Here is a 57,671-nt window from a genome sequence, read left to right as displayed (position 1 = left end):
ATTTTGTTCAAAATCACTTTCACTAATATCTGTCCGAATATTGTCGGATAGTAAAAAGCATATTTCATTCCATTTTTCGTTGTTCATTTTCGGTTTTCTCGGTTTTTTTCAGCTTGTTGCCAACGTGTATGTGTATGGTTAGTTGCGTGGTTAAGCAACTAATTTAGTAAACAAATACTTGCCAGAGAAAATTCCGAAGGAATTTTCCAAATAGACAACGACCAAAGCAATTAATTATACACGGTGTTGGCATTTCGTTGTTTTTATTCAGATTATTGATTGCTGTCTTTATTTTTATTTGCTCTAATTGTTAAGACCATTGATATTATAATTAAGACACTCGATAATGTTGACATCCAAAATCCTCGGTCAATTTTTTCCGACATTATAAAGTTTGCAATTATTAAAATTGCACTTGCTATAATTACTATTAAAGGTAAATTCTTTTTCATTAATTCAGTTTTTTAGTGAATTCGGTTAGCTTTTTATTCCGCAAAATTTTTCAGTTCCGATTGAGTGAGCAATTCCGCAATTTGCTAAATTCCGCATTCAGTTCGGGTTTTGGTTTTCAATTCAGTTCTCGATTCCGCAACCGAGCTAAATTCAGATGTTGAATTTATGTTCATTCGGATTTGTTATACTTCTTATGCTTAATTTTTTTCTTTTCCAGAATTCCGTAAAATTTTCGTGGCGAGATTTTCAGCTCTTTTGTTATTTCGCTTACTTTTTTCTTTCTTTTTTTATAGAGTTTTAAATTCTCGTTTACTTTTTTATTAAAGTAGTGTTTTTCAAGTTTCTCAACGATTTGCAGTTCGGTCAAATTTGAGTCGTTTGCATATTTTTCAATTTCCGTTTTTATGTTTGATAAATTACTCATAAGTCTCATTTTTAACGTTCCGCCTCAATGAATGCCAACGTTTAGTATATGAAGCGTAGCATCCCGAAGGGTGCTATGATTTCATATATATTGTTGTGGTGTCGTATTTTTATTTTTTTCGTTTATAATGTCTTTGCGATATTTGATTCAGGAATGTTTTTGTTCCAATCAACTCAAATTTAAGCTCGTTTGGTAATTCTCCGAACAATGAAGAACCACCACCTAATAAACTTGGAATAGTTGTTAATATCATTTCATCAATCAAGTCCGCTTTTAAAAAATTCCTGATTGTTGTTCCTCCATCAATGTATAATCTCTCATATCCTTTTCCGTTAATTTGCTCTAAAATTTCTAATAGAGTTCCTTTGACTAAAAAGGCTCTGTCTTTATGTGATTCTGGTATTTCTTTCAGTTTATTGCTCAATACAAAAACAGGTTTGTTATATGGCCAAGAAACATCAAAACCTATTACAGTTTCGAATGTTGTTCGTCCCATAACAATTGCATCAATCCCACTGATGAATTCAACATATCCCATATCATCATTGTTAGGATTAGGCACTGAATTTAGCCAATCAATTCCGCCATTTTTGTCAGCGATATAGCCGTCTATACTTGTTGCGATAAATACGCTATTCCTTTTATTCATAAAATTCTTTTGGATATTCAACCATTCCACTTATTCCATTCAATCCGTTTTCAACCAATTCAATTGCCATACAATTCTCTTTTGGCACTTCAAATGGTAATTCTATACCAAATTGGTCGGCTCGTTTGTATCCGAATTTTGGGTAATATTTTTCGTGTCCAAGTAATATAACAGATTGGTATCCTAATTCTTTTGCTTTTTTATGAGCTTCTTTAATCAGCATTCCTCCAATTCCATTTCCTTGATATTCTGGAAGTACTGAAACTGGCGCAAGTGCCAACGAGTCAAACTCATTTTGTCCATTTTTGATTTTCAGTTTAGTTAGCAAAATATGTCCGACAGTTTTATTTTCATTTTCCGCTATCAAAGACAATTCAGGAATAAAAGCGTCAGATTTTCTCAATCTTTGCACCAAAAACTGTTCTTTATGGTCTGACATTTGTTCTGATTCAAATGCCTTTTCTATAAGATTAAAAACGGTTTCGAAATCTTTAGATTCTTCTTTCCTTATTGTCAATTCCATTTGCTTTTATAATTCTTTTTGCGTTTCGGTCAATATGCACCACAACGGTATGTGTATAGAAAGTGCGGGTTTGCGTCCGAGGATTTTCCGCAGGAAAATCGGAAGGTAGCAAACGCACACTTTCGTTTGTGTTAGGTACTAAAATAAGCATTTTTTATACACCATGTTACCTACAGTAGTTTTTCAATTTTTCTGACTTAAAATTCTGAAAAAAACGAAACTTTAAACTGGGCAATAAATGGCTATTTAAAACGAAGTGTAAACGTGCTAAAAATCGGCGTAATATTCCGTAACAGTGGCAGGTCGGAAATCATAAAGATTAACGCAACAGTGATAAATCGAAAGTATAAAATGTTTGTTCAATCAAAAGTTTTATCCGTTTGAGTGCGATCAGATTTGCCGTTTAGTTTTGCGTAAGAATGGTGAATTTTTATGGCGTTACGCTATTGTAGGTAACAATTGGATATAGACTATAGTCTATATCCACGTTATAACGCTAAGATAGTAAATCTTTAATTTCCATGAATGATCTATTTGCCACATGGGTATAAATTTCTGTTGTTTTTGTTGAACTATGTCCTAACAGAAGTTGAATATGCCTAATGTCAGTTCCATTTTCCAACAAATGCGTAGCAAAGCTATGTCTTAACATATGAGGTGTTACTTTTTTAACAATACCTGCTCTTTTAGCAGCACTACTTACAATTTTTAAAACACTAGTGGCACTGTATTTTTTGCCTTTCTGTCCTTCAAATAAATATGTTTTTGGTCTGTATTCTCGATAATAATCTTGAAGGTCTTTTAATAGACTTGGACTTAATATAGAAATGCGGTCTTTTTTTCCTTTAGCATTGTTAATTTTTACCACCATTCTTTTACTGTCTATATCAGTTACTGAAAGATTCAATAACTCACTTCTTCTAAGGCCAGATGAATAGAGTAAGCCTACTATACATTTGTGTTTAATATTGTTGGTGTTTTTAATAATCTTTATGATATTTTCTTTTGAAAGTACTTCCGGTAATTGTTTTTCTTTTCTCGGCCTTTCAATTGAATAAAACCTATTAGGCATTCCGTGTACAGTCTCGTAAAAAAACTTTATACTGTTAACCGCTAAATTTATATAAGAATTGGATTTTCCTTCCTGAATCAGTTTTTGAAGATATTTCCTAACATCCATTTCGTTTAGATTTATAGGATCTTGGGTGTCGTAATAATTAATAAATGCTTCAAAACAGGATACGTAATTACGGACTGTATTATTGGAATATCGCTTAAGTTCAAGTTTTAATAAATATTCTTCAGGGCAAGTTTTAAAGCCATCTTTTGTCTTTCTGTTTCTGTAGCGTTCCAGATTTAATTCTGGATTATCGGGATTTATCACTTTTTCAGAAAAAAAATAGTTGCCATTAATCCAAGCAACTCCATGAAACGTTTTAAATATGAACTCTAAATTACTTTTGTTGTTTAAAACGTAAAACATCCCAAAATCATTACTCCATGATACGATTGGTAAAGTATCAACTAAGGCTTGAATAATTTTGTTGGTGTTAAATTGAAGTCCAATGCATTTTTTCTGGTCAATTAGTAAATGCTTTAATGTGATACTTTTATGAAGTCCCATGTTTTTAGTTTAAAAATAATATGAATAAATGATTTAGTCGTATCTTATTCGAATAGGATACGTATAAAATACGGTTAAATAATATCACATGAGATTTCACAAAGAATGTTTGTATTGTAAAAAGGAATTAGTAGGTCGAACCGATAAGAAATTTTGCGACCCACAATGTAAAAGTGGTTATCAATATCAAAAAGCAAAGGAACAACCAGAACGTTTCTATGATAAAGTTAATAATCAACTGAAGTTGAATCGGAAAATACTGAAGGAATTCAATAAAGGGGGGAAGGTGACCGTAAGAACAGAGATTTTAAAGGATATAGGTTTTAATACTAATTTTTTTACGCATTACTGGAAAAACCAAAAAGGGGATGTTTATTTCTTTGTATATGAGTATGGATTTCTTAAAAAAGTAGAGCACGGTATTGATAAATTTATTCTCATAAAATGGCAAGATTATATGCTAAAAAAAACACCTTTGGGTTTATAAATTGTATAATCATTTGTGCAAAATCAATACATGATTTCATGAAATTAACAGCTCAACCTCAAATCTAAATTGGGAGTAGCCCTAGATAAATTATTTAAAGGCGAATAAGAAAACTTGTAAAGTCAATAAAAAAAGGTAGTAATTTAAAATTACTACCTTTTTTATTTAATCCGTAAAGCTATTGTAAACGATACGTTTATGTATTAGTATCTAATGAGTTTGATTGCTTTTGTTACTCCAGCTTGACTCACTTTCACAATATAAACACCACTATCCAATTTGTCACCAAACTTGTATATCTCATTTGGATTAAATTTATTCGTGTGAACGAGTTTATTGTTCATATCAAATACTTGCATTTCAACTTGATCTATTACGTTTGCTGTTTTTAATTTTAAGTTGAAGTATGTGTCAGAAGGATTTGGCCATGCAACTACTTCAAGACTTAATCGACCTTGTGAATTGTTATTTGAATTTGTTTCTCCTATTACTGGTTGCTCTATTGGGCATGGTTCGCATAAACTATCTGCATTCCAAATAATATTTTTATTTCCATGCACTCTATTTGCTATAAATAAACCAGTCATATAGGTTGGTTCTCCGGCATTGTTTCCATTGCCATTTGCACCTTTAACAAGCATCTCATGATTATAAGCATGAATACTTGCTCTAACATCCGATCCTTTTTCTATTTGAACATCTTCATCCACATAGAAAACAACCTTATTCCCATTAGAATTTATTGTGCCTCCTTCAGCTAGCGTGAACTTCTCGTTTAAAATAACATTTGCGCACCCAGAAAATTCAATGTTAGCATCTTTAAAGGTTTTTAATTCGTTGATGTATACATTAGACTGACTGAATATTACAGTAGCACCTTGCTTAACAGTAACTACATCATAAACACTTCCATTTAAAGTAACTGTTTGGTTATTGTTTACTGTAGCATCTGGACTAGCATTGTTTGAATACGTATTATAGACAAATGTTGGTATGGTTGGATTAGCAGCTGCATAAATTGGAGTACCCACGGTACTACCTTGATTTAAATTAATGCTTACTGCTTGTGCAAAGCCAACAACATTACTAGCTTGATGTAATTTAACATTACCAGAATTAGGATTCATTGCTCCAACACCTCCAGTTTGAACTAAATTACCTCCATGTAAAAACACTTCATCTTGTGCTAATATGGTATATGCTGAAATTAGCGAACCTGAATCAAACCCTGTAACTTCATACTCTAAATAAGTTGTACAATTTGTTGCTGAAGTAACTAACACGCCATAAATTCCATTACCTGTTACTTCTATAGATTCTGTGGTTTCACCAGTACTCCAGTAGTATTCTATGGCTTCAGCACTATTGGCTGTTAATACCATTGCTGCTCCTTGACAAAAATCTGGTAATTCTCCTTGTGTAATGGTTACCTCTGGAACAATTCCTTCAACAGTTACTGTGGCTGTACAACTTGAAGTATTTCCATAATTATCTGTAACTGTTAAGGTTACTGTATTTGGCCCAATATTTTCACATCCAAATACCGATGGAGTCACTTCATAAGACGCTATGCCACAAGCATCGCTTGAACCACTATCTACATCTTCTCCAATTATGGTTGCAACACCATTACCATCTAACACAACTGTAATATTTTGACAACTTGCTACTGGATCCACATTATCTTCAACCGTTACAATAGCTGTTTCAGAAAAAGAGTTTCCATTCACATCTGTTACGGTTAGTGTAATAGTGTTTGCTCCAATATTAGAACAATCAAATGAATTTGGAACTACTACTTGGGAAGCAATACCACAGTTATCACTAGAGCCATTATCTATTTGTGATGGAGTAATGCTTACACCTCCACTGGCATCTAATTGAACCGTAATATCTTGTGTTACAACAATTGGTTCTATATTATCTTCTACAGTTACTGTAGCTGTACAAGTAGAGGTGTTTCCGTTGTTATCTGTAACCGTTAAGGTAACAGTATTAGAACCAACGTCTGCACAGGTGAAATCCGTTTTATCTAAAGATAAACTGGCTATTCCACAGGCATCATTAGATCCATTATCTACAGCTTGAGCTGTTGTACTTCCAACACCATTGGCGTCTAATTGTACAACAACATCTTGACAAAATACTTCTGGTGCAATTTGATCTACAACAGTCACATTTCCTTCGCAAGTAGATACATTACCACTTGTGTCAGTTACAGTCAATATCACATTATTTGCTAATGCAGCTATTTCAATATTATGATCTCCCAATTGAGAAACTGTATTTTGAGAGTACTGAGACCATTCAGTTGCTAAATTTGCAACAAAGGCATTCACATTTCCTTGTAAGACATCTTCATTTCTAACTAAGGTTGTTCCATAAGTTGAAACAGATGAAGCACTCCATCCTGTTCCAGGATTGACGCCTATTTCACCAAATACATCTACTGCATTACCATTATACACTAATGCTATGGCATCATTACCATTGAAAGCAAAAGCACCTGTTTGATCTGCTTCTGTAGCAGCTGCTGGTGAAGTTGGATTACAAACGACATAGACTTCACGATCTCCAATTATTCCTAATAAAGGAACTGAATAGGTGACTGTTGAGCTTCCATCTATATAGACATTCAACGTATATCCTTCTTCATATAAATTTATTGGGTTACCGGTTCCATTATAAATTTCTATACAATCTTCATTGCCTGTTCCGTCAATATATTCTGAGATAATTAATTGATCTAAATCTCCTCCAATATCTGAACAGTCAAACGTCAATTGAGATAACGTAATACTTGCAATACCACAATTGTCCGTAGAATTTCCATTAATATCACTTAACTCAATACTACCATTTCCGAAGGCATCTAATTGCACTTGTAAATCTAAACAGTTTACAATTGGAGCTTCGTTATCTTCAACGGTGATGGTTGTTGTACACGTCACAACTTGTCCATGTCCATCATCTGCAGTCCAAGTAACAGTAGTTGTACCTTGAACGAATATTTCTCCAGCTAAACTTGCTGAATTGTTATAGTCATTCGTAATACTTCCTGAAATACAGTTATCTGTAAAAGTAGCATCGAACTCTGTTCCTTGAATGGTGTAATCACACTGACCAAAATCGGTATCTCTTGTGTCATTTCCAATACAAGTAATCACTGGTGCTTCGTTGTCTTCAACGGTTATTGTTGTTGTACACGTAACAATTTGTCCATGTCCATCATCTGCTGTCCAAGTAACTGTTGTTGCTCCTAAAGCAAATACTTCTCCTGATAAACTAGATGTTCCATTAATACTATTACTAATGCTTCCATCTATACAGTTGTCTGTAAAACTAGCATCGAACTCTGTTCCTTGAATGGTGTAATCACACTGACCTAAATCGGTATCTCTTGTGTCATTTCCAATACAAGTAATCACTGGTGCTTCGTTGTCTTCAACGGTTATTGTTGTTGTACACGTAACAATTTGTCCATGCCCATCATCTGCTGTCCAAGTAACTGTTGTTGCTCCTAAAACAAATACTTCTCCTGATAAACTAGATGTTCCATTAATACTATTACTAATGCTTCCATCTATACAGTTATCTGTAAAAGTAGCATCGAACTCTGTTCCTTGAATGGTGTAATCACACTGACCAAAATCGGTATCTCTTGTGTCATTTCCAATACAAGTAATCACTGGTGCTTCGTTGTCTTCAACGGTTATTGTTGTTGTACACGTAACAATTTGTCCATGTCCATCATCTGCTGTCCAAGTAACTGTTGTTGCTCCTAAAACAAATACTTCTCCTGATAAACTAGATGTTCCATTAATACTATTACTAATGCTTCCATCTATACAGTTGTCTGTAAAACTAGCATCAAATTCTGTTCCTTGAATGGTGTAATCACACTGACCTAAATCGGTATCTCTTGTGTCATTTCCAATACAAGTAATCACTGGTGCTTCGTTATCTTCTACAGTGATTGTTGTTGTACACGTTACTACTTGCCCATGACCATCGTCTGCTGTCCAAGTAACGGTTGTTGCTCCTAAAGCAAATACTTCTCCTGATAAACTTGAAGTGCCATTAACACTATTGCTAATGCTTCCTGAAATACAGTTGTCTGTAAAAGTAGCATCGAACTCTGTTCCTTGAATCGTGTAATCACATTGACCTAAATCGGTATCTCTTGTGGCATCTGCTATACAAGTGATTTCTGGTGCTATGTTATCTTCTACCGTTACTATTGCTGTACAAGAACTTACATTTCCATTAGTATCCGTAACGGTTAAGGTCACGGAAACCCCAACGCCTCCACCTCCAGACACGGTATGACTTCCTAAATTAGACGTATCGTTTTGAGGTAAGCTAGTCCATTCGGTTTCTAATGATGGGAAGTTTACATCATTATCCGTATTCCCATCCGTAATATTTGAATTTCTTACTAATGTTTCATCTGATGTGCTATTACCTCCTTGATTCCATGAAGAACCTGGATCTTGTCCAATTCTTCCAAAAATATCAATGGCTGATCCATTTTTCAATAAAGCGATGGCATCATCTCCATTATGTGTCATGGAACCGGTAAGTAAATCGGCTTCATTTGTAAAAGCTGAAGAAGCTCCTGAATTACAAACAACATAGACGTCTCCATCTGCTAAAATTCCAGATAATGAAATTTCTGAAGACGAAGTACTACCATTTGTATATCTAGCCAACTCATAGCTGCCTAAATTGACATCTGCTCCTGTGCCATTATAGATTTCGATACATTTATTATTTCCACTTCCTTCAATATATTCTGAAATGAATAAATCGGTAGAGGCTGTTGTTGTACCTCCTGAACTAACATCTGAACAATCAAAACTGTTATCGCTTATTGAAATTGAAGCTATTCCACAATTATCTGTCGACCCATTATCGATGTCTTGAGCGGTGATGCTTGCTTGTCCGTTAGCATCTAAATAAACCGTTAGGTCTTGACAAACTACTGTTGGCAATTCATTGTCTTCAATAGTCACATCGAAACTACAGGTTGCTGTATTTCCTGATGCATCCTTAACTTCAAACGTGTTTGTGGTTGTTCCTAATGGAAAAACACTTCCTGAAGCTAAACCTGCCGTTTGTACTAGAGTTTCTCCTGCACAATTATCTGAGCTTATAACAGTATAGTTTACAACTGCATCACAGGATCCTAAATCTGAATCTTGTGTAATATCTCCTGGACACGTTATTTCTGGTGCGATTGCATCTAAAACAGTGACAGTTGCATTACAATAACTTACGTTCCCATTGTTGTCAGTTACTGTTAAAGTAACCGATACGCCAGAACCACTAGAAAAATTTTGTCCCGCATTTAAATCCCCAGAACTTGCAGTTATTGGTCCTGTCCATGAAGAATTACCATCTCCAGTTCGTTGTAAACTCTCACCTACAGGTGTTGAACCTGGCTCATTTACTTCAATATCTGTAGATGTTAATCCATTTGCTGGACCATCAGTTGCTGTGAATGAACCTTCATAACTTAAGAACTCAACTACATCTCCTAAATTATCCACAAGTGCTAATCCATCTGGTGCTCCATTTTGAATTCCAGATTGAAAAAATTCTATAGCTCCAAAACCAGAACCACCTTCATTATCAATAGTACCTGAAAGGTTTATTGTGTCATAAGACGTTCCGTTACTACCATTATATAAAACAATGCTATAACCTGTTAAATTAAATCCCGAAGTTCCAGCAACTTCTACAAACTCACCTGAATCCCCACCATCATTATCATAATGAAGTTCGTTAATCCATACGCCTGATGCCGTTCCCCCTATGCTTACATCACTACAGTCAAAACTGTTATCACTAATAGATATAGAAGCAATTTCACAATTATCGGTTGAGCCATTATCAATGTCTTGAGCTGTGATGCTTGCTTGTCCGTTAGCATCTAAATAAACCGTTAGGTCTTGACAAGCGACTGTTGGTAGTTCATTATCTTCAATAGTTACGTCAAAACTACAAGTAGCCGTATTTCCTGATGCATCTGTAACTTCAAAGGTGTTAGTTGTTGTTCCTAATGGAAAGGCACTTCCTGATGCTAAACCAGCAGTTTGAACTACGGCTTCTCCAGCACAATTATCAGAGCCTATAACCGTATAATTAACAACAGCATCACAGGATCCTAAATCGGAATCTTGTACAATATTTCCAGGGCATGTTATTTCTGGTGGAATTGCATCTAATACCGTAACTGATGCGGTGCATGTACTGACGTTTCCATTGTTATCTGTTATGGTTAAGTTTACCGAAACTCCAGAAGAGATTCCTCCACCTTGAGTAGTGGTAAACATACCAATAGGAAAAGGTATAGTGGCTGTTGTGTTACTACTTTCTCCATCAAGCGCATTAGTACCACTGTAATACCAGTTATTAGACTGAAATGTTGAACCATTCGGATCAGAATTATTATTTCTATAAGCCCAGCCATTTAAATAATCCCAAGATTGACCTGTTCCATCTGTATTAATATAGCCAAAAACATCAGCAACATTCCCATTATAAAATAATTCAATAGCATCATCGCCATTTATTCCCATCGAGCCATCTGTATAATCTGGATTGAAGCCAAAGAAAGCATTAAATTGAAGGCTTTCAGAAGCTACATAAATATATGTTCCTGAAGTAACTGCTACATTCGGAAAAGTAAATTCTTCACCATCACTGCCTCCTCCATTATTGGCTGAACCAATACCATATTCTGAAAGGTTGCTTATATCACTAATAACATATAACTCAATACCCTTTGGCACACCACCTGTTAACGGTCCATCGAAAACTCCAGAAATTATAATACTTTTTGAAGGGTCAGATGTACCTCCTCCTGAACTAACATCTGAACAATCGAAACTGTTATCACTTATCGAAATTGAAGCTATTCCACAATTATCTGTCGATCCATTATTTATATCTTGAGCCGTAATACTTGCTTGTCCATTCGCATCTAAATAAACAGTTAAATCTTGACAAACTGCATTGGGTAATTCATTGTCTTCAATGGTAACATCAAAACTACAAGTAGCTGTATTTCCTGATGCATCCGTAACTTCAAACGAGTTTGTAGTTGTTCCTAATGGGAACATACTTCCGGAGGCTAAACCTGATGTTTGAACTATTGTTTCTCCAACACAATTATCGGAACTCGAAACAACATAAGTTACCACTGCGTCACAAGAACCTAAATCTGAATCTTGAACTATATTTCCAGGACACGTTATAACTGGTGCCTCGGAATCTAATACTACCACATCAAAAGTACAGGTAGAAGTACCTACAGCATTAGTTGCAGTAGCCGTAATTGTAGTTGTTCCAATTGGAAAAATAGTATTAGGATCTTGCGAATATGTAATGACTGAAGCTGGAATTCCAACGACATCTGTTGCACTAAAATTAGCAATCGCATCGCATTGTCCTATAGTATTATTAACCGTAATTGTTGCCGGACAATTTATTACTGGTGCTACACCAACTACTGTTACTGTAAATGAGCATGAAACCATATTACCAGATGTGTCTGTGGTTTCATAAGTCACTGTAGTATCACCAATAGGGAAGGTGTCTCCACTTCCAAGATTAGTAGTTAATACAGTAGAGGCCACACCACAATTATCGGTTCCTTGAGGTTCAGTATAAGTTACAACTGCTCCAGCTTCACTTGTTGCTATAGCGCTTATATCGTTTGGACAACTTATGGTTGGTGGTTCCAACTCATTAGAAGAACTTGAAAACGTATCAGATACTAAATTACAAGTTGTTACAATGATATCTGCCGCACACACATTGTTTAAAAATGGCACAGTAATCGTTATACTAGCAAAAGAATCTGAAATAATTGGTGCATCAATGCCGTTTATGGATACAGAATTTTGACCTGGATTAAAATTAGCACCATTAATAATTAAGTTACTTCCAGGAACTATAGGACTAATACTAATAGCACCAATTATAGGTGCATTAACGGAGTAGCCAAAAGAATTGGAAATGACACCACATGCGTTTGTAATTTCAATAGTTCCGTTACACACACCTGCTGGAGATGTAACTGTAATAGATGTTTGACTCTCATTTTGAATATTCGTTGCCGCAATACCGCCAATAGTAACTGTATTTCCAGAACTACTAAAACCTGTTCCGTTAATGAGCACTTCAACATTACCTTCGTAAGGTAAAATGCTAGGGTTAATTGAATTTATTACAGGTGATTCAACAGTATAGGGTAGGGTATTTGTTTCAAATCCACAGCCATTAGTTACAAAAAGTACATCAGTACAAACACCTACTGGAATGGTAAATGTTATTTCTGTGACCATTTCACTGTCAGGTGTAACAGTCTGACCGTTTATATTTATAGTGTTTCCAGATGAAGTAAAATGATTACCATTTAAGGTAATAGTATCACCAGGTAAAAAGCTTACAGGATCAACGGATGCCAAGATTGGTAAAGGCGTTTCTACCGTAAAAATAGTTTCACATTGGGTAATATTACCAGACGTATCTTCTACAGTCCATATTACAGTTGTAGGATTTGACGGAATATCAAAAACAGCACCAGCTAAAGTCGCCGTATTGGTTATATTATTACTTATTGAGGCTATACCACAATTATCTGCAACTATCGCATCATAACTGCTATCCGTAATAGTAGCTAAACATCCACCCACTTCTGTGGTTAATATAATATCTGTTAAACAGGTTATTTCTGGTCCTTCGGTATCTAATACTGTAACAGTTGCGTTACAGGTAGATGAATTGCCAAAAACATCTGTAATAGTTAATTCAACTATTTTTTGTCCAATATCTGAACAATCAAAGCTTGTTTGAGAAATAGTTAAGGACTGTAAGCCGCAATTAGCTGTACTACCATTATCAATATCTGAAACTGTTATACTAGCATTTCCTGACTCGTCAAGTTGAATCGTAATATCATTATTACAATTTGCTATAGGTAATTCACAAATATTAACCGTATAATCTTCAGTTTGACCGTAGTAGTTATTCCCATTTCCTTCAACAGGAGCACAAGGATTAATATTATAACCAAACCTACTAGCTATTATTCGCATCGTAGTACCTCCTAAAGCAACACCCGAAGGGATGTTTAAAATCGTTGAAGCTTCTTCAGTATCGGTACCATCAGAATTTGTAACACTACCTATTTCATAATATTCGTTAGCATCAGAAAAGTCGCCATTTTGATTCCAATCAATAAAAGCTGTAAAGTATAATGTTCTGTTTTCTTGGGCTCCATCTGTATTACCTTTAACAGTAATATTATAACCGGTTCCTTGACTGGTACCATTACCTTGGACTACTGTAGTGGAAAACGCCGTGTAATTTTCATAAGATGGACTATTTGTTGAACTTGAACTTTGATTGTTAATATCACCAAACGTAACACTGGTAATTGGGCGTACATTATTAAATGTTACATCACAATAATCATCAGAACAGACTTGAGCTGCTGTTGTAAAGCTCCATGTGCTAACATTACTAAAGGTACTACAGTCATTTTTAGGCACTACTCTCCAATAATACTGTGTGTTTGCTGTTAAGTTAAGATTAGCTGTAGTTGTGTTTGCTGCAAGATTAGATTGTAACAGACCTGGTGTAGGCGAGGTTCCAAAATAAACATCATATACTGTAGCTTCTGGCACTGCCGTCCAGCCTAAAACTGTAACTGCTCCACCGCCATTGTAACAAACCTCTGTTGCGGTATTAAATGGAAATGGGTTTTCCGGAGCTTCAGTAATATTTTCGCATGCTCCTAAATAAGTGACACGTAATAAGGATTGAGCTGTATTAAAAATTCTATAAGGTCTATTATCTCGGTTACTCCCATTGGAATCAAAACTTAACTGGAAATAATCTTGTGCTAATAAATCTTGGACTCGAGTTGTGGCTCCACCATTTAATATGGTATATGATTGTTGCCCTGTGGTGTTATAATAAGCTGTGCCGTGATTGCCACCTGCTACCAAAGAGTTATACTGACTTGAATTTGAACTTGTGGTGTAGTTACCACCTTCCGATGAGGATGATCTTAAATAAGCTGGTATGGAATTTCCATACAAGCTAGCTACATTTGCACTAAACTCTACGTTATTAATAACACTAACATCAGGAATTGAACTTGTATCATATTTTATCCAACTTCTATAATGGTCATAGTAGGTGTCTCTATAAGTACACCAGCTTCCACCACTTCTACTATAATAATATCCTACCTGAATTCTAGCTGGTTGGTTATTAGAGGAGTAATATGTGCGAGTAGTAGTAGATGATCCACATCCAGAATCATCATAATCATATCGATAACGGATATAACCAGACATATTACCATTTAATGTAATTGTAGGATCAACTATTATAGGGTAATTTCTATTCTCTAACCATTGCTTTGAAATTTTTGTAGCTATACGATACGTATTAATTCCTAAATCAACTTTTTCAATATGAAATGCTGCATCTTCCGTTGGTGCTAAAACAGCTTCATTATTTTTTTCATACACCTGTGGTGCTGGAATTTGTAGATAGACTTGATTATTCTCATCTACAATAACCAAACCAGTCTGATTTTGGTCATACTCTAGACTATAATTTTTTGGTAATTCTAAATCTTCGGTAAACGTTACAAAGACTGTGTTATCATTTGATATAGGATTGCTGTTAAGAATAATGTTATGCTTAATCTCGTCTGCTTTTATGACATATTCATTATCAATACCATCCAGAACATTGTTATAAGTAAGGGTATTTTTATTTGCTTTTGGTATTGCAGTTTTAAAATTGTTAGCTTTTAAAAGGGTTCCAATACTATCTGTTAAGCTCATAGTAAGGTTTTTACCCATAACCAGTTCGGAATTATCGGTTTGAATAATCACACCGTATTCTGATGGGTCTGCTGGAAACCAAGATCTTAAATTGTTAGAGGTATTTGCAAAGACATAATCTCTTTTTTCTGAAGGTACGAGATTCGTATTTATATCTTCCCAGCTACCAGATTTACTTTGGTAGTGCATGGACTTTGGAGATAAAACAGCATCTATTGTTTTGCCATCTTCTCGCAAATAATGTTTAGTAGTACGATCTCTTTTAGAAATTAATTCTGTTTTAGGATCTACTTCAAAGTTGTTAACTTTCGAAGGTGTTCTGTTTTTATCAGGTTCTATCGCAAAATTAGCATCAGCTAATAAATCTTGATTTGTTTTTGATTCATGTGATATCTCTGAAGGTGTATCATCATAATCTAAAGTAGTGTCGTTAAAAGATTGATTGGTTAATTCATGAACTTTTTCATTTCCAATGGTATTCTCTTTTTTACAAGAAAAAATAACTAATAATAAACATAGTATTAGAATGGATTTAGACGTAGTTTTCATCATGTTGTGGTTGTTAGTTAATAGTATGGCCAGAACACAATACACATGAATATATTATGCAAAGCATAATAATATGATGTTTTTAGGAATGTAAAATTTAAAGTAGACTTTGGTTGGGTTCAACCTATCTGTATTTTGAAGACATGTTGATTAATAGCACAGTGAAAATCACTCAAAAAAATAGGATAAGCAAATTTTAGCAGGTTATTTCGACCAGATATAATAAAATTGGGGTAAAAGGATGGTTTGCTTAAAAATTTTATGTCTATTATCAATAATTTAATAACTAAAATATAGTGTTTATAACCCTAATACTTAATAAGCACCTTTTTATTAATTATCCCGGAATCTGTTGTAACCTTAACAATATAAGTGCCTTCCGAAATACGTTTTACAGGAATGCGTACCGTTTTAGATGAATTATTAATTTCCCAAGAAAAAACGTCCTGCCCTAGCAAATTAATTAATCGCACCGTTTTAACTTGAATGGAACTTGGTGTTTTTATATAAATCTCATCAGGATTTTGAAGATAATTTATTGAGACATTATCGTACATGTTTTCGGTAATCGTCAATGTGTTAGCTTGGAATGTAATATAAAAGCGATTTGTATAAATTTCAGCATCTAATGCGTATACAAAATTGGTATCGTTAATTAAGGTATACGTTTGATATAAAGAGTCATATACAAAAACATCTATTTCAGTTTCGAAATTTTCTAAAGCCTTTAGTGAAATTTCAATATTACCTGAATTAGATAAAAATACACCTAATGGATACATTTTAGATTCATTAAAATCTCCAACCCCTTGAATTACATACTTTTCGTTATTAATCATCCAAGACACATCATTAGGGAGTGCTTCTGTATTTAAAGCATCATAGCCATAGTCAATAGCATCTGTTGCTAGTTGATTTGGTACAAAAGCTAAAAGTAAAGGTCTGTTAGCGCCTTCAGGGGTTTTAATATCTAACCGTATACGTTTAATAATATCTTCTCCTGAATTTAAATTATTTAATGGATTTCCTGGTCTCATAAATACCGAACCATTGTTTGCAGATCCAGTGACAGCTTCTTTAACAAAAATTCTTTGGTCATTTTCAAAAGTCACCTGTCCACCTGTACCATTTCCTTTTACATTAAAACCTTGTGATACAGAAATGTATCGTTCTGGAATTTTTGAAGGTGTTCCAAGTCCACTTATTTCTGGAGGTGAAACTGCTGGATTACCGCCAGAAAAATTGTAGGCAGCATAACCACCTTGATAATCTACCGTAATATGTGTGTTGTTAGTGGCGTAGTGCTCCCAAAAATAGATGGTTCCTTCAATACTACTATTATTGTCATTTATAAACTCATGTGCGTCAATAGCTGAAGGATATGGATTTCCAACTAAAGCTTCATATGTTGCGGTAATAGGTGTACTTATAGTCCCATTATTAGGTTTCCCTACAAAGGTGTAATTTTGTGATGTACCAGCATTACCACTACCTTTCATTAAATACCCCAAACCAACAGGGATTAAATCAGTCTCATTTATAGCTTGCCAATCTGCATAGGAGTTATATGGAAAATTTTCATATAAATACAACCACCTACTACTTAAAGAAATTGGATTGGTACTTGGGTTAGCATTATGTGCTGTTGTCCATAATACGGGTTGTTGGCCATCATACAAGACTTCTCCAACTGAAAAAGTGCTTCCATCTAAACTGACGGGCGAACTCCAGTAATTATAATTATAATAATTAGTTGTTCCTTGTTGGTCACGTTTTACTAATCCAGTTCCTGAATAATCAACAATACTCCCTGTTTCTTGTATTAATTGTGATTCTCCAACTAATTTTAAAACGGTATCTACACCATCAATAATTAAATAATCTGAAATAGTTAAACTCTGTCCATCTAATGGATCTGAATTTTCTATAGTTAATGTATTCGCATTTACGTCTAACCCGAGTAATGTAATATTGTTATTGCCAGAAGTTATATTATGCGATGTTCGTACTATATTCCAATCTACAGATGTTGCTCCATCAATCCCGATACTATTTGGTATAGCTTGGGAATTACCATAAAGCCAAGTGTTTGGATTTGTCCAATCGCCATCGGAGATACTTTGATAGGGTAGTGGTGCTGTTTCCGGTTGCAGAGTGGTCATGTATCTTAAAACACCTTCGACTCCTGAATTGCCATTAGAAACTAAATTACCGCCAGATAAATCGGTGTTTTGATTCATTTGATAATACCCGTTGAGGTCTGCCCAATTAAGTCCAGAAATATCGTTTGGTACAACAGAGCCTTTAACAAGTGTATTATCTTCAATTTCTTGATTCATCATTTTACGAATCTGATCTTGTGTTAATGCTACATCCCAAATTCGTAATTCGTCTAATCCGCCATCAAAATAATTAAGTGGTATAAACGGACTTACAGTATTATCCATCGCACCTAAAATGCAATCGGCTGAATTGGATACTGGTGCTGTGGTGTCAAAAACGCTGTTTAGTTCAATGCCGTCTATATACAATTTGTATTCTGAACCATCATAAGTTGCTGCAATATGATACCATTGGTTGGTGTTTATTTCATGAGGCGAAGCAGAAACAAATTGACTATTATTCCAATGAAAAGAGATGGCATTATTCACCAATCTTAAATCATAACCATTAATTAAATTATTGCCTTCTCGTTTAGAGAGAATAGTTTGAATAGTGTTGTTCGTTTGATCAGATTTTACCCAGACTTCAATTGAAAATGAACTTTCTAAATTATAATTATCCCTAAACGTAATATTATCATCTACGCCATCAAAATCCAACGCATTACAACCGATAAAAATCACCTCTATACTGCTAGCGGTATCAATACATGGTTCTGGATTGTCAATGCTCCAGGTAAGGGTGTAGGTTTCTCCAATATCACCTGTGAAAGTAGAGGTAGGATTGTTTTCATCAGAAAACGAAAAACCGCTAATTTGTCCAGATGTTACACTCCAAGTTCCAATGGCATTAATTCCATTTACAGCACTCCCGTTTAAAGAAATGGTTGTATTGGTACAAACTGTGTTCGTAAAATCGGATCCAGCATTGGCTGGAGCATTATAATCATTTACAATTATGATTAACGGATCACTTGTTTGAGGTTGGGCACATATTGAAGCATCTGAAGTCATGATAACCGTTACTTCGTCAGCATTGTTTAAAAAAGATGTTGTAAAAATATTTCCTGTTTCGCCAGGAACATCAATTCCATTAATTTGCCACTGATAAGTTGGTGTTGTTCCGCCATTTACTGGCATTGCTGTAATACTGATTTCTTGATTTTGACATATCGGATTAATCGGAGTTGAAATACTTACTGATGAATTATCTGCAGCATCAGTTATCGTGACTGTGGCTTCACAGGTACTAAAATTCCCTGAAGGATCTGTTGCTATAAGCGTTACGATGTTTGTGCCAATATGACTACAATCAAAAATGTCTTGTGATAAGGATAATATAACATTGCAATTATCTGATGAGCCATTATCTATATCAGTAGGTAATAATGTTGCCAATCCTGTCGTAGGATCTAATTGCATCGTGAAATCTTGACAAAAAACTTCAGGAACTTCTATATCATTTACGGTTATTGAGAAAGAGCATGAGTCTGAATTGCCAAGAGAATCTGTTACAGTATATTCTAAGATTGTGGTACCTACAGGAAATGCATCACCTGAAGTTAATCCCGTAGTATCGGTTTGTGTAACAGTTTCTCCTGGGCAATTATCACTAGATGTTACGCTATAATTTATGATAGCAGAACAAAGCCCAGCATCATTATTAACAATTATATCTGTAGGGCATATTATGGTTGGTGTAGTTGTATCCACAACATTTACGGTTCTAATAACTTCAGTAGCTGAATTCCCTTCTATATCCATAACATTGTAGGTTACGGTATAAGAACCAGTAACACTAGTGTTTACTGATGTTACATCAATTATAATATCTGTTGAGTAATCGGTACCAAAGCAAGGATCAATTGCGGTTGCATTTAGTTCAATATAAGGAGAACACGCTTCTATAATTTGGGGATCATCTCCTAATAAAGTGATGACAGGTCCCGTAGTATCTACAATTTCAACCATTCTAATAACCTCTATAGCCACATTTGCTGTTGGAACGGCGTTGTCTGTAACATTATATGTTACAGGATAAGTTCCAATCATTCCGAAATTTACAGCGGATATATCTACAACAATATCTCCAGAAAAATCAGTTCCGAAACATGGGTCAATAGCTGTAGCTCCTAATTCTACATAGGTATCACAGGCTTCAATAATTTGTGGATCATTGCCTATTAATACTATAACAGGTTCATTAATATCAACAACTTCAATTGTTCTTGTTATTTCAGAAGTTGTATTTCCACTAGCATCCATAACATTATAGGTAACCGTATAAAAACCAAGTACACTTGTGTTTACAGAGGAATTATCAATAATCACATTCCCTGAAATATCTCCAAAACATGGATCTATTGCTTCGGCACCAAGTTCCCTATAGGTAGAGCAATCACCAATTACAAAAGGGTTTGGGCCAATGAGGCTTAATGTTGGTGAAGAAGTATCCACCACATTGACTGTTCTAATAACAGTACCAGCATTTAAACCATTAGAATTGGTTACATTATAATACACATTATAGGTGCCAACTACATTTATGTTTATTTCGGACGTATCTATAACAATATTTCCACTAATATCTCCCGAGCAGGTGTCATTGGCTGTCGCTCCATATTCGATGTAGGGACTGCATGCTTCCAAAGTAACAGGGTCAGATCCTACTAAGGTAATCGTTGGAATTTGATTATTATTAACAATAATGTCCATTGAGCAAGTTGCTGTTCTGTTTGCAGAATCAGTAACCGTAAAGGTTACGGTTGTTGTACCAATTGGATAGGTGCCACTGGCATTAGCTCCTCCAGCATTATAATCGTTTGTTATTGAACTTACAGTACAATTATCTGAAGCTATCACTGGTGGAATAGTAACCAATGCGTCACATTGACCTGAATCTGTATTTACTGTTATAGCTGTTGGACATGTTATGGTTGGGTTTTCCTCATCGGTCACAATAATATCTTGTAAGCATGTAGAAAAATTACCAGCCGCATCAGTAACAACCCATGTAACTGTGGTTGTTCCGATAGGAAATAAAGAGCCAGCTGGTACACCTGTTGGTACGGTAGACAAGCCCGAACACGCATCAAAAGCAGTTGGAAATACATTTAATCCAAACATATCTACATAAGCAGTACACAACCCTGCGTCATTAACAGTAGTTATATCAGCTTGACAAACTACTATTGGCGGTGTAAAATCGGTAACGGTAACATCAAAAGTACAACTTGATGAATTTCCAGCTGCATCTTCAATTTCATAAAGTATGGTTGTAGTTCCAGCTAAAAATGTTACTGAATTCATGTTGTGGATTCCAGTAGCAGGACTGCTTCCATTGGTGGCACCAGACAATGTGTAAGTTTGTAAAACAATAGGGCCGCATAAATCAGTAGTTGCTGGTTCTAAATAATTTAGGCTGGGAGCATGTGGACAAGAAGCTGTAATATTACTAGGACACGTGATTGATGGTGGTGTTACATCCGGAGCACATTGCCCATGAATGTATGATCCCATAAAGAGAAAAAATAAGATGAAGTAAAATTGTTTTAATTTCAATTTATATCTTTAAATGTAAATTCCATAGGAATAATCATACCGCTCCTGTTGGAACTTTTAAAGATAAGATTATAAAGAGTTTAGTCAAAAATAATCGGTTAAAGGATTGATTTATAAGAGTAAGTAAAATATAGACAGAATTATATGTCAAAAAAACGTACATTTACCCTTCAATAATTAATAATCAGAAAGTCAAAAGTGCATACGTTTTTGCATACGATTTCAAAATAAAACAGCTCGCAAGCCCAGTGTTTGTGTTGCTAATGTAGTTCAAAACGGGCTCATAACCCGAAGGTCACTGGTTCGAGTCCAGTTCCCGCTACGAAGCTTAAGGCTAATTAAATCAAAGGGTTGTGTTCGCACAACCCTTTTTTTATGTCTTCTATTTTAAGTTTTATATTGCAGGTACATGATTCAGTACATGATTTGCCTATGATACCCAACTAAAGCGAACCTGAAATTTACACGGGCAAATTGGATGTTAACCACCGCTTTTAAGCAAACGCTGGCACGTCTATTATTCCTGTCGAAATCCTGAAACGGGCATGCTCGAGCGGATGAAAAATGTTTATGGCATAGCTAATAGATATAAAACTAAAGAAGACCGGCTTGTAGTAGGAGATGTTATGGAATGAAACGGCTACTTACCATGAACTCGATATCCAAGGCGTATTGAACTCAATCTTACATGAAAAAGAATTGATTGGCCGAAGGGTGAGTAAGAATTGGTTTCATCAAAAAAAAACTGATACTGATATAATTAAAAAGAGCCTTTGCTGTTATAACGCAAAGGCTCTTTTCTTTTTTCCGACGGTTAAAAATTTTCAACCGTTAAAATTTCTAATTTTCTTTCACCATCTTTAAAAGGCCAATTTATTATATCGCCTACCTGTCTGCCAACCGTGGCAACGGCCACATCACATAAAATAGATAATTTTCCTTTTTTATTGTTTGTTTTAGTGGTAGCCACAAACATATATTCTTTTTCATTGTTATCCGTGTAATCTTTAATTTTTACACGTCGGTTTACTGTAACAACATCATTTGGTAAGTCTCGCCTAAGTACTTGTTTGGCTTCTCTTAGTTCTTGAAGTAATAATTCTTCTTCTTGTTTAGTTACTTTCTTTCTGCGGACATGATCTTTAATCATATCGTATATTCCTGTTGTTAAAATTACATTTTTAGACATAATATTTTTTTTTGAATTTCCTTCTTAATACTATGTAGATGTGACTCAATCATTCATAATAGTGCAGCGCATACGGAGCTCCTATATTGAGTGCTAATAGTTGTGTTAAGAAGAAAAAAGATTAAAATTTGAAAATAATAAAGAGTTGCCCTGTTCTTGAGTCGAAACAGGGATTAATTAATAAACTCTTTTGAATTTTTTAAAAAAATATCGTCATGTAAGTACGACAATGACAGCGCAAACCCTAAGGGTTTTTTTTTGGTATATAAAAAGTACATAGCTGTCATTTGTTTAAAAATTAATGAGTTACAAAGGTATTCAATATATTCAACATTAACAATATAAAAGCTTCTAAACTGTATAATAAACATGTGTTCTACAGGTTTCGTACAATTAACTCACCTACACTAGTTTTTAAATGCGCATGGTTGTTTAATTCCACGTACTTTATTAAATATTTCGAAAACCATTTTAAATCGTTCAAAACATATTTTTCATCTTCATCGTCAAACCCAAGAATTTGATGTTTCCTTTCTTCGTTGTCAATTAAATACAGATTGCCTTCAAACGTTTCTTCGTCAATTTGTTCAATAGTGTACTCAAAATCTATTATGTTTTTTAAATCCAAAATATATGCGCCAAAATCGTTTTTTACTTTAATTGCTTTATCCTCAAGTAGTATGAAGTTGTTATTTGATTGTTTTTTAGATCGTGTTCTTGAATAGTTATAAAACCCTGTTCCGAACAAAAATATAATGGCGGCTATTATTTTCCCACGATATTCCGCGTTGTTTATAAGCATGAATATAGAAATTCCGAGAGCTGCAATTATGGGAAGTAGTACCAGTCCGATAAGCGTTCCGAAATCTGTTTTCGACTTCCCAATAATTATTTTACCGTTGTCATTTGAATAAGAAATTTTGTGCCTTTTCAATTTAGATTCTAAAACTGAAGTATTCATTTATTGTTGTTGGTTAAATTTGGTCCTTATTGTTTTTTTTAGCTTATAGAAAAGGTCTTATCCCGTTATTAATGCAAGTATATATAAAGTTTTGTGTTAGTGGTATCATGTAAAGGTAATTTTTTTAAGGCAGTATCCCATGGCCAGCTTGGTTGTTGCACATTTTTTGTTTAAAATATCATGAACTAATTGTATGTTTGATTCCAAATTGCATAACCCGTGTGTATTTCAAAACAACTTGAATTGGATACCACTTATATAATGATGAGATTGTTATTTTTAAATAAGGAAGATAATTGTCGTAATTTAGGCGTCACGTTTAAATTTGATAAAAAACTTTAAATAAGGATTAGCACGAAACTAATTATGATAGAATTTTTAGAAACATATAAACAGAATATTATTTACGGGACAATAGTTATTGTTGCAATTATCGTGTTACGAATGCTGACAAATAAATTGCATCATTGGTTAGCTAGAGAAAAGCAGCGAAAATTTCCCGGAGAAGAATCCACATCGTTGCGGTTACTAAAGCGTATTCTTAACACCTTATGGGTTGTTTTAGGAATAATAGCCTTGAGTTACTTGGTGTTAGATGAAAGTCGACATAATGCACTTACAGACGATTTTAAAATAGTTCTGTATATAGGAGTTGTTTTGGCACTCACCATAATTGCGGCTTCAACTGCGAATATGTGGTTTAAATATGATATCCAAAAAAAGATTGAAAACGAACACGATCCAACCAGTTTTAAATTTTTAAGATACGTTGTTCTTGTTGTTATTTATTTTGTTGGTATTCTTCTGTGTCTTTTAGCCTTTCCTTCGCTTAAAGGTGTTGCACAAACGGCTTTGGGTGGAGCAGGAGTATTAGCGCTTATAGCGGGTCTTGCAGCACAAGAAGCCTTGGCAAATGTTATTGGGGGGTTGTTTATAATTACTTTTAAACCTTTTAGAATTGGCGATCTTATCAAAGTAACAGATGCCATGGTTGGTAGAGTTACCGATATTACATTACGGCATACCGTCATTCGTAATTTTGAAAATAAGATGATTGTTATTCCAAACTCCATAATCAATAAGGAAAAGTTGATTAATTATGATATGGGCGAACTTAAATGTTGTGAACGTATTGAGATTGGTATATCCTATGATAGTGATATTGATGTAGCCAAAAAAATCATGCAAGAAGAATGTGAGAGACATCCACTTATTTTAGACAACCGTACAGAGTTAGAGATAAAAGAGGGTTTACCGGTAGTAAAAACAGCGCTTATACAATTAAATGACTCTTCAATGACCATAAGAGCTTGGACCTGGGGAAGAACCTACAGTGATAGCTTTCAACTTAAAATTGACGTTTTAGAAAGTATTAAAAAACGCTTTGATAAAGAAGGGATTGAAATTCCATTTCCTTATAGAACTATTGTAATGAAAAAAGAGAATTAGAAATTAAAAGTTACTATAAATTGCTGCTTTTTGGCTACAAAACAAGTTGTAAAGCAATAAAATTCATTAAATTTAACCCTAAATACATATAACATGAAAAATATTATTATACCTGTCGACTTTTCAAAGCAGTCAGAATTTGCATTAGAAACGGGAGCTATTTTAGCAAAAAAACATAACGCAACACTCCATGTTTTGCACATGCTAGAATTGTCAGATTCGTTAATTTCACAGTCTGATTCTGATAATAAAAACGAAATGTTGTTTATGGTTGCTTTAACTAAAAAGAAGTTTGAACCATTTTTGGATAAAGATTATTTAGAAGGTGTTACAGTACAACCGGTTATTAAACGACATAAAGTTTACAATGAAGTTGATGCTTTTGCCAAAGAAGTAGAGGCAGATTTAATTGTTATGGGATCGCAAGGTCTTACATTGCAGGATGGAATTTTTGCAGGTTCTAATGCAGAAAAAATGGTGCGTAATAGTAGTACGCCTGTTTTAATTGTAAAATCTAGTCCTAAAGATTTTAATTTAAGTAATGCCATTTTTGCTACAGATATGAGTATTGAAAGTGTGCCAGTTTACGAGAGAGCCAGTGCTGTTTTCTCAAATTTAGGAGTTACCATGCAGCCTGTTTATGTTAATAGACCATTTAATGATTTTATAAACACCAAAGAATTTAATGCCAAAAGACAGAAGTTTGCAGAAGCTGGAGGTTCAAATAAGGTTAAGTTTATAGCCGGACATACCATTGAAGACGGATTGATTCAATATGCCGAAGAAATTAATGCAGGTGTTATTGGAATAAGTACAAATGCCAGAAAAGGACTAAACCGTCTATTAAGAGGAAGTATTTCTGAAGATTTAGCAAACCAATCTAAATTACCAGTAATGACATTTAAATTGTAGAAAAATTGTCTTAAAACGGCGTAAAATATAATTTTATAAGCATCACTATCCACCAAAAGATAGTGATGTTTTGTTTTAAGAATCCTTGTTTTTTAAGCAACGCCCTCTGGGTTCGTTACCTTCAAAGAGTACTACGTCGGAATGGAGAAAATTTGCAGCCGCTGCAGAATCTTTTACTTTGGAAGCACTGCGTGCTAACATCTCGGATTCAAACTCTTGTAAAACAGTTTTTTTAATACCAACAATACGCCATTGTGTTAAAGGTCTACAGCCTTTTGAAATTCCACGAGCCAAAGCTAGTGCATCAAGAAGCGCTTGATTTGCACCTTGACCTTTAAAAGGACTCATGGGGTGAGCCGCGTCTCCAATTAACGTTGTTTTTTGACCTTTTTCTAACAAATTTGATGTCAATAACTCACGGTCGTAAACTGGATATCCAGAAATTTGATTGGCATCCGTAGCTGCCATAATTTGCGGAATGGGATCATGCCATTGGGTTCTACGGCAGGCTTCTTCTTTGAGGGCTTGAGAGCCGTTATCGCTTAAGGCTTGGGCCTCTTTTTCGGTCATGGGGAAACTTAATTGCCACATAATAGAGTCGGAAGAAAACGGCATCATATAAATACGTTCGTGGCCATTGGCTGTTTGAAAAACCGTGGCCGAATCCAATAGATCACTAGTTATGCCTTTAAGAGCTGCCAACGGACAAATGCCTAATATTACAATGCAATCCAGATAGCGTAAAGGTGTCTTGTTATTGCCAATCAATACATGCCTGACAGAACTTCGGATGCCATCCGCGCCTACAACAAGATCTGCTTTGGCGTTTTTTATTTTGCCATTCACGTCAAAGGTTAAATTGATACCTTGATCGTCTTCACTAAAATTGGTTAACTGATGCCCCCATTTTACTAGGTTATGTCCACCGAGTTGCTCTAGCAGTGCCAAACGTAAAGCTTGTCGTGCTATATGAATGTTAGTGCGTTTTGGTGGTAATTTTTCATTGGAATCCACCCATTTCCTAATTCCCCATTCGCCAATCACCTTGCCGTCTGTTGTATGCACCACATGTCTTGTTGAAACTATACCGTCTTCTAAAGAAAAGATACCAAAACCTTCAATTGCCTTACTGGCTTGTTGCAAGGTAAGTCCATAGCCTTGAGATCGTGCATTAAAATTGGTGTCGCGTTCATAAAGTGTAAACGGGATGCCACGGTGTAAGCAAGCTACGGCAAGCGCAACGCCTCCAATTCCGCCACCAATAATAGCAACATGCGGATAATTTTCGGTGTCTGGAATAGGGTTGCTATCGGCTGGAATTAAACCTGAGCCATTGCAATTTGTGCATGGATTTAAATGGCCTTTCGGCTTTACAGGTGTAATTCCCTGGCTGTGGTTTTTTTCAAATGCTTCTAGTGCCTTCCTATATTGAAGTCGCACCTTCTTGCGAAGCCGTTGTCTTTTTTTTCCAAGTCCATGACATTCGTGGCAGGTAGTCCAATATGTTTTGCCTGTATTGGTTTTATTCACTTTTAAGGTAGTTAACGTGATTTTCTTAATGATGTGATTGAAATAAAAGACATTATGTGAAACATATTTCAATGGAAATCTCGGCAAAAATAATCTAAATTTTCCCGAATGTAAAAAGTCTCAAATTAATATGTAATTTGAGACTTTTAGTTTTTCTACTAGTGCTGTATTAATTAGTATTAAATACCACGTTTGTCGTTATCATTGGCCCATTCGCGGTATTTTTTATATTGCGAATCATTTAAAATGTCTTTCAGAATGTCATCTTCTTTTTTAATACGTTCATTGGCTGATAATTTATCATAAGGACTATCATCATCTGATTTCCACCAATCTTCTAGCGCTTTTTCATATTGCTGAATTTGTGGTTCAGTCATACTAAACGTTTTATAAAGGTGTTGTTGTCTTTCCGGATTGTCTAAATCCCAATTAACATTTAAACTGTCTTTATTGGCGTCTAAAATGTATTCTTCCTCTTTAAAATTCCCGCTTTCTTCATAATTGGTGGTTTTGGTCAATTCTTCATTCATCGGGTTTTGTTCCACATCTGCATTTTTATCAGACGGTTCATTCTTACATGATACCGCAAATGCAAAAAATAGAATAGCCATTAGGTTGCTTATAGTTTTCATAATTGTATTTATTAAGTGTTATACCGTAAAATACGGTTGATTATTGAAAAATATTTGCTCTAATGAAAATAATTTTAACGGTATATATTTTTAAACCTGATTTAACTTAAAAAAAATAGCCCTGCAAATTATGAGGGTTATTTTGATAGTTATTACCTATTTTACTTTAATTATCTAGTTCAAAATAATCGACAACCGCATGGTAATCATTAAAGTCAATGTCAATTTTTGCTTTGTTGGCTGCGCTCATTTCTATCATAAATATTTCTAAAATGAAAGAGTCTGGTCTTTCGGCCATAGGAACGGAACTGTTATTCCAGCCATTTGTAGTTTTAGACATGGAAAGTTCATTTCTGGAAAGTAATAACTCAAATTTTAAGCCATAATTGTTATCTACGCCAAACACATAAGGTAAATGTTTTTTCTCACCATAATTGGTTCCCGTTGGTCTTCCGTATGCAATTACAACATAATCTGGATCGCTTATTCCGATGTTTCCTGTCAGCGAAGCTGGGATACTGTATACAGTATGACTATTATTGCCGCCATAATGATAGCTGCCGTCCCAATCTGTGTCTGCAACTGTAATAACATATTTACTTGCATTAGCACTCCCTGATTCACCCTGTTCACCTTGTGGTCCTTGTTCACCTTGAATGCCTTGGGCTCCATCGGCTCCATCTGTGCCATCTTCCGGGGAGCATGAGAAACTAAACGTTATTAGTACTGCCGCAAGCACTAGTTTAGACTTAAAAAAAATAGATTTAATTGTGGTTACATGTGTTTTCATGATTCTTAATTATTTAAATTTATAAATGAATCTTTTAATGTCAATAAGTTTTAAAAGGTTAACATGAAATATGAAAAAAGCCAGAAAATAATTTCTGGCTTTCAAAATTTTCAAGAATATTATCAGAAATATTCTGTTTAAGGTTTTTTATGTTACTCCATACTGAGAACTAAATCATCTTGCATGACCATAGTGCCTTCTTTTAAAACAATAGACTTTACTTTCCCAGCTTTAAAGGCGGTTACCGTTGTTTCCATTTTCATGGCTTCAATTATAAATAACGGATCGTTTTCTTTAATTTGTTGTCCGCGTTTTACCAAAACTTTAGTTAAGGATCCTTGTAAGGGTGCGCCTATGTGATTAGAGTTCTCAGGATCAATTTTTATATGTTCTTCTTTTTTAATATTTAACGAGCGGTCTAAAACTTCTACAAAACGGTTTTCGCCATTCACACTAAAAAACACAATACGAACACCATCTTCGTTAGGAATACCTACGGAAAGTAATCTTACAATAATTGTTTTCCCTGGCTCCAATTCTATCAGCGTTTCTTCGCGTTGTTTCATGCCATAGAAAAAATTCTTGGTAGGAACCAGTGCTAAATTTCCGTACAGTTTGTAGTTTTCATGTGCTTGTTCAAACACTTTTGGATATAATGTGTAGGATAAAAAATCTTCAATTTCTAAAGCGCGTGTAAATCCTTTTTGAAATTTCTTTTTAAAATCTTCGTATTCTAAATCGAAATCTATGGGCCTTAAATGAGCATTCGGTCTATCAGTATATGGTTTCTGATTTTTAAGAATAATTTTTTGTAGTTCTTTTGGAAAACCACCTGTTGGTTGACCTAAGTCACCTCTGAAGAAACTAATAACCGATTCTGGAAATGATATTTCACTACCACGTTCCATAATATCCTGCGGTTTCAAATTATTAGTCACCATAAAAATGGCCATATCACCAACCACCTTACTGCTTGGCGTTACTTTAATTAGATTGCCAAACATGTGGTTCACTTCCGTATACATTTTTTTCACGTCGTCAAAACGATCACCTAATCCTAAAGCAATGGCTTGTGGACGTAAGTTGGAGTACTGACCGCCTGGAATTTCATGTCTGTAAACCTCGGCTGTACCCGCTTTTAAACCGGATTCAAATGGGTAATATAATTCGCGTGTATCTTCCCAAAAGTTTGAAAATTGATTCAGCTTATCCATATCAAAAGCATGAGCACGTGGTTCATACTTCATCATTTCTACAACCGAATTGAAGTTGGGCTGCGATGTTAATCCAGATAAACCACCTAAAGCCACATCCACAACATCTACGCCAGCTTCTATGGCTTTTAAATAGGTTGCAGATTGCAAGGATGAGGTATCGTGCGTATGTAAATGAATAGGAAGATTTACCGCATCTTTTAAAGCGGCAACCAATTCGGTTGCTGCATATGGTTTTAATAAACCAGCCATATCTTTAATGGCAATCATATGCGCACCGGCATTTTCTAAATCTTTGGCTAATTGTGTATAGTATTTTAAATTGTATTTGGTTTGTTTCACATCTAAAATATCATCCGTATAACTGATAGCCGCTTGGGCAATTCCGCCCGTTCTATTACGAACATAATTGATGCTTGGTTCCATGGCTTTAACCCAGTTTAGGGAATCGAAAATCCTGAAAACATCCACACCATTCTCCCATGATTTCTCAACAAACTTCTCAATTAAATTGTCTGGATAGGCTTTATAACCAACACCATTACTACCGCGAAGGAGCATTTGAAAAAGTATGTTTGGAACGGCTTTTCGTAACTCCCGTAATCTGGTCCAAGGGCTTTCATGTAAAAAGCGTAAGCACACATCAAATGTGGCGCCACCCCAAACTTCCATACTAAAGGTATTTGGATGATTTTTAGCATAACTTTCTGCTACTTTCATCATATCAAACGTCCGCATACGGGTTGCCAATAATGATTGGTGCGCATCACGCATGGTGGTGTCTGTATAATGGATTTTAGTATCGTTCTTAAGCCATTCACAAAATTTTTCTGGGCCTAATTCCGTTAGTAAGTTTTTTGTGCCTTTTGGATAGGGTTCATTTATATTGAATTTAGGAACTTTTGGGTTTCTAAAAATTTTACTGTCATCTTTATGTTTTACATCCGAATTTCCATTGACTATCACTTCACCTAAAAACTGTGTGACCTTGGAGGTTCTATCTTGTGGTAATTTAATATTGAAAAGTGACGGTGTATTTTGTATAAAATTAACCGTGACATTACCTTGTTTAAAGGTATCATGCTGAATAACATTTCGTAAAAAGTGAATGTTGGTTTTAACACCACGCACACGAAATTCTTTTAAAGCACGAACCATTTTTCGTACAGCGCCATCCAATGTTCTACCATGAGCCGAAACTTTTACTAGCATAGAGTCGAAAAAAGGACTCACACTATATCCTTGATAAATACTTCCTGCATCTAAGCGAATTCCCATTCCAGCAGCACTTCTGTAGGTGGTTATGGTTCCGTAATCTGGTGTAAAATTATTTGAAGGATCTTCCGTGGTTAAACGACACTGTAAGGCAAAACCGTAAGTTCGTAACGAGTCTTGTTCGTAAATTTTAATTTGCTGATCAGATAATTTGTAGCCACCTGCAACAAATATTTGTGTTTTAACCAAATCAATTCCAGTAACCATTTCCGTAACCGTATGTTCTACTTGAATTCTAGGGTTAACTTCAATAAAATAGACATTATCAGCTTTGTCTACTAGAAACTCAACGGTTCCAATATTGTTATAGTTTACCTCTTCAGCAATACGGACAGCATATTTGTATAACGATTGTTTTACGTTTTCTGAAATATTAAAAGAAGGTGCAATTTCAACTACTTTTTGATGCCGTCTTTGAACTGAACAATCGCGTTCAAATAAATGGCGAATATTACCGTGATTATCGGCTACAATTTGAACTTCTATATGTTTTGGATCTTCAACATATTTCTCTAGAAACATGGTGTCATCGCCAAAAGCATTTAGGGCTTCGTTTTTAGCGGAATCGAAATTTTGTTCTAAATCTTCCGGCTTGCGAATAATACGCATACCGCGACCACCACCACCGGATGCAGCTTTCAACATTAGTGGGTAACCTATGTTTTTGGCTTCAGAAACAGCAATTTTTAAAGAGGTTAATTTCTTTTTATTGCTTTCAATAATAGGAACCTTGCATTTTACTGCAATTTTTTTAGCGGTAATTTTATCGCCCAAGGCATCCATAACATCTGGATTTGGACCAATAAAAATAATTCCGTTTTGAGCACATTTTCTAGCAAATTCTGAATTCTCTGAAAGGAAACCGTAACCTGGATGAATAGCATCTACATGTTTAGATTTGGCTAGTGCAATAATTTCATCACTGTTTAAATATGGTTTTAAGGGTTGGTTGTCTTCACCAATTTGGTAGGATTCATCGGCTTTATTTCGGTGTTGTGAATAGCGATCTTCGTAGGTGTAAATAGCAACCGTATCCAAATTTAATTCGGTACAAGCACGTAAAATACGTATGGCAATTTCACCTCTGTTTGCAATTAATACTTTTTTAATTTTCATGTCTTGTCCGTTTTATTTGATGATATAAGGATTTTCATTTTTGTAATTTCTAACAATAAAATCGATGGCATTAGCTAACAATTCCCCCATATTTTTAGATTTTTTAAAATTGACATCACCAACCAAATCAAACAATCCTTTTTTGAGTTGCTTTACTTTTTCTGGTGTTGATATATTGTCTTCTCTCATGCAATTTAAAAGGTGTTCCAAGCGCTCATGTTCACTGGTAGCACGTTTTGCGAGTAAGGATCGTTCTTCTAATTCATATTGTACTATAGATTCAGGCGCTAAAACCTCCAAGCTTAATTTTACTAAAGCATTGTTTTCTTTTAAAAACTGCGGTTTATAAACTTTAGGGTTCCCTTCATAACTTTGCTGATCAAAATCGACAGCGCGAATGCGGTATTGTACACGGTCAAAATCTTGTGTAATAACCACCACATAATTATAGGAACGCATATCTGCTAAAAGCCTTACAAAACAACGCTCGTTGAACTTTACAAACTCTTTGGCCAATGCGCGTTTATCTTGGTCAGATAGTTTTTCTAAATGCTCACTAATAAAGGTGTCGCCAGCAATTCCAGAGATGTGTTCTTCAATTAAGGTGTCTTTATGAACCAGAAATGTAATATGATTAGGCGATAGTAAATGCTCCAATTCCAGTCCGTAAACACGGGAAGCATCAGCTTTTTTCACATATAGAAAAATGTAATTATCGTTTAAAACATTCCTCACTTTTATGCGAAACGGTTTGGTATTACCAAAGGTGCAAAAGTCTATACTATCAATATTGAGGTAAGGAATTAAGCTATCGCTTCCATCGGAATGCAGAATGGAATACATTTGTTTTAGGCTGTATTCTATTTCGTCACGTTCATGTTCGGCAAAATAGGTTCGAATCCATAAGGTATCATTATCATTTTCATCTAGAATTTCTACAGCACCTTGGAAGCGCAGTAAATCGTCATAAAAAATAGGGATTTTAATATTTCGTCCTTGCGCAGTCAGGTAATCCGACAATAATGGCGTGATAGGAAAGGCGGGTTTTTTTTTGGAAATGAGTTTTTTATCCACGATATATGAGCTATGCGTCCGAAGATAAATTTAATATTATTTAAAACCAATAATCTAACCTCAAAAAATAAGAGCCTGTTTATTTAATTTAAACACCTTCAGATTAATACAATTAATCTCATGTTTTTGGATCTTTACCAAACACTGTAATTATGCTAAATACAATAGCACAAAAAATAACCCAAATGAAACCTGCTACAAAGCCACCAAGAATATCAGATGGAAAATGCACGCCAAGGTAAATGCGACTAATACCAATACTAAATATAAGAAATATTAAAAGTGTAATTATGGTAAATTTTAAAAATCTATGAATTTTAAAACCATAAAACAGAAAAATTAGAAATCCGTAAAATGCCATAGCTGTCATGGCATGACCGCTTGGATAACTCAATGTTTTAACAGTTACTAAATGTTCTAATTCGGGTCTAGATCTATTTATAATTTGTTTTAAAATTAAATTAGAACTCAAGGCTAATAGCATCACCAGGCTTAACTGAACGACGTAGTTCCAACTTTTTAAAATTAGGTAGAATAATATAGTGCATAAAGTAAAAACTATTAAATACCCATAGATATCGCCTACTTCAGTTATAAAAGTGAAATATTGTGTCAAGGATTCGGACCTGTACGATAAAATGAATCTAGTAACAGCAGTATCAAACTGCGCTATAGAATCCGTTTTTAGATTTTCAGTTAATTCAATAAATAGATTTATACCACCAATAATAAGAAATAACGCTAATCCTAAAATTAAGAAATAGGGTATTTGGTTCTGATATTTACTATGCCAATGTTTAAGAAGTTGCTTAAGTTGTTTAAGAGCAAATTTAATTAGTTTTAGCATAATGGCATGGCGAAATCTATAAGATATTAATCATTTTCTTTTGAAGCCCGTTTTTTTCTATCCTCGTCTGATTTCCCATATTGATTATAGTGATCTTTTTTTTGGGCACCTTTTTCGTTAGTTGCGTTTTGATGCAAGGTCTTTTCGTGCTCTGTTTTTGGATTTTCTTTGTCGTTTGTCATAATATATGAAATTAAATGATTGTGAAATTATTAAATAATCTATTCCTTTTAATTTTATAAAGTGGGGTTTTGAAAATTAATCAGTTACTATAAAAGCATGAATAACTCCAGGAATCCACCCAATTATTGTTAAAAGAATGCTAATTAAAAAAGCACTTCCTAAACCTTTTTGCATAAAAACAGATAAAGGCGGAAGTAAAATATTTAAAATGATAGTTAGTAATGACATAATAATTTAGTGTTTAAAGTTTAAATTAGCATAAAGATATTAGAATACTTGATGTTTTATTAACTGCATTCAATTCAACTTTAACTGTTTAAATTATTTTAAAACGAATTAAACCTGCTTACTGAAATTTAAGAGCAACTGGTCAAGCACATTTTATTTTAGTTTAAAACACATTTGAATATCATGAAAATTTCTAACATTGTTACAGTGTATAAAGGAAGCCTAACGGAAATAATAATATTTATATGAGTTACTATACGTGTGTTCTCAAGATTTGCTGAACATCCAAATTGTCTTTCTGCGGAATTATGAAATTATCTAAATCTGCAGGAGAGTTTATTTGTTCAGTATTATCAATAAACCCATATCCTAAATAAACCCCGTTTTTAATTAAAACAAATGCTTCCTCGTCAGATGTTCTACCTTTTCGTTTTATAACTTTATGTTCTTCAACTTTGGTTATAATTTCTAGCGCATCTTGAACCCGTTTATTGTAGTTGCTTGGTTGTTCGTTATTAGCACAAACACCTTTGCAGGTTTTAATGTTATAATGGCAACATTGTGCTACACCTTCTTGTAAATGACAATATTTTGGGCATAACTCATACTTTGAGCAAAACGTTTCTAAAAACAAACGACATTCTCTAATATTATGAAAAACCTTAATCGGGTTTGGACAGGATTTTACAGGGTTAAATGCTAAATGCATAATGCCATTCCGGTCCTGATAACTAAAGATTCCATAGCTTTTAGGATTGCGTTTAGCTTGCTTATTAAACTTCGGATAATGATGCTTAATAGCAGCGTCTTCCATTAAAAGCGCGAGTAATTCACTGCCAGCTAACTCAAAGTCAATATCTCTAGTTTCCCGACACATATCCAACGATTTTTGAGTTTTACTATAAAAGTGACTCAACACACGCTTTTTTAAATCCTTGGCTTTTCCTATATAGATTATTTCTCCTACTTTGTTTTTAAAATAATAAATACCAGCTGTATTGGGAATGGCATTGAAAACCGCTGTTGGTAGGTGGGATGGGAGTGTAGCCTCTCTGGACGATTTATTTAAAAAACTACTAAAAACGTTTCCTGTTTCATCTTTTTTCAATAACATATCAAATAGAACCACAGTGGCTTTGGCATCACCTCTTGCTCGGTGTCTGTCAGTTAAATTTATATCTAAACTTTTACACAATTTACCCAAACTGTAAGACGGAAATCCTGGAAATAATTTCCGAGACAATCTGACGGTGCATAATTTTTTTCGGTTGAAATCTAAATCCAATAACTTGAATTCATTACGTATTACGTTATAATCGAAATTCACATTATGAGCAACAAAAATGGTGTCTTGGGTTATATTGAGAATATCTTGTGCAACTTCTTCAAAAGTCGGCGCATTAGCCACCATGGCATTGTCAATACCGGTTAAAGTTGTTATATAAATAGGAATTTGGGTTTGCGGGTTTATCAAGGATGTAAACTCATCAATTATTTCATTTCCATCATATTTAAAAATAGAAATTTCAGTAATTCTATTGGACTGTCCAGTCGTTTCAACATCTATAATTGTATAGGTCATCTAATATGTTTTTCTAATGATTTAAGTTCGACACCTAAACTGTTAAACATGGTTATAATACTACTGATTTTTAACTCTTCTTGGTAGTATTCTTGAGTGTTAATACTGCATGTAAATTCCCATAGCTCCAACACTTCATCTATAGGTATTTCATAAGGTTTGTAGAGTGGATTATCTGAAACCAACAGTAAACTATTTGTTTCTTTAATGTTGTTAATAACGCGCTTGTAAACCATACCGTCGTTTAGCGTTAATAAAACATAGGTTCGGTTGCTTGAAATATCACGTCTATCTTCAACAAATTTACCAACCACATAAGAACCTTCTTTTAAAGGCAACATAGAATCTCCCTTAATAGGAAACGCACGGTGTTTTCCCGATGGTAAAAATGGCAATTTAATTTTTTGTAATTGCTCTATATATTCGGGGTCATCATAACCGGATAAATAACCAGCAGAAGCTTTAATGGGAACCACTTCAATTAAATTTTCATTGTCATCATCAACCGTTATGGGAAATAAAACACGGGTGTTTCCAATGTCAATAAAGGAGGTGTCTTTAGACTTGGTTAAATCGTTTTTTATTAGAATATCCACAGGAATTTTAAAGTAATTTGACAATTTAATAAGCATGTCAATAGAAGGCGTAGAGCGACCTTCTTCATACGAACTAATTCGAGAACGTGTAATTTTTAAGTCGTCCGCAAACACTTCTTGCGTTAACCCCTTGAGATGGCGAAGGTGCCGAATATTTTTAGTGATATTTTTCATAATGCTACAAATATAAGCAATAATTGCTTAATAATGTAGCTAACTTTGCGGTATGAGCAAACAAGTTTTACATCTGGATTTAGACACCTTTTTTGTGTCCTGTGAACGCCTGATTGATAGCCGATTACAAAAACGGCCATTGTTAGTTGGCGGAATTGGCGATAGAGGTGTGGTAGCAGCTTGTAGCTATGAAACCAGACGTTTTGGTGTGCATTCCGGTATGTCCATGAAAGTAGCTAGACGCTTATGTCCGGAAGCGGTTGTTATTAGAGGCGATTCATCTACCTACACCAAATATTCACATCTGGTGACTGAAATTATTAAAGAGCGCGTGCCTGTTTTTGAAAAAGCAAGTATTGATGAATTTTATGCCGATTTAAGCGGAATGGATAAATTTTTTGGGAGTTATAAATATGCTTCAGAATTGCGCCAGGAAATTATAAGAGAAACCGGATTGCCTATTTCGTTTGGGTTATCAGCCAATAAAATTGTGTCCAAAGTGGCTACAGGTGAAGCCAAACCGAATAATCAATTACGGATTGATATGGGTTTTGAAAAATCGTTTTTAGCACCATTATCTATTCGGAAAATTCCGTCTGTTGGCGAAAAAACCTATCAGATTTTACGGAATTTGGGAGTGGAGAAAGTGCATGTGGTTCAGCAAATGCCTTTGGAAATGATGATAAGTGTTTTGGGTGCCAACGGTAAAACTATTTGGAAGCGTGCCAATGGTATTGATAATCCACCATTAATTCCGTTTCATGAGCGTAAATCTATTTCTACCGAGCGCACGTTTACCAAAGATACCATTGATGTGGTAAAATTACGAACCACTATTTTTGCCATGGCGGAAAATCTAGCGTTTCAGTTACGAAGAGCCGATAAGTTAACAGCTTGTATTGCTGTTAAAATCAGGTATTCCGATTTTAATACCTATACCAAACAAATTAAAATTCCCTACACCAGTGCAGACCATATTCTTGTGCCTGCAGTTTTGGAACTATTTGATAAACTGTACCAACGGCGTTTATTAATCCGTTTGGTAGGCGTTAAGTTCACCCATATTGTTACAGGAAACTATCAAATTAATTTGTTTGATGATACCGAAAACATGCTTAATTTATATAACGCTATGGATACCATTCGGAGTAAATATGGCGAATTAAGTATTCAGCGCGCCGCGTCCATGGGCGCAAAAACCATTGGACGTTTTAAAAATCCATTTAATGGCGAACCACCCGTAATTTTAGCACACCGTAAACACTAATGTATCTTAATTGTCACTCATATTATTCCTTGCGTTTTGGCACATTTTCAGAAGTTGATCTTTTGGAATTGGCTAAAGCAAATGGCGTGAAACATTTAGCGTTAACCGATATTAATAATACATCGGCTTGTTTAAATTTTATTCGAAAAGCGAAAGATTATAACATAAAACCCGTTATAGGAATCGATTTTAGAAATGGCGCAAAACAACAATTTGTAGGAATTGCAAAAAACAATGACGGCTTTCAGGAACTGAATACTTTTTTATCGGAATACGCACATCAAAAAAAGCGGCTTCCAGACCTGTCCCCAAAATTTGAGAATGCGTTTGTAATTTACCCGTTGGAACAAGTTATGCAACTTGAGAAAACCAAATTTGAAAATTTTGAGTTTATAGGTATTACTATTAATGACCTTAAAAAGTTACCCTTTACAATTTATAAGGATTATGAAGATAAACTGGTTATTCAACAACAAGTGACTATTCGGAATAAAAAAGATTTTAATGCACACCGTTTGTTGCGCGCCATTGATAATAATACTTTGTTGAGTAAATTATCAAAAACAGAGGAATGTAGTGAGCATGATAAAATGTATCCCGAAGCGGATTTAGCAGAAATTTTTCAATTGTTTCCATTTATTTTAGAAAACACGAAGCAATTATTAAAAGCGTGTTCTGTTGAATTTAATTTTGGAGCGGATAGAATTTCTCAAAATCAAAGTTTGTATTTAGAATCAGAAGACGCCGATTTTAATTACTTAAAAAAACTCTGCGAGCAGAAAATTTACAGACGTTACCCATATCCTTCCGAAAAAGTACGAGAACGTTTAGAAACCGAACTCAAAACGATTAAGGAGATGAATTTTGTATCCTATTTTCTTATCAATTATGATATTGTGAGTTATTCAAAAAGTCAAGGGTACATTCATGTAGGAAGGGGAAGTGGTGCCAATAGTATTGTAGCATACATTATAGGAATTACCGATGTAGATCCCATAGAATTGGATTTGTATTTTGAACGGTTTATTAATCCATTCCGAAAATCGCCACCTGATTTTGATATCGATTTCTCGTGGAAAGAGCGCAATGATATTACCGAATATATTTTTAAGCGCTTTAAAAATGTCGCACTATTAGCTGTTTATAACACCTTTAAATTCCGAGCGGTTGTTCGAGAATTAGGAAAGGTTTTTGGCATGCCAAAAGAAGAAATAGATAAAATATGTACCGGTAGATATCAAAAACCAGAATTTGATGAAATGGGTGCTTTGGTCATTAAGTATGGCGAATTAATTCAGGGTTTTCCTAATTATGTTAGTGTACATTCCTGTGGGATTTTAATATTAGATAAACCTATTCATTATTATTCAGCAACCAATATGCCACCAAAAGGATTTCCTACTGTGCAATTTGATATGATTATTGCCGAAGATGCTGGGATTTTTAAATTCGATATTTTAGGACAACGTGGATTAGCAAAAATTAAAGACACGTTAGAAATTATTAAATATAACAGACCCGAAGCACCCGAAATTGATATCACAGATGTTGAAAAATTTAAAACAGATCCCAAAGTAAATGCGCTATTAAAAAACGGAAAAGCCACAGGTGCTTATTATGTAGAATCGCCAGCCATGAGAGGTTTAATGTGTAAACTCCAAACCCAAGATTATTTAGGATTGGTGGCAGCAAGTTCCATTATCAGGCCAGGCGTTTCGGGTTCAGGGATGAAACAAGAATTTATTAAACGCCAAAGACATCCAGAACGTCGGAAAGAAGCCAATCCGATATTGTTAAAGATTATGCCAGAAACCTATGGCATTATGGTATATCAAGAAGATGTGCTAAAAGTGGCTAATCAATTTGCAGGCTTAACTTTAGGAGAAGCCGATGTGTTGCGGCGTGGTATGAGTGGTAAATTTAGGTCGAGAGCCGAATTTCAAGCGGTTGAAGATAAATTTATAGCCAATTGTAAAACTAAAGGCTATACAGATGCATTAACACTGGAAGTTTGGGAGCAAATAAAAAGTTTTGCAGGCTATGCATTTGCAAAAGGACATTCGGCTTCTTATGCCGTGGAAAGTTATCAGAGTTTGTATTTAAAATGTTATTATCCGTTGGAATTTATGGTGGCTGTTTTAAATAATGGCGGCGGATTTTATAGCACCGAACATTATATTCATGAAACAAAAATGTGTCAGGGCATTATAAAAACACCCTGTATTAATAAAAGTGACCATCCCAATACAATAGAAGGAAACACGATTTATTTAGGCTTTGGTTATCTTAAAAATTTAGAAAGTTATACGGTAAAACGGATTTTAACCGAACGGCAGTTGTATGGTACATTCAAATCGTTGGATGATTTTATTGATCGCGTGGTGATTAGTATTGAACAATTAACCATTTTAATTAGAATTGGTGCGTTTAGTTTTACAGAAATCCCCAAATCCGAATTGCTTTGGAATGCTATTTTTAAGATAAATTCTAGTAAAGCAAAAACACCTCAAAAACAATTATTCAAACCAAACCATAAAGCCTTTACCTTGCCAACACTTAGTTCCAGTTGGATAGAAGATGCTTATGACCAAATGGAATTATTGGGTTTCCCTTTGTGCAATTATTTTGATTTGATAAACGAACCCATTCGGGAACATATTAAAGCCAAAAACATGTTTCAACACCGAACTAAAAACGTGCTGTTATATGGTAAGTTGGTAAATACACGATTTCATAAAGGTGCTACAGGAAAACTCATGCGGTTTTGCACATTTGTAGATGATGAAGGGTGTTATTTTGATACCGTACACTTTCATGATACGGTAGAAAAATATCCCATTCATGGCATTGGAATATATGCGTGCTATGGGAAAATAACCGAAGAATTTGATTTTTGCAGTGTTGAAATTATTTGGACTCAAAAAATGGCATTAAAACCAGATCCACGGTTAAACTAATTGGCTCTGTCAAAGGGTATAATTCCCTGAAAGTTGGCCTTAACATTAAAAGCTCATTTCTTACCAATGCTTCGTGGATTTCCCTTCAGGTAGTTTACTGTGTTTAACTTTCATAAGAAATATCCATGATTTCAAAAACCCGATCCTCTTTGGCCAGTTTTAAAATAGCTTTTTCGCCTACCTTTTTATCCGTTAACAATCTCGCGATTGGTGAGATGAAGGAAATTTTACCTTTCGCAATATCGGCTTCATCCACACCAACTATTTGATATTTTTGAAACGTTTTGGCACTTCCAATTTTAAGGGTAATTAATGCGCCAAACCGAATTTCATCTTGCGGTTGTTTGGATAAATCAACAATTTTTGCGGTTGCTATTCTGTTTGTTAGTAATTGCAATTTGGCGTTTATATGGTTTATGGCAATACGTCTTTCTTTTTCGTTTGTATTATCTAATTGTTCTTTTTCATCCGCAAAGGCTTGTTTTTCCACCAATAATTCATTAATTCCATTTGGAGTCACGTAGTTTGTTACACCTTCAGGCAAATCTGCTCGTGGTGCTACAAAAGGTATGTCTTCTTGGTCATCTTCTTTTACAAATCCTCTACTCATAATTTATGTACGTTTTTGTTTTCCTAATTCAATAAGGTAAAACTATTTTTTTAATTAGCCGAACCCTGCATTCAATGTTTTTTGGTGGCAGAATAATTAGGTGATATTTTCCAAAAAAAAAGGCTGTAAATAAAAATTCACAGCCTTTTTTTTAATAATTAAGGAAAATTTAATAAACCATAACGCTAGACTCTTGATTTCCGTTTCTTCATTTTTTTATCTTCCATTTTCTTTAAAATCTTCTCTTGTTTCCTATCGTTTAATTCTGCTTTTGTAAGCTTCTTTCTTAATTTAGCCATGATATTGTTATTTTAATTTTAGGTAAAAAATAGAACATCGTTTTAACTCCATATTTATACGTTATTTTAATGCGAGCACAGGTATTCAGGATGTTTAAATTGAAAAATTTCTGTATTAAATAATGTAAAGGAGTTGTTCAGGCACACGCGCTATGCCTGATTAATTCAGGAAGATAATTTGGCGTTTTGGAGATAATTCAAAATAGAAATAACCACCAAAAAACCTGCTCACGAAATTTTCGTAAAAAGTAATTAGGCAGTTTGTTACAATTAGATTCATAATTTCTATTCTCACAGCAATTTATTTGCCATTAAAAGGTAAACATAGTCCTTATATTCCAATTAAGCAAATTTAGAGCAAACGGTTGTTAACGCCGTTTACTATTGGCATTTTATAATCGTTTTTTCTTGTAATTTGCCCAATATGTTTCTTTTTAAAACTAGAAATTGGTACTTGGTGCCAAAAGCTATTTCCGTGAATTTTTAATGCTCATTTCCGTACTTAAAATTTTATCAACTGCTTGTCTATATTTTGTTGGGTTTGAAGCTTTTTTTATAGCTTTATATACTTTTTGTGGATTGGAAGTCGATTGTGAAAAGAATTCCCAAAAACCGAGCATTTTCATTTTTATAGGTGTTGGTCCAGACAAGTATTCGTCGTATTGCTGATAAATAGTATCATGAAATTTAGAAAATGTTTCCCACCTATTTTCAGGATAGTCTGTGGTGTCATTTTTTATCATACTTGGTAAAAACGGATCGGCAATTAGGCCGCGCCCAATCATAAAATGATCAATACTCGGAAAGCGTTTTTTCATGGCTTTAAAAGCAGAAACACTGGTAATATCACCATTGTAATACAATTTGTGCTTGGTGCTACTAATGCATTTTTCAAACGCATCTAAATCCACAGGGCCTTTATAAAGTTGCTTGCCAATTCTAGCATGTATGGCAATGTTCTTAAGCGGATACTTATCTAAAATAGGAAAGGCATCTAAAATTTCTTCAGTATGTTCATAGCCCATACGCATTTTCATAGATACTAAAATATCCGTTTCATTATGCGCTCTGTGTAAAACTTCGTCAATTCGTGACGGGTTACAAATTAAACCAGAACCCATTCCAGACTTGGTAACCATGGGATAAGGACAACCTAAATTCCAGTTTAGCTCCTTGTAACCTAAACTTTGAACGTATTTGATAACAAATAAAAATTCATCTGGATCATTGGTCATTACTTGCGGAATAACTTCTATAGTCGCATTGTTTTCTGGTAACAAATCATTTTGATAAGATTGCTTAATTTTCAGTTTGCCATTAAGCTTAATATAAGGCGCATAAAACGTATCAATACCACCGAAGTACTGATTGAAAGCATTGCGAAACCTGAAATCTGTAAAACCCTGCAAAGGTGATGAAAGAAGCGTATGAGCCATGATGTTATTTAGTTGTGCAAAGATAGGTTTTTTGCTTTATGGTTTGGATTTATAGATACAATATGATACCATTTTAAGCAACTTATTTTAAGGTACGCTATTTTAGCACGATGCCATCTCAAATCCTATTTATTACACCACCCTTTACGCAGCTAAATACAGCCTATCCTGCAACGACTTTGCTGGCTTGTTGTAAAGTGAGTCCGTAACCTTGATTGCGTTCATCAAAATTACTATCACGCTCATAAAGTTTAAACGGAATTCCACAATGGATGCGAGCCACAGCAAGCGCTACACCACCAATGCCATCAGCAATAATAGCTGCGTGTGGATAATTTTTAGTATCGGTTCGAGGTGTATGACGCGCTGAAACCAAACCAGAACCCAAACACTTCAAGCAGAAGTAGAGGTGACCTCTAGGACGAATTGGAGTTGTTTCTTTGCTAATTATTTTTTTTACCACGTCCATGACATTCAGGGCAAACGGTATCCTTAACGGAATTGATTTTGAAGTTAATCATTTTATTCAAGGGGTATTTTGGAATAAGCTAAATACTACTTGCTGTTTTCTGCTACTGGTGAAATCATAATATGTGCTCTATGCGTTCCTGGATTCATAATCCAAGGATGATTTTGAGCAATTGGAACTTCTGGTAAACCTGTAGATTCTGCTGTTGCGTATGGCATATAAACGACATAGCGAAGTTTCGCGTTTTCAACTTTACTTGTTTCAGGATCATAATCCGTATCAGGACCATAGTAAATGTGCAAGGTTGACCCAATGGTCATTTTAAGTTTTCCCGATTTCACTTCTTCTTCACGAATATCAAATATTTCTTGATGGTTTTTTCCTTCCGCTTTCAAAGCGCGCCCTCTTGCCATGAATGGCTCAAGATCTTTATGATACGCTGCGGCACTGAATCCATCTTTATTCGGATCGTCAGCAAGAATAATAAATTCATTGTTACCTTCTCTTAAGGTCACAAATTCACCAGCCATATTGTATCCTATAATTTTAGCGCCAGATCGGCTTACTTCAGGAGCAGCCATTAATGCGGTTGCAATTAGTGCTTCGTCTGAATCAATTTTTTTTAATTGTTTATTGACTTTATTTGTTACGCTATCTGTAGGCTTTTTAATTTCAGAAGATTCTTCAATTACCGGTTTCGTTTTGTCTGATGAGTTACAAGAAATTAGAATTCCTGCAAATAGTAATGTTGTAATAATACGTTTCATATTATATTGGTTTTTTCGTGTTGACTTAATGAATCTATACAATCAGACTTAAATAGTAAATTGCATCTTCATGATAAAGGCAAGATACTAAATCTTTAATTTCTTTGCGTGGACTATCTATTTTTAACGTTCATGCATTTTTATTTGCTTTGATCAATTAACGATGTTGTAATGCGTATTTTTGCAAATTGTATTACCTAATAGAAAACATGCGACATTTAAAAAAAACATCAGATAAAAAGGATAACTCACAGCCGAGAGTCACCATGAAACAGGCTTTTAAAACCATAATTTGGCCAAGACGAAATTTGGTTTTTATTGGTCTCCTTTTGATTGTAATCAGAAGTTTATCGGGTTTGGTTCTACCATGGCAAAGTAAAGTTTTACTAGATGAGGTGGTTCCAAATAAAGATACGTCGCAATTATACACCTTAATCGCCATTGTAATTGGTGCTATAACCATACAAGCCGTAACGTCCTTTTTATTAACTAGAATATTAAGCGTTCAAGCGCAATATTTAATTAGCGAATTACGATCAAAAGTTCAGAAAAAGGTGCTTTCGCTGCCTATTAGTTTTTTTGATAATACCAAATCTGGTGCTTTAGTGTCTAGAATTATGAGCGATGTGGAAGGTGTCAGAAATTTAATTGGAACCGGTTTGGTGCAATTAGTTGGTGGTTCATTTACAGCTGTTGTATCCTTAATAATTTTAATAAAACTGAACGCTTGGATGACCTTGTTCGTGTTTGTGCCATTATCCATATTTGGTTATATCGCCTTGCGTGCCTTCAAATTTATTCGTCCAATTTTTAGAGCCCGTGGTAAAATTAATGCCGAAGTTACAGGCAGATTAACAGAAACTCTGGCTGGCGTTCGTGTAATAAAAGCGTTTAATGCTGAAGAACAAGAAAACACGGTTTTTGAAAAAGGAGTTGATAAATTATATCAAAACGTCAAAAAGAGTTTAACAGCAACCGCTTTAATGACGAGTTCTTCCACGTTTTTAATTGGTGTGGCAACTACTGGAATAATGGGAATGGGTGGTTATTATATGATGATAGGTGAAATGACCACAGGTGATTTTTTATTCTTCACATTAATCCTTGGTTTCATGATTGCTCCAATTGTACAAATGAGTAATATAGGAAGTCAATTAACGGAAGCCCTTGCTGGATTAGATAGAACGGAAGAGCTTATGAATATGACGGCTGAAGAGGATAACAAAGCTAGACATATTGAATTGAATACCATAAAAGGAGCTATTGAATTTGATGACGTATCTTTTTCATATGAAGAAGGCAAAAACGTATTACACAACATCAGCTTTAAAGCGCCTGCTGGTTCTGTAACGGCTTTGGTTGGAAGTTCTGGTTCTGGAAAATCCACTATTGCGGGACTTTCAGCAACGTTTTTAACACCAAAATCAGGTAAAGTGACCATTGATAATCACGATTTATCACAGGTTAAATTAAGTAGTTTCCGGAAGTATTTAGGTGTCGTGCTGCAAGACGAATTTTTATTTGAAGGTAGCATTCGTGAGAACATCATGTTTCCAAGACCAAATGCCACTGAAGCCGATGTACAAAAAGCGGTAAAAGCCGCTTATGTCAATGAATTTACGGATCGTTTTGATGACGGTTTAGAAACCTTAATAGGCGAGAGAGGTGTGAAATTATCTGGTGGTCAACGACAACGTTTAGCTATTGCTCGTGCTATTTTAGCAAATCCAAACATTATTATTTTAGATGAAGCGACGTCTAGTTTAGATACCGAAAGTGAAGCGCTAATTCAGAAAAGTTTAAATGAATTAGTTAAAAACAGAACCACTATTGTTATTGCTCACCGATTAAGTACCATTAGAAAAGCAGACCAAATTTTAGTCATAGAAGCTGGCCATATAGTGGAACGTGGCACACATGACCAATTGATAGCTAAAGAAGGCAGATATTATGAATTATACACGTATCAGGCTAAAATTTAACAGGTTGAAAAGAATAGAAACCGAAATATATTCTGAATTTAGAAAACAATTCCATTTCACACAATCTATGTATAGAACGCTATCTTTGCATCATGCCATCTAAAATCCTATTTATTACGCCACCTTTTACGCAGTTAAATACAGCCTATCCTGCAACGGCTTATTTAAAAGGGTTTTTAGAAGAACAACAAATATCTGTTGCACATTGCGATTTGAGTATCGAGCTGTTTACCGCCATTTTTACGAGCGAATTCCTACAGCTTATGTTTCAGGAAGCAGCAGACATGGAAAACGATCAATATCCGGAAATGAACAGGATGAAACACCGCTACATTTCAAAAGTTGATGCTGTTCTCGCATTTCTTCAGAAACAAGATATTAAAACGGCCCATAAAATTTTGGAACCACATTTTTTACCTTTGGGACATAGGCTTTCCAGAGTGAATACAGAAATTATATGGGAAGTTGGAGACGTAGGTATTATAGACAAAGCCAAGCATTTTGGAACCCTTTTTATTGAAGAAATAGGCGATTTTATACAAGCCAACGTGGACGAGTTTTTCGCGTTTACTAAATATGCGGAACAAATTGGAACATCTGCGAGTAGTTTTGATCAATTGGATGAATTTTTAAGTTACCAACCAACAATTATTGAAGAGAAAATGTTGGATATTTTAGTCGAACAAATTGAAACCGAAACACCCAATTTAGTTTGTTTTACCATTCCATTTCCAGGGAATTTATTTGCTGCTTTGCGTTGTGCACAATTTATAAAACAGCTTTTTCCAGATATTCATGTGGCTTTTGGTGGTGGCTATTGCAATACCGAATTACGATCGCTTACAGATCCACGGATTTTTGAATTTGTGGACTTTATATCATTGGATGATGGCGAAGGTCCTTTACTTAAAATGGTTAATTATCTGGAAGGTCATATTTCTATAGATGATTTAGAACGCACATTTGTTTTAGAACAGGAGGCCGTTAGCTATAAAAATAAAGTTCCAAACACTATTTATCATCATAGAAATCTACCGGCACCAGATTATTCCGGATTACCTTTTGATAAGTATGTGTCTTTTTTAGATGTTGTAAATCCTATGCATAGAATGTGGACGGATGCAAGATGGAATAAATTAACCATTTCTCATGGTTGTTACTGGAAGCAATGCACGTTTTGCGATGTGAGCTTGGATTATATTGGAAACTATCAAAACACAACAGCTGAAGATTTAGTTGATAAAATTGAAAAAATAATAAAAGACACCGGTATAAGCGGTTTCCATTTTGTTGATGAAGCGGCTCCGCCTAAAATGCTCCGTGCGTTATCTAATACCTTACTAGAAAGAGGTGTAAATATTACGTGGTGGACAAATATTAGGTTCGAAAAAACCTTCAATTTTGAATTGTGTCAGCTCATGGCAAAATCGGGTTGTATTGCGGTAACTGGCGGACTGGAAGTGGCTTCAGATAGATTATTGTCCAAAATGAAAAAAGGTGTGGATATTGCCCAAGTTACACGCGTAACTCATAATTTTTCTCAAAACAATATCATGGTCCATGCCTATTTAATGTATGGATTTCCAACTCAAACGGAGCAAGAAACCATCGATTCTTTAGAAGTGGTAAAACAGCTATTTGAACGCAACTGTATTCAGTCTGCATATTGGCATCAATTTACAACCACTATTCACAGTCCCATTGGTCAGAATCCGGAAGCGTTTGGAATAGAAATAACAGGACCTGTTTTTGAAGGATTTGCTAAAAATGATTTATACCACCAAGATCCGAAAGGTGCTAATCATCCTATATACACCAAAGGGTTAAACTTGGCGCTACATAATTATTTAAATAAGGCAGGTTTTGAAAAGAGTATGTCAAGTTGGTTTGATTTTCCGGTTCCTAACACCACACATCCAAAAGATTTGATTGCGAGTTTCTTGGATTAGCAGGCGGTAATGATCAACCAGGATTTGAATATGGTTGTTGTGCTATTCATGCATTTAACTTATTCGCGTTTCTTGCACTTTATGATTTTTACAATTCTATTAATTACAATTTGCGATAAATTCCAATTGTATCCATCAAAATTGGTCGTGTTCATAAATTGCACAACAACTGTATCTATCTCATTATGGTATTCCGCAAGACATTGATAGCCTGGAAGTAAACCACCATGTTCATAAACGTAAGAGTAAATTTCCTGTTCACCTTCATTAAATACAGTGCCATCATTCAGGGCGCGTAAAAACATGCCAACATCCTGTGCTGTAGCAATCATTAAACCAGAATAATCCGTTTTTATGTCATTTTCTATTCCCACATAATACCCGCTCATAACATCGTCTATATTTACATCGTGTAGGGAGCCGAAGGTATTGTTGAGGTTGAGCGGAATTAATATTTCTTCTTTAATATATTGTTGATGGCTATAACCCACAACTTTATCTATTAGATCGGAGATTAGCATATAATTAGTGTTGGAATATTCATACCCTTTATCTGGTTTAAAACTAGCTGGTAAATCAAGCGCATATTCCAACTTTTCTTGCCTAGTTTCTGGTGGATTAACCCAATAATTTGGAAAATTGGTAAAATTTGGAATGCCACTTCGATGTTGCAACATCATTCGCAACGTAATTTCATTGGCATTTTCAATTCTTCCAATGAGTTCTGGAAAGTAGTCCGCTAAAGTTTTATCCAAGGACAAACGCTTTGCTTTTATTAATTTGGTTGCAGCTACGGCAACATATAATTTGGTAATGCTACCAATTTTGAACAAAGCATCTGGTTTGGCCGGAATTTTATTTTCTCGGTCGTGCCAACCAGCAGTATAAAATTTAGGAGGTTTGCCTGCTTCGTCTACATAAACAATCATGCCATCAACGCCATGGGTAATAGCTTCTTCTACTTGTTCCTGAATCGTATCAGGCAGTGGTAATATCCATGCCTTGACCAAAATCCAAGGTACGAACCATAGGGAACTTATACTTGCAATAATAAAAAGTATTCTAAATGTGCGTTTTAGTTGTTTCTTCTTCATAATATTATTTCCTTTTAACACCAAAATTTCGCTGTTTTACAAGTATGCTTCCTAGACACGGATTTCCAAACTACTGAAAGGTGTCTGTTATATAAGAGGTATTTTGGTTAATAGTATCGCTTACTTTCCACAGAATGGTGTTTTGAGAATTCCCTTGAAAGCTTAATAGAAATAGAGAAATGATTAAAAAACTTCTTTTCATTTGTACAAAAGATTGTTAATGGATTATTTGATTTAAAAAATCGCCAAGATGAACTTGGTTACGCTTTATCATTTCGGATTTGGCTATTTCAAAATCTACCGCTTGCCTGTTTTGTGAGAGTTTAAATTTACCTTCCCAATGGGTAATTGTAATTTTAAAACCTGATACATAGGGAAGATATGTGTCCATATCTGGATCATCCTTATCTAATGTATAGTTGTGATGCGGTTGCTCTAAAAATTCTGTCATAGCAACCATAGTTTGCTTAATGCTTTCTGGGTCTTCAATTTCTGAAACGACGCCTTCAACGTGCACTTTTACATAATTCCAAGTTGGTAACTGTTTGGTTGTATAAATACTTGGTGAAATATAACATTGTGGTCCCGAAAAGATAACAGTTACCTTATTCTGGTTTTTCAGTAACGCGGCATGTGGATTATGTGCATCCAGATGACCAATTAATTCGTTGTTTTTATAAATTAATGGAATATGGGTTATTAACGGTTCGTTGTTTGAAACTGAAATAACAGTTGCCAACGGATAAGCACGTATCACATGAATTAAATGCTTTTTATTACTATCTTGATGTTGTTTTGGTGGATAACTCAAAATTTTGGTTTTGCTTTTACGGATTTATTTAAGTGACTAATTAATTGCAGTTGAAATTTACAATATTTATCTTTAACCTATGCCAGAAAAAGCACCCTCAATATCCATTAAAAATTGGTCGCAGGACGATCAGCCTCGCGAAAAACTGCGCGACAAAGGTAAAGCTGCTTTAAGTGATGCCGAATTGGTTGCCATTATTATAGGTTCTGGCAATCGGGATGAAAGCGCTTTGGATTTATGCAAGCGTATTTTAGCAAGTGTGGATAATAATTTAAATCAGTTGGGTAAGTTAAGTATTAAACAACTTATGGATTTCAAAGGTATTGGTGAAGCAAAAGCCATATCTATTGCAGCTGCCATGGAGTTGGGTAGAAGACGTAGAGGTGAAGAAGCTCTGGAACGTAAAAAAATTACATCCAGTGTGTCCGTTTTTGAACTCATGCAACCAATTATAGGCGAATTACCACATGAGGAATTCTGGATTATTTATTTAAATAATGCCAACAAGGTCATTCAAAAACAACAATTGAGTAAAGGTGGAATTACAGGAACTTTGGTTGATGTAAGATTGGTACTTAAAAATGCATTAGAGTTTGGAGCGGTAGGAATAATACTAGCACACAACCATCCGTCGGGAACCTTAAAACCTAGCGAAGCCGATAAGCAAATTACACAAAAATTAAAAAAAGCAGGCGAAAGTTTAGATATTAAAGTATTGGATCATCTTATAGTAACAGAAAAGGCCTATTTTAGCTTTGCAGATGATAACTTACTGTAATGATTCTCATATACACGCCCAACATAACACCACGAATTAAGTATGCATTTAAGCATATTTTTACCCGTATCTTAAAGGTTCCAGTTTCATTTACAAGCACTGTAGAAGCGTTTATTTCCCATAATTCCATTAAAATTTCCTACGCCAAACAACCACTAGGAAACGAGTTATTTATAAAAAGTCATGAACTTCTTTTTGAACAAGGCTTATCAGATGTTGAGGTGCAAGTACATGATTGGGAGGAAACCAAATGTTTTTTTACAACCAACGATAAGAGCTGTATACCTTTTGATATGTTTGCGGCTACGTTTTACTTATTAAGTCGCTATGAAGAGTATTTACCACATGTAAAAGATGAATATGGTCGTTTTACGGCTGAAGAAAGTTTAGCCTTTAAATATGGATTTCTCCATCAGCCAGTAGTGGATATTTGGGCCTATAAATTCAAACAAATATTAGAGAATCAATACCCGGATTTTGTGTTTCCAAATAAAACCTATGCCGTAAAACCAATTATTGATGTGCCTTCAGCATTCAGTTTTAAAGCGAAAGGTTTAATGCGCACAATTGGTGGTACGCTTAAGGATTTATTAAGCTTTAAATTTCACAGATTATATATGCGTTTTATGGTGTTATTGGGATTTAAACACGATCCAGATGATACGTTTAAATATATTATAAATCGGCAAAAACAGCGTAAAAATAAATTTTTGTTTTTCTTTTTAATAGGTGATTATTCCACATATGATAAAGGGGTAAATGCACAAAAGAAAGAATTTATATCCCTAATAAAACAAGTGGCAGACTATTGCCAAGTGGGACTTAAAGCATCATTTTTTGCTTTGGATAATATGGCTATTCTGAAGAAGGAAAAGCTCCGGATGGAATCTATTTTAAACACGTCATTATTAGCATCTAGACAATCTTTCTCTAAATTAAATTTGCCTATTTCCTATAGGAATTTGGTGGAATTAGAAATTTTGGAAGATTATACCATGGGTTATGTTAATTACAGCGGTTTCCGGGCAGGAACCTGTACGCCATTTTTCTTTTATGATTTGGATTTTGAAATTCAAACGCCGCTAAAGATAACGGCATACCACGTTATGGATTATACGCTTTTAAAGCATAATTCGTTACTGGATAAAAAGGAATCTCTGTTGCGTGTAATTAACCAAGTGAAGCAAGTAAATGGTGAGTTTGTATCTGTTTTTCATAACTATACGTTTAGTGATTTAGAACGCTGGAGGGGCTTTAAAGAATTGTTTAATATGATATTAGATTCAGCAAATGAAGATTAACGGCATTACAGATATTTTTTTCGATTTAGATCATACACTTTGGGATTTTGATAAAAATTCAGCTTTAGCATTTCAGAAAATTTTCAACACTCATAACATAGATGTTGATATTCATGATTTTCTAAAAGTTTACGAGCCCATAAATTTAAGCTATTGGAAATTGTATAGAGAGGATCAGATTGATAAAGAATCATTGCGATATAGACGTTTAAAAGAAAGTTTTGATGCTATAAACGCCATAATTCATGACGATATTATTAATCAATTGGCTATAGATTATATTGTTAGTTTACCAACCTTTAATCATTTGTTTGATGGTACTTTTGATTTGTTAAATTATTTACAACCGCATTATAAAATGCATATAATTACCAATGGTTTCCAGGAGGCACAAGATAAAAAGATGGAACAATCCAAAATATCAAAATACTTTAAAACCGTTACCAATTCTGAACTAGCAGGCGTTAAAAAACCCAATCCCATAATTTTTGATTATGCCATTAATAAAGCCGAAGCCGATAAATCCAAGAGCTTAATGATTGGTGATAATTTGGAAGCTGATGTTTTAGGAGCGTTAAATTTTGGTATGGATGCTATTTGTTTTAACTATCATGGACTGAAAATTGATAGTAGTATAAAACAAGTTACAAATTTGATGGATTTAAAAGCCTTTTTGTAATTTTAATGTATCTTTAATCTTTACTTTAAAAAAAATCATGATAAAAAAAATCACGCTTATATTCGTTTTATTTATAACCGTTCAATCTAGTTTTTCACAAAGTGATTTGGATCAATATAAATATGTAATTGTACCAACCACTTATGAATTTTGTACAGAACGCGACCAATATCAATTAAATTCATTGACCAAATTTTTATTTGAAAAGCAAGGGTTCGTTGCATTGATGAGTGATGAGCCTTGGCCACAAGATTTAATAAATAATGGCTGTTTGGCCTTATGGGCAGATGTGTTAAATGAATCTGGCATTTTTGAAACCAAGTTTAGATTAGAATTGAAAAACTGTCAAAAACAAGTTGTTTTCACATCTGGAGTTGGGCAATCGCGAGAAAAAAAATATAAAGTGGCTTATAACTTATCATTAAGACAAGCATTTGAGTCCTTTAATACAATTGATTATCGTTATAATCCTGAATTGCCAACTGAAGTCAGTACAACTACGAAACCCATTAAACCAACTACTATTACACCTCCAGTTGCCTTAATTGATCCTGCTATTTCTGAATCTAAAGAAGCTGATGAAAATCAAGCTTTAACGGCAAGAAAAAAAGATGGTATTAATTATGAGTTACTGAATGACAAAGGGGAAGTGGTTTACACTTTAATCTTTTCTGGTAAAGAAGCCTTTTATATGGTGGAAGGAATACAGGCTACCGTTTATAAAATAAATGATGTCTGGGTTATTGCTCAAACCACTGCCGACGGGTCATTACAAGTTGAAACATTAAACGTTACTTTTTAATAACCATATTTTTCCTTCCAGCGTTGTTTTAAAAACTCCCGTTGTGCGTTTTCACGTGCATTATTTCCTGGCTCATAAAACCTAGTGTTACTAATTTCATTTGGCAGAAATTCCTGTTTGGCAAAATTATTTTCATAGTTATGAGCATATTGGTAATTCTCGGCATAACCAATTTCTTTCATGAGTTTGGTTGGTGCGTTTCTAATAGACAAGGGCACGCTTAAATCGCCAGTATCTCGCACCGCTTGTTGTGCTTTGCTAATGGCCAAATAGGCTGCATTACTTTTAGGTGAACAGGCTAAATATGTTACACATTGACTTAATAAAATTCGGGATTCGGGATTTCCAATAGTGGAAACCGCCTGAAACGTATTATTGGCAATTACTAAAGCCGTTGGGTTTGCATTTCCTATATCTTCACTCGATAAAATAAGGAGGCGCCTGGCTATAAATTTCACATCTTCTCCACCTTCAATCATTCGCGCTAAATAATACACTGCGGCATTGGGATCGCTACCGCGAATAGATTTTATTAGTGCTGAAATGATATCATAATGTTGCTCACCTGTTTTATCATATCTAGCTGTATTATTTTGAATGCGTTGTGTAACCAATGCATTAGTAATTATAATATCTCCCGTGTCATGCGAATTAACAATTAATTCAAAAATATTCAACAGTTTTCGAGCATCACCTCCCGAAATACGCATTAAAGCTTCCGTTTCTTTTAACGTAATATTTTTTTGAGATAAGTAGGTGTCTTTTTCTATTGCACGTGTTAAAAGGGCTTCTAAATCTGTTTTATTGAAGGCATTTAAAATATATACTTGACAACGTGATAATAATGCCGGAATAACCTCAAAACTCGGGTTTTCAGTTGTGGCACCAATTAATGTTACCCAACCTTTTTCTACGGCTTGTAATAACGAGTCTTGTTGCGATTTACTAAATCGGTGAATTTCATCAATAAATAAAATGGGGTTTTTGGTAGTGAATAAACCGCCAGACTGTTTGGCTTTATCTATAACCTCACGTATATCTTTAACGCCTGAATTTATAGCACTCAATGTATAAAAAGGTCGGTTGGATTCTGTAGCAATAATATTTGCCAAGGTTGTTTTTCCAATACCAGGAGGACCCCAAAGTATAAGTGATGGGATTAAGCCTTGCTTTATTTGATTGGTTAACGTACCATTAGGACCTATTAAATGTGCTTGACTAATATAGTCGTCAAGTGTTTTGGGTCTTAATCGTTCTGCTAAAGGTTCATTCATAGCGCAAATTTAATTATAATTATAGGTTCTATTGGAATGGTTTTGTACATTTTGATTAACAATTTGTAATTAGTTGTCAATCTTACAGACTGACAATTTAACAGAACCTCATTAATGGTTAGTTTTTTGTTAAGATTTATATATGAAAAGTCAAGAAGAATTTAAATTTTCTAATCAGGTTATTTTAGTGCCAGTAGCATTTGTCTTGCTCATTTGGTTAGTATTCTGGTTTGAAATACGTTTTGGATTCGACTTCACAAATTATGGCATATTTCCGCAGAAGTTATTTGGGCTTCGTGGTGTTGTTTTTAGTGCCTTTATTCATTCAGGCATCACGCATTTATATCACAATACCATCCCGTTATTTGTGCTAACCGCTGCCTTGTTTTATTTCTACAGGGAGATGGCTTGGAAAATCCTTATTTTAGGAATTTTACTTTCGGGTTTGTTAACGTGGAGTATTGGCAGGCCAGCCTATCATATTGGTGCCAGTGGCCTTATTTATGTATTAGTTAGTTTTTTATTCTTCAAAGGTATTATAGCCAAGCATTTTAGGTTAATTGCTTTATCCTTATTAGTCATCTTCTTATATGGAAGTATGATTTGGTATGTACTACCTATTAAAGATGGCGTATCCTGGGAAGGTCATTTATCCGGATTGATTGTAGGATTGGTTTTTGCTTTTATCTTTAAGAAACATCTTCCTATACCTAAAAAGTACTATTGGGAACAACCAAGCTATATAGAAGAAGACGATCCGTTTTTAAAACATTTTGATGAACATGGTAATTTTGTTGAAAGTTTACCAGAAATCGAAGACGTTAAAGCAGACGTGGAGGAGGAGCACCAACCCAATTCTATAAACTATATTTTTAAAAAATCTGACGATTCATCAAACTAATCGTTGTCTTACTACTTCATAAAGAATAGCACCACAAGCAACAGAAACATTTAAGGACTCTATAGAGCCGAGCAAAGGAAGTTTGGCTTTGCTATCTGCAAGTTTTAAAACCGATGGGTTTATACCTCGACCTTCAGAACCCATTATGATTGCGCATGGAACTGTAAAGTCAATATCATAAATGGTATCATTTGTTTTCTCGGTAGCGGCTATAACAGCTATACCAGAAGCCTGTAAATGAAACATGGCATCTTTAATATGGTCTACCCGACAAATAGGCATTTTAAAAACAGCGCCAGCACTTGTTTTAATGGTATCACCATTTATGGGTGCACTTCCTTTTTTTTGGATAATAATACCGTTGACACCTGTACATTCTGCCGTACGGATTATAGCTCCAAAATTACGAACATCACTTAATTGATCCAACAGTAAGAATAAAGGGGTTTTACCCGATTCAATCACGTTTAACACTAAATTCTCAATATCATGATATTCTATAGGTGATATTTGCGCTACGGCACCTTGATGGTTTTTGGATGTTAATCTATTCAGCTTTTCAATAGGAACATAGGATACATTAATGCCTTCCTTTCGGATAAGCGATTCTAAATCATGGGCAAGATTGCCTTGCAAGCCTTTTTGCATGAATATTTTTTCAATAGTCTTACCGGCTTGAATAGCTTCTGTAACTGAATGTAAGCCAAAAATTAATGTTTCTTGTTCCATAAAACAAAGGTATAAAAAAACCGCTTCTTTTTAGAAGCGGTTTTAATATTATCAATAAAATAGTTACTATTCTTGAGCAACTAATTCACCTAGGTTATTATATACTGTGTATTTACCTCCTACTACTACTACAGTAGCAACAACTTTCTCGCCACCACCGGTAGCTGAACTCGTATCACTATAAGAGAAGTATAAACTTGGGTATGATATACTAGTATGGAATTGACCTGTTTTAGCGATTTCAATTTCAAAAGGAATTGCAAAACTACCAACTAAAGATTCGTCATCATCAAAATTCAAATCAAAATCCCATAAATCAACGATTACATCGTAAGATCCATCAGCCAGTACTTCAGTTGGATTAGATTGACCTGTAATAATATATTCTGGACAATCTCCTGTATAAGCAGAAACATTAGCTCCAGCCACATATACATCATAATCAACAACACCACATAAATCTTTCGTGTCAGATAATATTTCATCATCATCCGTATAAACATATTCT

The 57,671-nt window shown here is 34.6% G+C and carries 41 protein-coding genes (1 of these 41 cut by a window edge); 12 read left to right on the top strand and 29 right to left on the bottom strand.

Annotated features, from left to right (window positions below; genetic code table 11):
• Nucleotides 1–272 precede the first annotated feature (272 nt).
• The 5 genes from ACFPH8_RS14620 to xerA form a co-directional block, all read right to left on the bottom strand.
• A complete protein-coding gene (locus tag ACFPH8_RS14620; RefSeq protein ID WP_376862138.1) occupies nt 273–452 on the bottom strand; it encodes a hypothetical protein in 180 nt (59 codons plus the stop codon).
• Nucleotides 453–622: 170 nt separating this feature from the next.
• Nucleotides 623–877, bottom strand: coding sequence for a hypothetical protein (locus ACFPH8_RS14615; RefSeq protein WP_376862136.1), 255 nt, complete (start codon nt 875–877; stop codon nt 623–625).
• A 109-nt stretch (nt 878–986) separates the two neighbouring features.
• Nucleotides 987–1,526: a dihydrofolate reductase family protein gene (locus ACFPH8_RS14610; protein ID WP_299206066.1), complete on the bottom strand. Its 540-nt coding sequence runs from the start codon at nt 1,524–1,526 to the stop codon at nt 987–989.
• Entirely contained in the window at nt 1,519–2,049 is a 531-nt protein-coding gene (locus tag ACFPH8_RS14605) for a GNAT family N-acetyltransferase (protein WP_299206064.1), read from the bottom strand. Before ACFPH8_RS14605 ends, ACFPH8_RS14610 begins: the two co-directional genes overlap by 8 nt.
• Before the next feature lie 496 nt (nt 2,050–2,545).
• Nucleotides 2,546–3,673 carry a site-specific tyrosine recombinase/integron integrase gene (gene xerA, locus ACFPH8_RS14600; protein ID WP_376862133.1) on the bottom strand — a complete coding sequence of 376 codons (1,128 nt, stop codon included), beginning with the start codon at nt 3,671–3,673 and terminating at the stop codon, nt 2,546–2,548.
• An 88-nt stretch (nt 3,674–3,761) separates the two neighbouring features.
• Here xerA and ACFPH8_RS14595 point away from each other — a divergent pair, with 88 nt between their 5' ends.
• A complete protein-coding gene (locus tag ACFPH8_RS14595; protein WP_376862131.1) occupies nt 3,762–4,160 on the top strand; it encodes a hypothetical protein in 399 nt (132 codons plus the stop codon).
• A gap of 203 nt (nt 4,161–4,363) precedes the next feature.
• Here ACFPH8_RS14595 and ACFPH8_RS14590 read toward each other — a convergent pair whose 3' ends face one another.
• The 4 genes from ACFPH8_RS14590 to ACFPH8_RS14575 form a co-directional block, all read right to left on the bottom strand.
• On the bottom strand, nt 4,364–15,586 hold the full coding sequence (locus ACFPH8_RS14590) for an HYR domain-containing protein (protein WP_376862129.1): 11,223 nt from the start codon (nt 15,584–15,586) through the stop codon (nt 4,364–4,366).
• Between the two features lie 305 nt (nt 15,587–15,891).
• On the bottom strand, nt 15,892–21,264 hold the full coding sequence (locus ACFPH8_RS14585) for an immunoglobulin-like domain-containing protein (protein WP_376862127.1): 5,373 nt from the start codon (nt 21,262–21,264) through the stop codon (nt 15,892–15,894).
• An 856-nt stretch (nt 21,265–22,120) separates the two neighbouring features.
• Entirely contained in the window at nt 22,121–22,495 is a 375-nt protein-coding gene (locus ACFPH8_RS14580; protein WP_376862125.1) for a GreA/GreB family elongation factor, read from the bottom strand.
• 376 nt (nt 22,496–22,871) lie between these two features.
• A complete protein-coding gene (locus ACFPH8_RS14575) occupies nt 22,872–23,456 on the bottom strand; it encodes a hypothetical protein (RefSeq protein ID WP_376862123.1) in 585 nt (194 codons plus the stop codon).
• Between the two features lie 366 nt (nt 23,457–23,822).
• On the opposite strand from ACFPH8_RS14575, the gene ACFPH8_RS14570 reads away from it, so the two are divergent.
• Together ACFPH8_RS14570 and ACFPH8_RS14565 are read left to right on the top strand one after the other, a co-directional pair.
• Nucleotides 23,823–24,905 (top strand): mechanosensitive ion channel family protein, encoded by a 1,083-nt coding sequence (locus tag ACFPH8_RS14570; RefSeq protein WP_376862121.1) that lies wholly within the window; start codon nt 23,823–23,825, stop codon nt 24,903–24,905.
• 93 nt (nt 24,906–24,998) lie between these two features.
• Nucleotides 24,999–25,817, top strand: coding sequence for a universal stress protein (locus ACFPH8_RS14565; protein ID WP_248397951.1), 819 nt, complete (start codon nt 24,999–25,001; stop codon nt 25,815–25,817).
• A gap of 75 nt (nt 25,818–25,892) precedes the next feature.
• Here ACFPH8_RS14565 and ACFPH8_RS14560 read toward each other — a convergent pair whose 3' ends face one another.
• The 10 genes from ACFPH8_RS14560 to ACFPH8_RS14515 all read right to left on the bottom strand — a co-directional run bounded on the left by ACFPH8_RS14560 (nt 25,893) and on the right by ACFPH8_RS14515 (nt 37,058).
• On the bottom strand, nt 25,893–27,347 hold the full coding sequence (locus tag ACFPH8_RS14560) for an FAD-dependent oxidoreductase (protein ID WP_376862119.1): 1,455 nt from the start codon (nt 27,345–27,347) through the stop codon (nt 25,893–25,895).
• A 179-nt stretch (nt 27,348–27,526) separates the two neighbouring features.
• Nucleotides 27,527–27,979, bottom strand: a complete 453-nt coding sequence (locus ACFPH8_RS14555) for a hypothetical protein (protein WP_376862117.1) — start codon at nt 27,977–27,979, stop codon at nt 27,527–27,529.
• 166 nt (nt 27,980–28,145) lie between these two features.
• Nucleotides 28,146–28,769 (bottom strand): hypothetical protein, encoded by a 624-nt coding sequence (locus ACFPH8_RS14550; protein WP_376862114.1) that lies wholly within the window; start codon nt 28,767–28,769, stop codon nt 28,146–28,148.
• Nucleotides 28,770–28,921: 152 nt separating this feature from the next.
• Nucleotides 28,922–32,374: a pyruvate carboxylase gene (locus ACFPH8_RS14545; protein WP_376862111.1), complete on the bottom strand. Its 3,453-nt coding sequence runs from the start codon at nt 32,372–32,374 to the stop codon at nt 28,922–28,924.
• Between the two features lie 12 nt (nt 32,375–32,386).
• Nucleotides 32,387–33,448 carry a hypothetical protein gene (locus ACFPH8_RS14540; protein ID WP_248397959.1) on the bottom strand — a complete coding sequence of 354 codons (1,062 nt, stop codon included), beginning with the start codon at nt 33,446–33,448 and terminating at the stop codon, nt 32,387–32,389.
• Nucleotides 33,449–33,566: 118 nt separating this feature from the next.
• Nucleotides 33,567–34,295, bottom strand: a complete 729-nt coding sequence (locus ACFPH8_RS14535; protein ID WP_376862107.1) for a phosphatase PAP2 family protein — start codon at nt 34,293–34,295, stop codon at nt 33,567–33,569.
• 26 nt (nt 34,296–34,321) lie between these two features.
• The gene (locus ACFPH8_RS14530; RefSeq protein ID WP_376862104.1) at nt 34,322–34,477 is read right to left on the bottom strand and encodes a hypothetical protein; all 156 of its coding nucleotides are present in this window, start codon (nt 34,475–34,477) and stop codon (nt 34,322–34,324) included.
• A gap of 76 nt (nt 34,478–34,553) precedes the next feature.
• A complete protein-coding gene (locus tag ACFPH8_RS14525) occupies nt 34,554–34,706 on the bottom strand; it encodes a YqaE/Pmp3 family membrane protein (protein WP_248397966.1) in 153 nt (50 codons plus the stop codon).
• Between the two features lie 253 nt (nt 34,707–34,959).
• Complete coding sequence (locus tag ACFPH8_RS14520) at nt 34,960–36,288, bottom strand: exonuclease domain-containing protein (protein ID WP_376862101.1); 1,329 nt, start codon at nt 36,286–36,288, stop codon at nt 34,960–34,962.
• Nucleotides 36,285–37,058 carry an XRE family transcriptional regulator gene (locus tag ACFPH8_RS14515; protein ID WP_376862098.1) on the bottom strand — a complete coding sequence of 258 codons (774 nt, stop codon included), beginning with the start codon at nt 37,056–37,058 and terminating at the stop codon, nt 36,285–36,287. Before ACFPH8_RS14515 ends, ACFPH8_RS14520 begins: the two co-directional genes overlap by 4 nt.
• Nucleotides 37,059–37,110: 52 nt before the next feature.
• Between ACFPH8_RS14515 and dinB the strand changes: the two genes are divergently transcribed.
• Nucleotides 37,111–38,325, top strand: a complete 1,215-nt coding sequence (dinB, locus tag ACFPH8_RS14510; protein WP_376862095.1) for a DNA polymerase IV — start codon at nt 37,111–37,113, stop codon at nt 38,323–38,325.
• Nucleotides 38,325–41,282, top strand: a complete 2,958-nt coding sequence (locus tag ACFPH8_RS14505; RefSeq protein WP_376862093.1) for a DNA polymerase III subunit alpha — start codon at nt 38,325–38,327, stop codon at nt 41,280–41,282. The genes dinB and ACFPH8_RS14505 overlap by 1 nt, the downstream gene beginning before the upstream one ends.
• Before the next feature lie 103 nt (nt 41,283–41,385).
• Here the strand turns inward: ACFPH8_RS14505 and ACFPH8_RS14500 are convergent, their stop codons facing one another.
• The 4 genes from ACFPH8_RS14500 to ACFPH8_RS14485 form a co-directional block, all read right to left on the bottom strand.
• Entirely contained in the window at nt 41,386–41,892 is a 507-nt protein-coding gene (locus ACFPH8_RS14500; protein WP_376862091.1) for a GreA/GreB family elongation factor, read from the bottom strand.
• A 766-nt stretch (nt 41,893–42,658) separates the two neighbouring features.
• Nucleotides 42,659–43,627, bottom strand: a complete 969-nt coding sequence (locus ACFPH8_RS14495; RefSeq protein ID WP_376862088.1) for a tRNA dihydrouridine synthase — start codon at nt 43,625–43,627, stop codon at nt 42,659–42,661.
• A 163-nt stretch (nt 43,628–43,790) separates the two neighbouring features.
• Entirely contained in the window at nt 43,791–44,096 is a 306-nt protein-coding gene (locus tag ACFPH8_RS14490) for a hypothetical protein (protein ID WP_376862085.1), read from the bottom strand.
• Between the two features lie 86 nt (nt 44,097–44,182).
• On the bottom strand, nt 44,183–44,863 hold the full coding sequence (locus tag ACFPH8_RS14485; RefSeq protein WP_376862082.1) for a hypothetical protein: 681 nt from the start codon (nt 44,861–44,863) through the stop codon (nt 44,183–44,185).
• A 209-nt stretch (nt 44,864–45,072) separates the two neighbouring features.
• Here ACFPH8_RS14485 and ACFPH8_RS14480 point away from each other — a divergent pair, with 209 nt between their 5' ends.
• Nucleotides 45,073–46,845, top strand: coding sequence for an ABC transporter ATP-binding protein (locus ACFPH8_RS14480; protein ID WP_376862079.1), 1,773 nt, complete (start codon nt 45,073–45,075; stop codon nt 46,843–46,845).
• Nucleotides 46,846–46,937: 92 nt separating this feature from the next.
• The gene (locus ACFPH8_RS14475) at nt 46,938–48,794 is read left to right on the top strand and encodes a B12-binding domain-containing radical SAM protein (protein ID WP_376862076.1); all 1,857 of its coding nucleotides are present in this window, start codon (nt 46,938–46,940) and stop codon (nt 48,792–48,794) included.
• A 59-nt stretch (nt 48,795–48,853) separates the two neighbouring features.
• On the opposite strand, the gene ACFPH8_RS14470 is transcribed toward ACFPH8_RS14475, so the two are convergent.
• The 3 genes from ACFPH8_RS14470 to ACFPH8_RS14460 all read right to left on the bottom strand — a co-directional run bounded on the left by ACFPH8_RS14470 (nt 48,854) and on the right by ACFPH8_RS14460 (nt 50,699).
• Nucleotides 48,854–49,888, bottom strand: a complete 1,035-nt coding sequence (locus ACFPH8_RS14470) for a serine hydrolase domain-containing protein (protein ID WP_376862073.1) — start codon at nt 49,886–49,888, stop codon at nt 48,854–48,856.
• Nucleotides 49,889–49,958: 70 nt separating this feature from the next.
• Nucleotides 49,959–50,090, bottom strand: coding sequence for a hypothetical protein (locus ACFPH8_RS14465; protein ID WP_376862071.1), 132 nt, complete (start codon nt 50,088–50,090; stop codon nt 49,959–49,961).
• 15 nt (nt 50,091–50,105) lie between these two features.
• Nucleotides 50,106–50,699 carry an FMN-binding negative transcriptional regulator gene (locus ACFPH8_RS14460; protein ID WP_376862068.1) on the bottom strand — a complete coding sequence of 198 codons (594 nt, stop codon included), beginning with the start codon at nt 50,697–50,699 and terminating at the stop codon, nt 50,106–50,108.
• A 79-nt stretch (nt 50,700–50,778) separates the two neighbouring features.
• Here ACFPH8_RS14460 and radC point away from each other — a divergent pair, with 79 nt between their 5' ends.
• From radC to ACFPH8_RS14440, 4 genes are read left to right on the top strand one after another with little or no spacing between them, the layout of a single operon-like run.
• The gene (radC, locus tag ACFPH8_RS14455; RefSeq protein WP_248398000.1) at nt 50,779–51,477 is read left to right on the top strand and encodes a RadC family protein; all 699 of its coding nucleotides are present in this window, start codon (nt 50,779–50,781) and stop codon (nt 51,475–51,477) included.
• Nucleotides 51,477–52,778, top strand: a complete 1,302-nt coding sequence (locus tag ACFPH8_RS14450) for a polysaccharide deacetylase family protein (RefSeq protein ID WP_376862065.1) — start codon at nt 51,477–51,479, stop codon at nt 52,776–52,778. Before radC ends, ACFPH8_RS14450 begins: the two co-directional genes overlap by 1 nt.
• On the top strand, nt 52,768–53,457 hold the full coding sequence (locus ACFPH8_RS14445) for a YjjG family noncanonical pyrimidine nucleotidase (protein ID WP_376862062.1): 690 nt from the start codon (nt 52,768–52,770) through the stop codon (nt 53,455–53,457). Before ACFPH8_RS14450 ends, ACFPH8_RS14445 begins: the two co-directional genes overlap by 11 nt.
• A 37-nt stretch (nt 53,458–53,494) precedes the next feature.
• The gene (locus ACFPH8_RS14440; RefSeq protein WP_376862059.1) at nt 53,495–54,259 is read left to right on the top strand and encodes a hypothetical protein; all 765 of its coding nucleotides are present in this window, start codon (nt 53,495–53,497) and stop codon (nt 54,257–54,259) included.
• On the opposite strand, the gene ACFPH8_RS14435 is transcribed toward ACFPH8_RS14440, so the two are convergent.
• The gene (locus ACFPH8_RS14435) at nt 54,256–55,533 is read right to left on the bottom strand and encodes a replication-associated recombination protein A (protein ID WP_376862056.1); all 1,278 of its coding nucleotides are present in this window, start codon (nt 55,531–55,533) and stop codon (nt 54,256–54,258) included. The two genes, ACFPH8_RS14440 and ACFPH8_RS14435, sit on opposite strands and share 4 nt — an antisense overlap.
• A 142-nt stretch (nt 55,534–55,675) precedes the next feature.
• Between ACFPH8_RS14435 and ACFPH8_RS14430 the strand changes: the two genes are divergently transcribed.
• Nucleotides 55,676–56,434: a rhomboid family intramembrane serine protease gene (locus tag ACFPH8_RS14430; RefSeq protein WP_248398018.1), complete on the top strand. Its 759-nt coding sequence runs from the start codon at nt 55,676–55,678 to the stop codon at nt 56,432–56,434.
• Here ACFPH8_RS14430 and rlmB read toward each other — a convergent pair.
• Complete coding sequence (gene rlmB, locus ACFPH8_RS14425) at nt 56,426–57,163, bottom strand: 23S rRNA (guanosine(2251)-2'-O)-methyltransferase RlmB (protein ID WP_376862054.1); 738 nt, start codon at nt 57,161–57,163, stop codon at nt 56,426–56,428. The two genes, ACFPH8_RS14430 and rlmB, sit on opposite strands and share 9 nt — an antisense overlap.
• A gap of 66 nt (nt 57,164–57,229) precedes the next feature.
• Nucleotides 57,230–57,671: the end of a hypothetical protein gene (locus ACFPH8_RS14420; protein ID WP_376862051.1), read on the bottom strand. Its footprint extends 581 nt past the window's final position; 442 of the gene's 1,023 nt are visible here — the last part of the coding sequence; its start codon lies off the right edge, out of view — the gene reads right to left on this strand; its stop codon occupies nt 57,230–57,232.

The sequence above is a fragment of the Bizionia hallyeonensis genome (assembly GCF_042657385.1).
Taxonomy (GTDB): Bacteria; Bacteroidota; Bacteroidia; order Flavobacteriales; family Flavobacteriaceae; genus Algorimicrobium; species Algorimicrobium hallyeonense.
The sequence above is the reverse complement of the archived record's forward strand: the minus strand, read 5'-3'. Positions and strand labels throughout refer to the sequence as shown.

Bases quoted from the DNA above. Each gene is read 5' to 3' on its own strand.
- ACFPH8_RS14620 (WP_376862138.1), bottom strand. From the start codon at position 452: ATGAAAAAGAATTTACCTTTAATAGTAATTATAGCAAGTGCAATTTTA.
- ACFPH8_RS14615 (WP_376862136.1), bottom strand. From the start codon at position 877: ATGAGTAATTTATCAAACATAAAAACGGAAATTGAAAAATATGCAAAC.
- ACFPH8_RS14610 (WP_299206066.1), bottom strand. From the start codon at position 1,526: ATGAATAAAAGGAATAGCGTATTTATCGCAACAAGTATAGACGGCTAT.
- ACFPH8_RS14605 (WP_299206064.1), bottom strand. From the start codon at position 2,049: ATGGAATTGACAATAAGGAAAGAAGAATCTAAAGATTTCGAAACCGTT.
- xerA (WP_376862133.1), bottom strand. From the start codon at position 3,673: ATGGGACTTCATAAAAGTATCACATTAAAGCATTTACTAATTGACCAG.
- ACFPH8_RS14595 (WP_376862131.1), top strand. From the start codon at position 3,762: ATGAGATTTCACAAAGAATGTTTGTATTGTAAAAAGGAATTAGTAGGT.
- ACFPH8_RS14590 (WP_376862129.1), bottom strand. From the start codon at position 15,586: ATGATGAAAACTACGTCTAAATCCATTCTAATACTATGTTTATTATTA.
- ACFPH8_RS14585 (WP_376862127.1), bottom strand. From the start codon at position 21,264: ATGGGATCATACATTCATGGGCAATGTGCTCCGGATGTAACACCACCA.
- ACFPH8_RS14580 (WP_376862125.1), bottom strand. From the start codon at position 22,495: ATGTCTAAAAATGTAATTTTAACAACAGGAATATACGATATGATTAAA.
- ACFPH8_RS14575 (WP_376862123.1), bottom strand. From the start codon at position 23,456: ATGAATACTTCAGTTTTAGAATCTAAATTGAAAAGGCACAAAATTTCT.
- ACFPH8_RS14570 (WP_376862121.1), top strand. From the start codon at position 23,823: ATGATAGAATTTTTAGAAACATATAAACAGAATATTATTTACGGGACA.
- ACFPH8_RS14565 (WP_248397951.1), top strand. From the start codon at position 24,999: ATGAAAAATATTATTATACCTGTCGACTTTTCAAAGCAGTCAGAATTT.
- ACFPH8_RS14555 (WP_376862117.1), bottom strand. From the start codon at position 27,979: ATGAAAACTATAAGCAACCTAATGGCTATTCTATTTTTTGCATTTGCG.
- ACFPH8_RS14550 (WP_376862114.1), bottom strand. From the start codon at position 28,769: ATGAAAACACATGTAACCACAATTAAATCTATTTTTTTTAAGTCTAAA.
- ACFPH8_RS14545 (WP_376862111.1), bottom strand. From the start codon at position 32,374: ATGAAAATTAAAAAAGTATTAATTGCAAACAGAGGTGAAATTGCCATA.
- ACFPH8_RS14535 (WP_376862107.1), bottom strand. From the start codon at position 34,295: ATGCTAAAACTAATTAAATTTGCTCTTAAACAACTTAAGCAACTTCTT.
- ACFPH8_RS14530 (WP_376862104.1), bottom strand. From the start codon at position 34,477: ATGACAAACGACAAAGAAAATCCAAAAACAGAGCACGAAAAGACCTTG.
- ACFPH8_RS14525 (WP_248397966.1), bottom strand. From the start codon at position 34,706: ATGTCATTACTAACTATCATTTTAAATATTTTACTTCCGCCTTTATCT.
- ACFPH8_RS14520 (WP_376862101.1), bottom strand. From the start codon at position 36,288: ATGACCTATACAATTATAGATGTTGAAACGACTGGACAGTCCAATAGA.
- ACFPH8_RS14515 (WP_376862098.1), bottom strand. From the start codon at position 37,058: ATGAAAAATATCACTAAAAATATTCGGCACCTTCGCCATCTCAAGGGG.
- dinB (WP_376862095.1), top strand. From the start codon at position 37,111: ATGAGCAAACAAGTTTTACATCTGGATTTAGACACCTTTTTTGTGTCC.
- ACFPH8_RS14505 (WP_376862093.1), top strand. From the start codon at position 38,325: ATGTATCTTAATTGTCACTCATATTATTCCTTGCGTTTTGGCACATTT.
- ACFPH8_RS14500 (WP_376862091.1), bottom strand. From the start codon at position 41,892: ATGAGTAGAGGATTTGTAAAAGAAGATGACCAAGAAGACATACCTTTT.
- ACFPH8_RS14495 (WP_376862088.1), bottom strand. From the start codon at position 43,627: ATGGCTCATACGCTTCTTTCATCACCTTTGCAGGGTTTTACAGATTTC.
- ACFPH8_RS14490 (WP_376862085.1), bottom strand. From the start codon at position 44,096: ATGGACGTGGTAAAAAAAATAATTAGCAAAGAAACAACTCCAATTCGT.
- ACFPH8_RS14485 (WP_376862082.1), bottom strand. From the start codon at position 44,863: ATGAAACGTATTATTACAACATTACTATTTGCAGGAATTCTAATTTCT.
- ACFPH8_RS14480 (WP_376862079.1), top strand. From the start codon at position 45,073: ATGCGACATTTAAAAAAAACATCAGATAAAAAGGATAACTCACAGCCG.
- ACFPH8_RS14475 (WP_376862076.1), top strand. From the start codon at position 46,938: ATGCCATCTAAAATCCTATTTATTACGCCACCTTTTACGCAGTTAAAT.
- ACFPH8_RS14470 (WP_376862073.1), bottom strand. From the start codon at position 49,888: ATGAAGAAGAAACAACTAAAACGCACATTTAGAATACTTTTTATTATT.
- ACFPH8_RS14465 (WP_376862071.1), bottom strand. From the start codon at position 50,090: ATGAAAAGAAGTTTTTTAATCATTTCTCTATTTCTATTAAGCTTTCAA.
- radC (WP_248398000.1), top strand. From the start codon at position 50,779: ATGCCAGAAAAAGCACCCTCAATATCCATTAAAAATTGGTCGCAGGAC.
- ACFPH8_RS14450 (WP_376862065.1), top strand. From the start codon at position 51,477: ATGATTCTCATATACACGCCCAACATAACACCACGAATTAAGTATGCA.
- ACFPH8_RS14445 (WP_376862062.1), top strand. From the start codon at position 52,768: ATGAAGATTAACGGCATTACAGATATTTTTTTCGATTTAGATCATACA.
- ACFPH8_RS14440 (WP_376862059.1), top strand. From the start codon at position 53,495: ATGATAAAAAAAATCACGCTTATATTCGTTTTATTTATAACCGTTCAA.
- ACFPH8_RS14435 (WP_376862056.1), bottom strand. From the start codon at position 55,533: ATGAATGAACCTTTAGCAGAACGATTAAGACCCAAAACACTTGACGAC.
- ACFPH8_RS14430 (WP_248398018.1), top strand. From the start codon at position 55,676: ATGAAAAGTCAAGAAGAATTTAAATTTTCTAATCAGGTTATTTTAGTG.
- rlmB (WP_376862054.1), bottom strand. From the start codon at position 57,163: ATGGAACAAGAAACATTAATTTTTGGCTTACATTCAGTTACAGAAGCT.